Consider the following 55,450-nt stretch of genomic DNA (forward strand, 5'->3'; position numbering starts at 1 on the left):
CGTTGTTGGCAGGTTTGCCGATGCCACGGGGCCTGGACCAGATCGTGCTGAGCCATACCGCCGCCGAGAAGCTTGCGGCAAGGCCCGGTGACTGGCTGGAAACCCGCTTTGCACGGCAAGTGGCCGGGCAGGTCGAAGCCCAGCGCACGCGGTTGCAGGTGCTGGCGGTGTTGCCGTTGGCAGCCTTCGCCCGTGACGGCTTGTTTGCCGACCTTGGCCTGTTGGAAGCCGCGGAAGATTACCGCGATGGCCGCGCAGTACCGGTGTTGGGCTGGGCGGGGGGTGAGGTCGGTAGCAGCGAACAGCGGGTGTACCCGGCGTTTCGCTTGTATGCGCGCAACCTCACCGATGTAGAGCCGCTGCGGGTGTTTTTCGCCGGGCAGAATCTGCTGGTGTCGACCCAGGCGAACACCATCGCCCAGGTGCAGTCGTTGAGCCGCAACCTGTCGATTGTGTTCTGGATCATCGCCGGGTTGGCCCTGGCAGGGGCGTTTGCGGCGATCTTCGCCGCAACCCTGGCGGCGGTGGCGCGCAAGCGCCGGGAATTGTCGGTGTTGCGCCTGCTGGGGTTTTCCACCGGCGCGCTGTTGCTGTTTGTGCTGCTGCAGGCGCTGTACAGCGCGGGCTTTGCCGCCGTGCTCAGTGGTGGGCTGTATGGCCTGGCCGAGGCAGCTGTGAATAAGTTATTCATGCAGGTGCCGGGTGAATACGCCAGCCACCTGTTGGCGCGTCACTACGGCCTGGCCCTGGTGGCTGTGCTCGGCGTCAGCATTGTGGCGGCGGCCGGTGGCGGTTGGCGGGTGGCGCGAATCCAGGCTTCTGAAGGAATCAGAGATGTATAAGTTATTGGGCGCCTGTGTGGCGCTGAGCCTGGCCTCGCTGGCCTGGTCCGACGACGACTCTTTATTAGAGAGGCACGACAAACTCGACAACCCCAAGCCGTTGCCGGACGACGTCAGCCTGCCGCTGCCCTGCGACGGCAACATGGTGTTCCGCTACGCCTATGTGCTGGCCCAAGGCACGTTGGATGACCGCGAAATCAGCCTTGGCTACCCCTTTGCCGAAGGCGAAGCCGGTTACCAGCAATCGTTTATTTCCGGTTACCGTCGCGATTTCATCAACGGCCAGTTCACCCTCAAGGACTTGCCCAAAGACTGGAATAAAGTCATCGCGCCGCTGATGCCGAAGACCGACGCCAAGACTCCGCTCAAGCCCATGCTGTACTTCATCGGCAAGTACGAAGTGACTGCCCGCCAATACGCTCAGGTGATGGCCCAGGCGCAGTCCCTGGCCAGCGGTGAACCGGCACCGGCCTGCGACGCGCCTTCCGGCATGGCCGGGCGTTTGCCTAAAGTGAAACTGTCACGCTTTGAAGCCGAGCGTTTTTCGGCGGTGTACAGCGCCTGGCTGATGAAATACCACCGCGAGTTGCTGCCGGTGAGCGGGCGCGGCTCGTCGGCCGAAGACGGTGGCCTGGGCTTCGTGCGCCTACCCACCGAAGTGGAGTGGGAGTACGCCGCACGCGGTGGCCAGGCGGTGAGTCGCCAGGACCTGGAAGGCCGTCTGTACCCGCGCCGCACCGAGGGCAGTGAAAGCGATGGCCCGCTGGCCGATTACGCGGTGTTCAACCAGGTGGCCGGCGGCACCGGCCAGGCGGCGCGGCTGATGCCTATCGGCACCAAGTTGCCCAACCCCATCGGCCTGTTCGACGTGATCGGCAACGCGGCGGAAATGGTCCAGGAATCCTTCCAACTGGTCCACGCCGGCCGGCGCCAGGGCACCTACGGCGGCTTTGTGGTCAAGGGCGGCAACTACCTGGAAGGCGAGGGCACGCTGTTCACCGGCATGCGCCGCGAATACCCGCTGTTTGCCGCCGATGGCACCGAGCAAAGCAACGAAACCACTGGCTTTCGCGTGGCGATTGGCGCGTTGTCGGCGCCGCGCTCGCGCTACAAGGAGTTGTTCGCCCAGTGGCAGAAGGAAGGCCGCCTGGCCTCACTGACCGACGCCATCGACGACGCCCAGGACCCGACCAAGCGCCTGGACAGCATCATCGCCGCCAGCGTCGACCCCAAGCTGCAAGCCGAGCTGGGCCTGGTCAACGAAGAGCTCAAACGCAACGTTTCGCTGATCGCCCAGCAGCGCGAAGAAGCGGCGGGCAACCTGATCCAGTCGGCGGCGTTGGTGGCCGAGACCATCAGCAACTACAACATCCGCCTGGCCAACCTGCAGAAGAGTCGCCAGCAGGCCGTGGACAGCAAGGACGAAGCCAGCGCGCAGTTGTTCGCCACCGCCATTACCAATGGGCGCAGCGCCCTTGATGGCGCGGTGGCGATCTATATCGACAACCTGGCCACTGGCACGCGCTACACCGATGCGGTGATCCAGGCGCAGTTTCAACGGATCAAGGAAGAGTTGGATCGCAAGCCAGTGCTCGGCAAGAGCCTGGTGACGCGCGCGACACTGTTCGTTCGTCATGTCGGCAACTACCGCAAGCAACAGCGGGCCGACCCGGCAACGATCTTGAAGGAATTGCTCGCAGCGAGCGGTCAGCGGTCTTGATCGTTGGCTGTCTAGCGAGCTTGGAAGGGACTCAGGCGGCGGTGGGCCGTGCTGGGCAAGTCAAACTTAACAGAGATCACACCTATGCTTTTTTCCCGTAAGGCGGTTTCCAAGCGTCACCTGCTGCTGATCGCAGCCGGTTTCAGCACCGTGTTGACTGGCTGCGCCACGTCGCCTGCGTCCAAGGTCGCGTCGAGCACCAAGGTCGAGTACTACCCCAACTGCTACGAGCCGGTACAGCACCTGCGTGCCACCGATTCGAACATGACCAAGTCGGTGGTGACCGGTGCCGCTATCGGTGCGGCCGGCGGCGCGTTGCTGGGCGCCCTGACCGGCGACAAGGAAAACCGTGGCCGTAATGCCGCCATCGGTGCGGCGGGTGGCGCCCTGGCCGGCGGCGCGACGGGTTACTACACCGAGCGTCAGAAGCAGATCGCCGATGACAACCAGCGCATCGCCTCCTATGCCGCTGACGTGAACAAAAGCGCCTCCGACATCGACCGCAGCACTGCCTACGCCAAGGCGTCGCAACAGTGCTACCAGAGCGCGTTCACCAAGCTGGTGGCTGATCGCAAGGCCAAGACCGTCAACGACACCGAAGGCCGCAAGCGCCTGGCGGAAATCGTTTCGGGCCTGAAGGAGTCCAATGACTTGATCGTTGCGGTCAACGGTAAAGCCAGCGAAGACCTGAACAACTACACCCAGGCCTACGAAAAAGACCTGCAACAAGTCGGCGTGCAGCGTGCCGACGTGGTCACCGTGGCCCAGGCCGATGTGGCTCCTGTTGTGCCTGCGGCCAAGAAGAAAGGCGCGGGCACCAAGCCACCGAAAAAGCCGGTGCTGCCAACCGTGCCGAAAGAAGCGGTCACCACCGAGAAGACCTTCCAGACGGCCCAGGCCAAGCAGGCTGAAAGCAAGCAAGTGGCCAACGCTGGTGATTCGCAGCTCAAGCTCAATTGCACCAACCCCAACCTGGTCGACTGGGCGCCAGTGCCTTGCCCTAACGTCTAAGCACTTGTTGCTATAAGCGTTAAACGCCCGCCGATCTGCGTCTAAAGCGCGAGATCGGTGGCGTTCTGTTTGCAAATCGTTACACTGCTGCGGCCACTCCAATAAATACACCGAGGCCGTGTGCATGAAATTTCGTCTTCTCCTGTGGGTGCTTGGCCTGATGATGGGCAAAGCCAGCCGCACCAACCCCGCCTTCCAGCAGCAACTGGGTGACAAAGACCTGGCGTTCCAGCTGCAGACCCTCGACGGCAAAGTCGCCCGTCACTTCATTGTCAAAGACCAGCGCATTACCAGCCGTTCAGGTGTCCATCCTGAGCCTGCCTTTGCGATTGCCTTCAAGGATGCCGCCTACGGCTTCGCCACGATGCAGGCGAAGAACAAGCAACTGGCGTTCATGACGGGCATCCAGGACAAGTCGATCCAGATCAAGGGCAACCCGGCGCTGGTGATCTGGTTCCAGGGGTTGACCAAGTATTTGAAGCCGAAGAAAAAGAAGTAGGGTTTTTCAGGTAGACCGCGGTGAGTTCTTCGCGAGCAAGCCCGCTCCCACATTCGACCATATTCCAAAGTTGGAACTCGGACTAATGTGGGAGCGGGCTTGCTCGCGAATGCGGTGTGACAGGCGGCCGATTTACCCTTGGCTGAACTGGGACGCCAGCTCGCGCAACAAGACCTCGGCGTCCAGCACTTTGCCGACGACTTCCTCAGCCTTGTCACGGCTCAACCCCAGCCGCTCAAGGAGTACGTCGGGAATCGCCTCATCCGGTCCGGAACCGATCCCGCGGCTGCGCAGCAAGCGTACCGCCAGGCACACCAGGTTCGGGTACTCCGCATATTGCCCGTCATAGGTCGGGTCGTGCTGAAAACGCAGGGCAGTGGACAGTTCGTCCGGCATGTCCCAGTAGCGCATCAGCCAGGCACCGATCTGCTCGCGGCTGATACCCAGCAAGTGCTGTTCGACGTAGCTGTGGCACAGGTGTGGGTTGACCTCCAGGTGCCGGCAGATCAGCGAGAAGTGCGGCGGGAATACGTGGGCCAGCAGCAGGTAACCGAAGTTGTGCAGCAGGCCGGCCAAATAGGTCAGTCCGGCTTCCGGACGCTGGGCGCGGGGCATGGCGCGGGTCAGGCCTTCGATCACGGCAGCGGTGTAGATCGACTGGTGCCAGTACGGCGTGGACTGATGCGGGCGGTCCTTGGGCAGGCTCAGGGTTTTGCCCAATGCCAGGCCCAGCGCGAGATTGATCACTAGATCAAAGCCCAGTACACGCACGATTGCGTCTTCCACTGAGCGGATCTTGCCCGGCGAGGCGTAGTAGGGCGACGCGGCCCAGCTCACCACCTGAGCGGCGAGGGCGGGGTCGGTTTCCACCACGCCGGTGATGTCATCGATGGTGGCGTTGGGGTCGACGCGTAGCTTGATGATCTTCTGCGCCGTGTCGGCCAGCGGCGGAATCTCGATGGTCGCTTCCAGGCGTTGCTGGATACGGCGAGCGGTGAACGCCTGCATCGCCTGGGTGATTTCCTCGCGGTCATCATTGGGGCGGTCGAGGTTCGGGCGGATATTGCTCAGCGGTTCGCCGAACTGCGCGGCGCTGGCCTTGGTGAGCATGCTCTTGAAGGCGTCGCTGGACATTTCCAGCAACAGCCCGGCTTCGCCCGAATGCACCAGCAGGCTCGGCTCATTGAGCAGGCTGCCTTCATACAGGCACGGCGAACTGGTGAGTGGCGGCAGGCCCGGCAGCAGGCTCAGGTCATGCTTGCCGAGCATGCGTTCGATGCGCTCAGGGGCTACGGCCGTGAGGCGGCGACCCGTGAGTTCGGCGAGGCGGTTGAGGTCGAGCAACTGGCTTTGGGGGAACAGCACCATGAGTGCGCCAACCGCATCCTCAAGCAACACCGCCTGGACCTTTCGCGCAGGGTTCAGGCCAGGTTGTTCGGTGACTTCCGTGTAGGGGATGGCGAGCTTGGCGAGCAGCGCCCGAATGACCGGCGGGGCGGTCAGTGGGGCTGTGGCGAGGGCGACTTCTGACATGGCCTGATCCAATTTCTTACATTCATTGGAGTATAACCAGCTTGATACAGGTGTTGGTCGGATAAGTGCGTCAGGCGTCACACTTGGCCGTATTGCTGCCCGTGCCGCAGCCAGCGGTCGAGCAAGGGGCTGACGTGATCGGGCCAGCGTTCGAGCAGGGCCTGGGCTGCATCGCGTACCGCAGGCAACAGGTCGGCGTCACGCATCAAGTCGGCGACCTTGAATTGCAACAGCCCGGTCTGGCGCGTGCCGAGCATTTCGCCTGGGCCGCGCAGCTCAAGGTCTTTTTCGGCGATGACAAAACCGTCGTTGGTTTCGCGCATGATGCCCAGGCGCTGGCGACCGATCTGCGACAACGGCGGGTGATACAGCAGCACGCAGTGGCTGGCGGCACTGCCCCGGCCGACCCGGCCACGCAGTTGGTGCAGTTGCGCCAGGCCCAGGCGCTCGGGGTTTTCGATGATCATCAGGCTGGCGTTGGGCACGTCTACGCCGACTTCGATCACCGTGGTAGCCACCAGCAATTGCAGGTTGCCGGCCTTGAACTCGGCCATCACCGCGGCTTTCTCCACCGGTTTCATGCGGCCATGGATCAGCCCGACCTTGAGCTCGCCCAGAGCACTGGTGAGGTCTTCATACGTGGTTTCGGCCGCCTGGCAGGTCAGCTCTTCGGACTCTTCGATCAAGGTGCACACCCAGTACGCCTGACGGCCTTCGGCACAGGCGCCGCGCACGCGCTCGATCACTTCGACGCGCCGGGTGTCGGTGACCAGCACGGTGTTGACCGGCGTACGCCCGGGCGGCAGTTCGTCGAGGATCGAGGTGTCGAGGTCGGCGTAGGCGCTCATGGCCAGGGTGCGTGGGATGGGCGTGGCGGTCATGATCAGCTGGTGCGGATTCATGCGCCCGCCCACGCCTTTCTGGCGCAGGGCCAGGCGCTGTTGTACGCCGAAGCGGTGCTGTTCGTCGATGATCACCAGGGCGAGGTTCTTGAACTGCACTTCGTCCTGGAACAGCGCATGGGTGCCCACCACCATCGGTGCGCCTGCGGCGATCTGCTCCAGGGCGCTCGCACGGGTTTTGCCCTTGAGTTTGCCCGCCAGCCACGCCACTTCCAGGCCCAGCGGCTCGAGCCAGCGCTTGAAGGTGATGAAATGTTGTTCGGCGAGGATTTCCGTAGGGGCCATCAGCGCCACTTGGTAACCAGCCTCCAGTGCTTGCAAGGCGGCGAGGGCGGCGACCACGGTCTTGCCCGCACCCACGTCGCCCTGGATCAGCCGTAGCATCGGCTCTTGCTGGCTAAGGTCGTAGGCGATTTCATTGCCCACCCGTTGCTGGGCGCCCGTCGGCGCGAAGCCGAGGTTGGCCAGGTATTGCGCAGGCAGCCGCGTGGCCTTGGGCATGGCCGGGGCGCGCAGGGAGCGCATGCTTTCACGCAGGCGTTGCTGCGACAGTTGGTGAGTCAGCAGTTCTTCGAAGGCCAGGCGATGCTGGGCCCAGTGATGGCCGAGGGCGAGCTCGTCCACGTCGGCATCGGCGGGCGGGTGATGCAGGTAGCGAATCGCATCGGCCAGGGGCGCCAGTTGATAGTCGCGAGCCAGTTCCAGGGGCAGCCAATCGGGCAGGCTTTGCGGGCCGAGCATGGTCAGGGTCTGCATGCACAACTGGCGCAGGCGCTGCTGGGTCAGGCCCTCGGTCAGCGGGTAGATCGGTGTGAGGGTGGTGTCTACCGGTGGTGGTTCGTCGCCAGTAATGGCGCGGTATTCCGGGTGGTAGATTTCCAGGCCCGATGCGCCAGGGCGCGCCTCGCCGTAGCAGCGCACGCGGGTGCCACGCTTGAGGCCTTCTTTCTGCGCGTTGCTGAAATGGTAGAAGCGCAGGCTCAAGCCGCCGGTGCCATCCTGCAGGCGCACCACCAGGCTGCGGCGCTTGCCCATCACCACGTCAGCGCCGCTGACGGTGCCTTCGATCACGGCGTCCTGCCCAGGACGCAAGTGGCCGATGGGCACCACGCGGGTGCGGTCCTGATAGCGCAGGGGCAGGTGGAACAGCACGTCCTGGAGGTTTTCCAGGCCGACCTTGGCCAGCTTTTCGGCCATGGCTTCACCGACACCCTTGAGTGCCGTCACCGACACCTGCGACAGTTCAGTCATAGTAGCTCTGTCATACAGTTGCTTAGCTCGCAGCGGGCGGCTTGGCCACCGAACACAGGCGGATCGAGTCGGCAAGGATCTCAATCGCTTTGGGGCGTGGGAAGCTGGCGCGCCAGGCGATCGCCACGGTACGGAACGGCACCGGTGGTGTGAGTGGGCGCACTTCGATCACGCCTTGGGCGTAGTGATGACTGTCCACTGCCGACAGCGGCAGGATCGAAATACCCAGGCCGGAAGCGACCATATGGCGAATGGTTTCCAGGGAGCTGGATTCCACCGTGGTGTGCTTGGCACCGTCGTTGCCCTTGGTCAGGGTCGGGCAGGCTTCCAGTACCTGGTCGCGGAAGCAGTGGCCCTCGCCGAGCAGCAGCAGGCTCTTGTCATTGAGCAGGCCGGCGTCGATGGTGTCCTTCTTGGTCCACGGGTGGGAGGCCGGCATCAGCACGTAGAACGGCTCGTCGTAGAGCGGCAGGGTCAGCACGTCGGCTTCGTTGAAGGGCAGGGCGATGATGATCGCGTCCAGCTCGCCGTTGCGCAGTTTGTCGCGCAGCACGTGGGTGAAGTTTTCTTCGATATACAGCGGCATCTGCGGCGCGACGCGGTGCAGTTGCGGAATCAAGTGCGGGAACAGGTACGGGCCGACGGTGTAGATCGCGCCGACTTTGAGCGGTGCTGTCAGCTGGTTCTTGCCGGCCTGGGCCAGCTCGCGAATGCTTTGCGCTTGCTCCAGAACCTTCTGGGCCTGGGCAACGATGCCTTCGCCCACTGGGGTGAGGCGCACGGCGCTCTTGCTGCGCTCGAAAATCAGCACACCGAGTTCGTCTTCAAGCTTTTTCACACCCACCGACAGCGTCGGCTGGCTGACATGGCAACGCTCGGCCGCGTGGCCGAAGTGCTGTTCTTGGGCGAGGGTCACGATGTAGCGTAATTCTGTAAGAGTCATAGCGGGCGTCCATGAGGTTGCGGGCCAAGCATACCGGCTGCAATCGATAGACGCACGTTATCAGAACTTTGCAGGGGATTGAGCGGGGAATACCGGGAATTTTGCTGATGCGATGAAAGCGAATGTGGGAGGGAGCAAGTCCCTCCCACATTGATGGATCTAGCGGCGCCGCTTGTCGATGTTGTAGACGAATGGTGCGACGAGTTCGACGCTACCGTTTTTCAGCAGGTCGGCCGGAGGCTTGGGCAGTGGCTGAGCCTTGCGGATCATCTCCAGGGTCGCACGGTCCAGGTCGGCGTTGCCGGAGCGGCCCTCCAACTCGTAGGACAGCACATTACCTTCGGCATCGACCACAAAGCGCAAGCGGTTCATGCCTTCCTTGCCGCTGCGTTGGGCGCCAGGCGGGTACTTCTTGTACTTCTGCAGGTGCGCCAGCAGGGTGCTTTGCCAGGATGCCTGGGCCGCGACCTGTTGTGCCGATGGGCCGGGCGCAGGCTGGGCCGATTTTTCCGCCGGTGCGTTGGTCGGTGGGGTTTCGCTCGGTGGCTCCTCGGAAGGTTTCTCCTTGGGCGGTTCGGGCTTCTTCTCCACCGGCTTGGGCGGTTGCGGCTTAGGCTTGGGCTTGACCGGCTTGGGCACCTGGATCGTTGGCTTGGGCGCCTCGGCCAGTTTCGGCAGAGGCAGCTCTTCCACCGGTGCAGGCGGCTGCGGCGGCGTAATCACCTTGGGCGGTGCCGGAGGCGGCGGTGCTGGCATCGGCGCCAGGTCGATGACCATGGCGGCGGGTGGCAGCTGGATCACCTGCGGCGCGGACCACTGGAGCGCGATGATGATCGCGACGGCATGCACGCCCAGCACGACGGCGAGGCTGGTGCCATAACGCGTCAGTTTGTGGCGCGTCGTGATCATTTCTTGGCTGCCGTCTCAAGTCCGACCAGGCCCACCTTGAGGTAGCCGGCTGCCCGCAGGGCATCCATCACGCTCATCAGGTCGCCGTAGTCCACGCCTTTGTCGGCCTGGAAGAAGATCGTCGTGTCTTTCTTACCTTGGGTCTTGGCGTCGAGCACCGGGCCCAGGCTTTCAGTCTTGACTTCTTCTTCGCCCAGGAACAGGCGTTGGTCTGCCTTGACGCTGAGGAAGATCGGCTTCTCCGGCCGCGGCGCAGGCTTGGCGCTGGATGCCGGCAGGTCCACCTTGATGTCCACGGTGGCCAACGGTGCCGCCACCATGAAGATGATCAACAGCACCAGCATCACGTCGATAAACGGCGTGACGTTGATTTCGTGGTTCTCGACGAGTTCGTCGTCGCCTTGATTCAAATGCAGGCCCATGGCCGATTACCCCACTTTCACCATGTGCGGTTGCGAGCTGCGCTCGGTAGGCAGGTGATCGAGGTCACGGCTGACCAGCAACAGCACTTCTGCCGATGCATCCGAAACCTGGGCCTTGTAGCCGGCAATGGAGCGGGCGAAGACGTTGTAGATCACCACCGCAGGAATCGCGGCAACCAGGCCCAGGGCGGTAGCCAGCAGGGCTTCGGCGATGCCGGGGGCAACGACGGCGAGGTTGGTGGTCTGGGTTTTGGCGATGCCGATGAAGCTGTTCATGATGCCCCATACGGTGCCGAACAGGCCGACGAAGGGTGCGGTGGAGCCGATGGTGGCGAGCACGCCGGTGCCACTGCTCATGTTACGGCCGCAGGCAGCAACCAGGCGCTCGAGGCGGAAAGCCACGCGCTCCTTGATGCCTTCTTTTTCGCGGGTGTTGGCCGACAGGCGCATTTCTTCGAGCGCGTCGTGTACCAGGGTGTTGGCCAGGGTGCCCTTCTTGGTGGCGGTTTCGCTCGCTTCCTTGAGGGTGGTGGCTTTTTTCAGGTGGACGATTTCAGCCCGCAGGCGACGCTTGGCGCCCAACAGCTCGAAGCCTTTGGCGATCCAGATGGTCCAGGTGATGATCGAGGCGATGGCCAGGCCGATCATCACGGCTTTCACCACCACGTCGGCGTTCTGGTACATGCCCCATGGCGACAGGTCGTGGGCCATGCCCAGCGTGTTGTCTTCTTCCAGCACTACGCCGGTTTCGTCGGCAGGTGCGGCGTCGCCTGCGGCCTGGGCCGGGTCGGTGGCGACGGGTGCGACGGCAGGCGCAGCTGGGGTCGCAGCGTTCTGCTCGGCAGTCGCCGGAGTGGCGGGGGCGGTGGCATCAGCGAATGCGGCGGTCGGTGCCAGCAGTACGCTGAACAGCATCGCAGCAATCGCACGCCAGGCGCGGGATGGGCTGTGAGGCTTGGTTGGCGAAGCGGGGTTTGTATTACGTGTCATGCTGGCCGGACCTGAGAGAAAAAATGAGTGATCGTCCTTCGAGACCCGTGGGGTCGAGGACAAATGGGCGGTTATTATTGCAAGTAATTCTTGTTAACAGAAGTAATACAGTAACTTTATTTGTCCTTTTTCTGGCCGCTGGTCATCTCTGGCAGCTAATCTGCGCCTTTAAGAATGGAGTTTTGTGATGTCTGTGCCTTCTGTTGTGATTGCCGGTTGCGGCGATGTGGGTAGTCGGCTGGCTAGCCAATTGCTGGCCTCGGGATGGGAGGTTCACGGCCTGCGTCGCGATATTTCGCGCCTCCCCGACGGCGTGATTGGCATCGCCGGTGACCTGTTCAAAAAGGACTGCCCTGACACCTGGCCCATCGGCGGGGTGGATTACCTGGTGTATTGCGCCGCTGCCACTGACCACGACGAAGCCGGTTATCGCGCCGCTTACGTGCAAGGGCTGCAGCATGTGTTGGAGTGGCTGGAGGACTACGGCCAGGCGCCCAAGCATTTGCTGTTTGTATCCAGCAGCAGCGTGTATGGGCAGCAGAACGGCGAGTGGGTCGACGAAACGTCAGAGACGCAAGCGAAGGGTTATTCCGGGCAGGTGATGCTGGAAGCCGAGCAAGTGGCGCTCAATAGCGGTATCCCCGCCACTGTCGTGCGGCTGACCGGGATTTACGGGCCAGGGCGTGAATGGCTGCTGACCCAGGTGCGCCAAGGCTATCGCGTAGCGATTGACCCGCCTTTATATGGCAACCGGATTCACGCGGATGACGCGGCCGGACTGCTGGCCTTTTTACTGCGGCATGTAGAGCAGGGCGGTGCATTGGACAAGGTCTATATCGGTGTCGACGATGCGCCTGCGCCACTGGCCGAGGTGGTCGCCTGGTTGCGCGAGTACCTGGGTGTGACCGAATGGGCCGATGACGCCAGTGTGCGGCGTGCGGGCAGCAAGCAATGCAGTAATGCCAGGGCTAAGTCCCTTGGTTGGGCGCCGAAGTATCCGACTTACCGGGAAGGCTACGCCGCGATCCTGAAAGGCTGAAACGCGGTCAAAAATGTGGGAGGGGGCTTGCTCCCACATTTAGATTCAGGTGATGCTGTTATTACTTTTCAAGCAGCCAATGGCGCGGTCCCGGCGTGAACTGAGGCACTTCATCAGCCTGCGCGGTATTGATTGCCTGAAAGATCTCCAGTTGCCCGCCCTTACGCGCGAAGATCCAAGGGTTGCCCTGGCCGTTCAGTTGCAGCCAGATGCTGTCGTAGCCACCGCTCATGGAGGCGCAATCGCCTGCCAGGCACAGTGAGTAGCGGTCGGCGCCAGGCAGGCCCGCGACCTTGCCATCGGCCTGGAACTGCACGGTGGCGCCGTTGCCGGTGCCGTCGGTGATCTTCCAGTCGCCGCCCATGTAGGCCGCGTACAGCGCCCGTTCGAAATTGGCACCTATTGGCGCGCCTTCGGGTGCGGGTTCTTTGGCGCGGGCAAACAGTTGCTCCGGCTCATTGTCGTTGGCCACTTGCAGCAGTTGTTTGCCTTTGCGCTTGAGTTCGGTCGCGGCGCTGCCATAGAAGTCGACGCTCCAGGCGCCGGATTTTTCACCGGTCAGCTTGCCTTCGGCCACTTCAAAACCGTTGTAGTAGCGTGCCTGCGCAGCCTTGGTGTTGACCTCCCACTCAAGGTTGGGGCCATAGGATTGCAGGGCTTCACGCAAAGGGCCGCCCTTGGCTGCCGCGTCGATGGCGGCCTGGTTGATCCAGGTGCCGCTCACATCCAGGTCGGCGGGGTTGCTGGCACAGCCGCCCAGCAACAGGGCGAGCAACGAAGAGGCTACAAGCGCTTTGCGCATTACGAAATCCTTCTGAAACGAAGTCGGCGCAGCCTGTTGGAGCTGCGCCGGGTGTTTTACTCGATGACCAGAATGGCGTCCATCTCAACCTGTGCGCCCTTTGGCAGGGCGGCAACGCCGATGGCGGCGCGGGCTGGGTAGGGTTGTTCGAAGTACTTGCCCATGATCTCGTTGACCTTGGCGAAGTGGCTCAGGTCGGTGAGGAAGATGTTCAGCTTGACGATGTCCTTGAACGAACCACCAGCAGCTTCAGCCACGGACTTGAGGTTTTCGAAGACCTGTACGGTTTGCGCTTCGAAGCCTTCAACCAATTCCATGGTCTGTGGGTCCAGTGGGATCTGGCCGGACATGTAGACGGTGTTGCCCGCCTTGATCGCTTGGGAGTAAGTGCCGATAGCGGCTGGGGCTTTATCGCTGGTGATAACTGTCTTGGTCATGAGTGACTCCTTGTAATGGGTGATGAGTTATCTGAAGAGCTATGCACGCATACGGGTGATACGGATGACCCCAGTCAAGGCGCGCAGCTTCTTGATCACGCGAGCCAGGTGTACGCGGTCGTGCACGCTGACCACCAGTTGGACCACGCTGATACGACCATCGCGTTCGTCCATGCTGATTTTCTCGATATTGCCGTCGGCCGCGTTGACGCTGCTGGCCAGCAGGGCGATCAGGCCGCGCTGGTGTTCCAGCTCCACCCGCAGTTCGACGTTGAACTCGCCGGTGACATCCTTGGCCCACGAGAGCTGGATGCATTTTTCCGGGTTGTGGCGGATTTCGGTGATGTTGCGGCAGTTGTCCAGGTGCACCACCATGCCTTTGCCCGCAGACAAGTGGCCGACAATCGGGTCGCCCGGGATCGGCGTGCAGCATTTGGCGTAGCTGAGCACCAGGCCCTCGGTGCCGCGAATTGCCAGCGGGCCTTCCGGGCTTGGCAGTTGTTCGCCTTCGCCCAGTAGGCGGCGGGCGACCACGTAGGCCATGCGGTTGCCCAGGCCGATATCTTCCAGCAGGTCTTCGATGGTTTCCTGGCGGTACTCGTGGAGCATCGCTTGCACGCGCTCCTGCGCAATCTTGTCCAGGGCGCTGTCGAAGCCGTTGAGCACCTTGTTCAGCAGGCGTTCGCCCAAGCTGATCGACTCGGAGCGACGCTGCAGTTTCAGGGCGTGGCGAATATGCGTGCGTGCCTTGCCGGTGACCACGAAATTGAGCCATGCCGGGTTCGGACGCGCGCCTGGAGCACTGACGATCTCGACCGTGGAGCCGCTTTGCAGCGGTTCGGACAGCGGTGCGAGACGACGATTGATCCGACAGGCGATGCAGCTGTTGCCCACGTCGGTGTGCACCGCGTAGGCAAAATCGACCGCGGTGGAGCCTTTGGGTAGCTCCATGATGCGGCCTTTGGGCGTGAACACGTAGACCTCGTCCGGGAACAGATCGATCTTCACGCTTTCGATAAATTCCAGGGAGTTGCCGGCACGTTGCTGCATTTCCAGCACGCCCTTGACCCACTGGCGGGCGCGGGCATGGGTGCCTTTGGGCTGCTCGTCGCCGCTGGATTTGTACAGCCAATGGGCGGCGATGCCGTTGTTGGCCATTTCTTCCATTTCGCGGGTGCGGATCTGGATCTCGATCGGCACGCCATGCATACCGAACAGCGTGGTATGCAGCGACTGGTAGCCGTTGGCCTTGGGAATCGCGATGTAATCCTTGAAGCGGCCGGGCAGGGGTTTATACAAATTATGCACAGCGCCCAGCACGCGGTAGCAGGTGTCGACCTTGTCGACGATGATCCGGAACGCGTAAACGTCCATGATCTCGTTGAAGGCCCGGCGCTTGCCGCGCATCTTCTTGTAGATGCCGTAGATGTGTTTCTGCCGGCCGCTGACCTCACCCTCGATCTCATCGATCGCCAGGCAATGGCTCAGGGACTCTTCAATCTTGTTGACGATTTCCTTGCGGTTGCCCCGGGCGCGCTTGACCGCCTGGTAGATGCGCGCCGAACGCATCGGGTGCATGGCCTTGAAGCCGAGGTCTTCGAATTCGATACGAATGGCGTGCATGCCCAGCCGGTTGGCGATGGGCGCGTAGATTTCCAGGGTTTCCTTGGCGATGCGCCGGCGCTTTTCGCCGGAGAGCACTTCCAGCGTGCGCATGTTGTGCAGCCGGTCGGCCAGCTTGACCAGGATCACGCGGATGTCGCGGGCCATGGCCATGGCCATTTTCTGGAAGTTTTCCGCCTGGGCTTCGGCCTTGGTCTCGAAGTTCATCTGGGTCAGTTTGCTGACCCCGTCGACCAGTTCGGCCACGGTTTCGCCAAATTGCGCACTGAGCGCTTCCTTGGCAATGCCGGTGTCTTCGATCACGTCATGCAGCATCGCGGCCATCAGGCTCTGATGGTCCATGTGCATGTCGGCCAGGATATTGGCCACCGCAAGAGGATGGGTGACATACGCCTCGCCGCTACGGCGGCGTTGGCCGTCGTGGGCTTGTTCGGCGTAGAAATACGCTCGGCGGACCAGGTTGACCTGGTCTGGGCCGAGGTAGGTCGATAAGCGATCGGCGAGGGCGTCTATGCTCGGCAAAGTATGAACTCCTGCCGAAGATTGTGACCCCGCGCCGTGCTACGTCGACCAGGCATAGGCTTAGACGGCCTCGTTGGACTCGTCCTCGAACGCTGCAAACAGCGGTTCGTCTTCAACGATTTCGGCGTTGGCGATGAACTCGTAGCTCATCAGGCCTTCAGCGATTTCACGCAGGGCTACAACGGTAGGCTTGTCGTTTTCCCACTGGACCAGGGGCTCTTTGCCGCCAGTGGCCAGTTGACGGGCACGCTTGGTAGAGAGCATGACCAGCTCAAAGCGGTTATCCACGTGTTCTAGGCAGTCTTCAACGGTTACGCGGGCCATGGTATTCCTCGGAGCGAATGCAAGATGCGCGCTGCCCGGTTGGGCGAGCGGACTGAGCAGTTTAAAAAATCACCAGCGTTTAGGGAAGCGCTGATTTTTCGCAGGCTCTCGCAAAACCGCTACAAGTGCCAATGTAAGGCCCTTGCAGCCGTTTTGGAAAGAGCCAGTCAGCCGAGCAGTTCGGCCAGTAATTTGCCGAAACGCTGCTGTTGACGCTTTTGCTGGAGCTGGTTGCTGCGGAAAATCGCCTTCAAATCGTCCAGGGCTTGGGCAAAATCGTCATTGATGATCAGGTAGTCGTAGTCGACATAGTGGCTCATTTCGCTGACGGCTTCACGCATGCGACCTTCGATGATCTCGTCGCTGTCCTGGCCGCGGTTGGTCAGGCGCTGGTGCAACGCTTCCAGCGATGGCGGCAGAATGAAGATCGAGCGTGCCTTGGGCATCAGCTGGCGCACTTGTTCGGCGCCCTGCCAGTCGATTTCCAGAATCAGGTCGTGACCTTCGTCCAGGGTCTGTTGCAGGTGACTTTGGGAGGTGCCGTAGAGGTTGCCGAAGACTTCGGCGCGCTCGAGGAAGTCACCATGCTCGATCATCTTGACGAACTCGGTGCGCTCGACGAAGTGATAGTGCACGCCGTTCACTTCACCCGGGCGCATGGCGCGAGTGGTGTGGGACACCGAGATGCGGATCTGCTCGTCAGCGTCGGTCAAGGCCTTGACCAGGCTGCTCTTGCCCGCGCCCGAAGGGGCGGAAATGATGTAAAGGGTGCCGGTGCTGTGGGTCATGGAGGTTGCCTTACTCAATATTCTGTACTTGTTCGCGCATCTGCTCGATCAACACTTTGAGGTTGACCGCCGCCGTGGTGCTGCGCGGATCGAACGCCTTGGAGCCCAGTGTATTGGCTTCGCGGTTGAGTTCCTGCATCAGGAAGTCCAGGCGCCGACCGGCGGCACCGCCAGACTTGAGCACGCGACGTACTTCAAGGATGTGGGTGCTAAGGCGGTCGAGCTCTTCGGCCACGTCGCTCTTCTGTGCGAGCAAGACCATTTCCTGCTCCAGGCGCGTCGGGTCGAGGTCGGCCTTCATGTCGGCGAAGCGGTCGAGGACCTTCTGGCGTTGGGTGGCGAGCATCTGCGGCACCAGTTCGCGCAGGGTGACTACGTCTTCTTCGATCGAGGTCAAGCGCTCGTTGATCAGGCGCGCCAGTTCGGCGCCTTCGCGCTCGCGGCCGGCCTTGAGCTCCTTCAAACCCTGGTTGAACAGGGCGAGGGCTTCGGCGTTCAGAGCTTGCGGGTCGGTCGCATCGGCCACCAGCACGCCAGGCCAGGCCAGCACTTCCAGAGGGTTCAGTGCGGCCGGTTGCTGGATCAGGCCGGCGATGGTTTCTGCGGCGGCGACCAGTTGCGCGGCGCGGTCGCGGTCGACCTGCAGCGGCTTGCCGGTGGTTTCTTCGGTAAAGCGCAGGGTGCATTCCAGCTTGCCACGGGAAATGCCTTGGCGCAGCGCTTCACGCACGGCGCCTTCGAGATCGCGGAACGACTCCGGCAGGCGCAGATGCGGCTCCAGGTAACGGCTGTTGACCGAGCGCAATTCCCAGCTGAGGGTGCCTTGGGCCCCGGCTTTTTCGACACGGGCGAAGGCGGTCATGCTGTGCACCATGGAGGTACCTCGCGATGCAGTCCCGCAAATACGGGCTGATGAGTAAATTGAAGCCGACAGGCTGCGAAGGCGCAGGAGTGTAGCGCAGTGGGGCGCAAGGCCCCAAACCCTGGCGCTCACAAAGCGCGACGAGTCGCGCATTCGTAACCGAATTTTTAGAAGTGCCCCGAATCGGCTTGCGGCTCTATAATGCTCGGCAGTTTTTCGTCCTCAGTACAGGTATCCCCTATGAAACGTCCAAGTGGTCGCGCTGCCGATCAGCTCCGCTCGATCCGCATCACCCGCAACTACACCAAACACGCCGAGGGATCCGTACTGGTCGAGTTTGGCGATACCAAGGTGATCTGCACCGTCAGCGTCGAAAATGGCGTGCCGCGCTTCCTCAAGGGGCAGGGCCAGGGCTGGTTGACCGCTGAATACGGCATGCTGCCGCGCGCCACTGGCGAGCGTAACCAGCGTGAAGCCAGCCGTGGCAAGCAAGGCGGGCGTACCCTGGAAATCCAGCGCCTGATTGGCCGTTCCCTGCGTGCCGCCCTGGACATGTCCAAGCTGGGCGACGTGACCCTGTACGTCGACTGCGACGTGATCCAGGCCGACGGCGGTACGCGTACCGCGTCCATCACCGGTGCCATGGTGGCCCTGGTTGACGCGCTGAAAGTCATCAAGAAACGCGGCGGCCTCAAAGGCGGCGACCCGCTCAAGCAGATGATCGCCGCTGTATCGGTCGGCATGTACCAGGGCGAGCCTGTGCTGGACCTGGACTACCTGGAGGACTCGGCCGCAGAGACCGACCTGAACGTAGTCATGACCAGCACCGGTGGTTTCATCGAAGTACAGGGCACGGCTGAAGGCGCGCCATTCCAGCCCGCTGAGCTGAACGCGATGCTGGCCTTGGCCCAGAAAGGCATGAGAGAAATCTTCGAACTGCAGAACGCCGCACTGGCTGACTAAGCCGGTAACAAGGAGAAGCGCCATGAGTGACAGCCAGTTGCCGGTACCGGCACCGTCCAAGGAAGTACACCAGTTGGCAATGCTGTGTCACTTCGCGGCGTTTGCGGGGTTGGTATTTCCTTTCGGTAGTTTGTTGGGGCCGCTGATCCTGTGGCAGTTCAAGAAGGATGTAGACCCGCTCATTGATGATCAGGGCAAGGAAGCCCTGAATTTCCAGATCACCGTGGCAATCGCCTGGCTGGTGTGCCTGGTGCTGGGCTTCGTGGTGATCGGCTTTTTGCTGATGACCGTGCTGGTGATTGGGGCGCTGATACTGACGATTATCGCCGGGATCAAGGCCAACAAAGGCATTGCCTATCGTTATCCGTGGACTTGGCGCCTGGTCAAGTAACCGGGCGGCCACAAAAAAACCGACATCGCTGTCGGTTTTTTTGTATCTGGAGAAAGACCTCAGATGGTCAATGTCCAGTCGTAGTCCACGATCAGTGGCGCATGCTGCGAGAAACGCGGCTGGCGCGGCAGGCGTGCACTGCGCACGAACCGGCGCAGGCCCGGCGTCAGTAACTGGTAGTCGAAGCGCCAACCCAGGTTGAGCATCTCGGCCTGTTCGTTATCCGGCCACCAGCTGTACTGGTCGCCTTCACGGCTGACTTCGCGCAGGGCATCGACATAGCCCATGTTGCCGACAATCTCGTCCATCCAGGCCCGTTCCGGCGCCAGGAAGCCCGGGGATTGTTGGCTGTCGCGCCAGTTCTTGATATCCAGCTTCTGTTGCGCCACGTACAGCGAGCCACAGTAAATGTACTCGCGACGTTTGCGTCGCTGTTTATCCAGGTAACGGGCGAAATCGTCCATTAGCTTGAATTTCTGGTTCAAGTCTTCATCGCCGTTCTGCCCCGAAGGGAGCAGCAAGGTCGCGATGCTGACCTTGTCGAAATCGGCTTGCAGGTAGCGCCCGTAGCGGTCGGCTGTCTCGAAGCCGAGGCCGCTGATGACCGCCTTGGGTTGCAACCGCGAGTACAAAGCCACGCCACCTTGGGTGGGCACTTCGGCATCGCAGGCATAAAGGAAGTAGCCATCCAGTTGGAAGGCTGGGTCGTCCAGTTCAAAGGCGGAGGCGCGGGTGTCCTGCAGGCAGATGACGTCGGCATTCTGTGCTTGCAGCCAACTGAGCAAACCACGCTCGACTGCAGCCTGAATACCATTAACGTTCACACTGATGATCCGCATAAATGGCCCCAAAAATCGCGTGCGTGTATGATACACGCCGTCCACCTAATTAGCTAAATCCGTGGTATCTGAGGCTTTTTTCATGCAGGCGTATCAACGCGATTTCATTCGTTTTGCCATCGATCGCGGCGTTTTACGCTTCGGCGAGTTCACTCTCAAGTCCGGGCGCACCAGCCCGTACTTCTTCAATGCGGGCCTGTTCAACTCGGGTTCGGCCCTGGCTCAGCTGGGTCGTTTCTACGCGGCAGCCATCGTTGAAAGCGGTATTTCCTTCGACGTACTCTTTGGCCCAGCCTACAAGGGTATTCCCCTGGCTGCGGCTACAGCGGTCGCGTTGGCAGAGCATCACGGGCAGGATCTGCCGTGGTGCTTCAACCGCAAGGAAGCCAAGGCCCACGGTGAAGGCGGTAGCCTGGTCGGGGCTCCGTTGACTGGCGATGTGCTGATCATCGATGACGTGATCACCGCTGGCACCGCCATTCGTGAGGTGATGCAGATCATCGCTTCCCAGGAAGGCGCCAAGGCCGCTGGCGTGCTGATCGCCTTGAACCGCCAGGAGCGTGGCAACGGTGAGTTGTCGGCGATCCAGGAAGTGGAGCGTGATTTCGGTATTCCGGTGGTGAGCATCGTGTCGTTGAACCAGGTGTTGCAGTTCCTGGAAGATGATCCGCAGCTCAAGCAGCACTTGCCGGCAGTCAAGGCATATCGCGAGCAGTTCGGCGTTCAGTAATCGCCGAATCATAAAAAGCCCCGCTCAACCAGGTTGAGCGGGGCTTTTTGCTTCATCGTTTTAAGGACGCTTGCGGTTACTAATCAGCGTGCCCACACCCGTATCGGTGAAGATTTCCAGCAGGATTGCATTCGGAACCCGGCCATCGAGGATCAGCGAGCTGCCGACGCCGCCTTGCACGGCTTCCAGCGCGCAGCGGATCTTCGGCAGCATGCCGCCATAGATGGTGCCATCGGCGATCAGATCGTCCACTTGCTGGGTGGTCAGGCCGGTTAATACCTTGCCTTCCTTATCCATCAAGCCCGCGATGTTGGTCAGCAGCATCAGCTTCTCGGCCTTCAGCGCCTCGGCCACTTTGCCAGCCACCAGATCGGCGTTGATGTTATAGGACTCGCCATTGGCACCCACGCCGATCGGCGCGATCACCGGAATGAAATCGCCCTTGACCAGCAGGTTCAGCAGATCGGTGTTGATACCGATCACTTCGCCCACCTGCCCGATATCGATGATTTCCGGCTGGGTCATCTCGGGGGTCTTGCGGGTAACGGTAAGTTTCTTCGCGCGGATCAGTTCCGCATCCTTGCCGGTCAGGCCGATGGCGCTGCCGCCGTGGCGGTTGATCAGGTTGACGATGTCTTTGTTGACCTGGCCGCCGAGGACCATCTCCACCACGTCCATGGTCTGCGCGTCAGTGACACGCATGCCATCGATGAAGTGACTCTCGATCGACAAACGCTTGAGCAGATCGCCGATTTGCGGGCCGCCACCGTGTACCACCACCGGGTTGATCCCCACGGCTTTCATCAGCACGATGTCACGGGCAAAGCCGGTTTTCAGCTCGTCGCTTTCCATGGCATTGCCGCCGTACTTGATCACCAGCGTCTTGCCGACGTAGCGTCGAATATAAGGCAACGCTTCGGACAGGACCTTGGCGGTATTGGCAGCGGCTTCGCGTTCGAGGGTCATTCAGGGCTCCGGGCAAAAAATCAGAACGGTAATTGGAGATCAGGGGCAACACGTTTCAACTGGGCGTGGAACACGTCCTTGATGCGCTGCAGCTCAGCCTCGGTATCCGCCTCGAAACGCAGGACCAGCACCGGCGTGGTGTTGGACGCGCGTACCAGGCCCCAGCCTTTGGCGTAATCGACTCGCACACCATCAATGGTGGTCAGGTTGGCGCCTTCACCCCATTGCGCATCATGCAGTGCGTCAATGATGCTGAATTTGCTCTCCTCGGTCACATGGATATTGATCTCTGGCGTAGAAATATCATTGGGGAAGGTCTGAAACAGCTCTTCTGCCGTAGATTTTTCCTTGCTGAGGATCTCCAGCAGACGAGCGGCGCTGTAAATACCGTCGTCAAACCCGAACCAGCGCTCCTTGAAGAATACGTGGCCGCTCATTTCACCGGCCAACAGCGCGCCGGTTTCCTTCATTTTCTTTTTGATCAACGAGTGACCGGTCTTCCACATTAGCGGACGGCCGCCATATTCCTTGATCAGCGGCGTGAGGCGGCGGGTGCACTTCACATCGAAGATGATCTCGGCGTTGGCATTTCGCGCCACCACATCACGGGCAAACAGCATCAGCAGGCGGTCAGGGAATACGATCTCGCCGGTTTCGGTCACCACGCCCACGCGGTCGCCATCGCCATCGAAGGCCAGGCCCACGTCGGCGCCCACTTCCTTGACCTTGGCGATCAGGTCAACCAGGTTTTCTGGCTTGCCTGGATCCGGGTGATGGTTAGGGAAATTGCCGTCGACGTCGCAGAACAACGGGATCACTTCGCAATTCAGCGCTTCGAGCAACTGCGGGGCGATCACGCCGGCCGCACCGTTGCCGCAGTCCACCACGACTTTCATGCGGCGTGCGAGCTTGACGTCACGGGTGATTTCATCGGAGTAGCGCTGCAGGATGTCGACTTTGGTGATGCTGCCGGTGCCGCTGGTCAGGTCGTTGGTCTTCAGGCGGGTATGCAGGGCCTGGATCTGCTCATTGGCCAGGGTATCGCCGGCAATGACAATCTTGAAGCCGTTGTAGTCCGACGGGTTGTGGCTGCCGGTGAGCATCACCCCGGATTTGCCGGCCAGTACGTTGGCGGCGTAGTAAAGCGCGGGTGTCGGCACCAGGCCGACGTCGCTGACGTGGCAACCGCTGTCGGCCAGGCCCTGGATCAGTTGTTCGACCAGCTCGGGGCCGGACAAGCGGCCGTCACGGCCTACCGAGACGTTGGGCTCGCCCTGGGCCAGGCTCTGGGAGCCGATGGCGCGGCCGATCCAGTAGGCAGTTTCGGCGGTCAGGGTCTTGGGTACCACGCCACGAATGTCATAGGCGCGAAAGATGCTGTCGGGGAAGGTCGGGGCTACGCGGGCTGCGGTACTCATCGCGGGGGGAACTCCATCTGAAAGGGGCAGGGCTGGCCTGAATGTGGCTGGCCGGCAGGCTCAAACTGAAGGGTATGACGGCGTTTTCGGCAGAGAGTTCGTGGTGTAAAAGTGCCATCGGGGTCTGATATTCACCCGTATGCTCGCGTAATACATTGATTTAGCTTATAAAATTTCGCTTGTGAGATCCGCGCATTCTTCATCCTGAAACGCCAGGCGGTGGCATCGGGCCGGACGAGCGCGTCCGGCCTGATTCAGCTTAGTCAGTGGCTGCCGGAATGCCCGAAACCGCCTGCGCCGCGCTGGGTTTCGTCGAACTCTTCTACGAGTTCGAAGTGCGCCTGTACCACGGGCACCAGTACCAGTTGGGCGATGCGCTCGCCGACTGCGATGTTGAACGCGGTCTGGCCACGGTTCCAGCACGACACCATCAACTCGCCCTGGTAGTCGGAGTCGATCAGGCCCACCAGGTTGCCCAGCACGATGCCGTGTTTGTGGCCCAGGCCGGAGCGCGGCAGGATCAACGCCGCCAGGCCTGGGTCGCCGACATAGATCGACAGGCCGGTGGGGATCAGGATTGTCTGGCCCGGCTCAAGGACGGTGTCTTGCTTGAGCATGGCGCGCAGGTCCAGACCGGCGGAGCCTGGAGTGGCGTAGGCCGGCAGGGGGAATTCGTTGCCGATGCGGGGGTCGAGGATCTTGGCTTGCAAAGCGTGCATGGAAATTAAACCTGGTTCAGCCGTTGGGCGATAAAAGAGATCAGTTGGCGGGCAATCTTGCCCTTGCTGGTCTGGGCGAAAAGGGTGGCGTGCAGCTCGCGGTCGATCACGCTGCACGCATTTTCCTCACTGTTGAAGCCGATGCTTGGATTGGCGACATCATTGGCAACGATCAGGTCGAGATTTTTGTCTTTCAGTTTGCGTGCGGCGTAGTCCAGCAGGTGCTCGGTCTCGGCGGCGAAGCCGACACTGAACGGGCGATCCGGACGGGTGGCGATGGTGGCCAGGATGTCCGGGTTGCGCACCATTTGCAGGAGCAGGCCGTCACCGCTTGTAGGGTCTTTCTTGAGCTTCTGCGGGGCCACGACTTCCGGGCGGTAATCTGCAACCGCGGCGGAGGCGATGAACAGGTCGCAGGGAATGGCCGCTTCACAGGCTGCAAGCATGTCCCGGGCGCTGACTACGTCGATTCGCGTGACACGATCAGGGGTCGGTAAATGCACCGGGCCGGTGATCAGGGTGACCCGTGCGCCTGCCTCGACCGCAGCTTCTGCCAACGCAAAGCCCATTTTTCCTGAGCTATGGTTGGTGATGTAGCGCACCGGATCGATGTTTTCCTGGGTTGGGCCGGCGGTGATCAGCACGTGCTTGCCGGTCAGGGCCAGGTGCTGGAAGCACTCGGCGGCGCATTGCGCCAGGTCGGTGGCTTCGAGCATGCGGCCCATGCCGACGTCGCCGCAGGCCTGGCTGCCGGACGCCGGGCCGAACACCTTGAGGCCGCGGCTTTGCAGGAGTTGGGTATTGGCTTGGGTGGCGGGGTCGCGCCACATTGCCTGGTTCATGGCCGGGGCGATGGCGACGGTGGCGTCGGTGGCCAGTACGAGGGTGGTCAGCAGGTCATCGGCGATGCCTTGGGCCAGGCGGGCGATCAGGTCGGCAGTGGCCGGGGCGATCAGTACGAGGTCGGCCCACTTGGCCAGCTCGATATGGCCCATGGCGGCTTCCGCCGCCGGGTCCAGGAGGTCCAGGTGAACCGGGTGGCCGGACAGGGCCTGCATGGTCAGCGGAGTGATGAACTCGCTGCCGCCACGGGTCATGACCACGCGCACTTCGGCGCCCTGGTCCAGGAGCCTGCGAACCAACTCTGCGCTCTTGTAGGCGGCAATGCCGCCGCCGACGCCGAGAACGATGCGTTTCCGATACAGACGCTGCATTGGTTTGCCTTTCCAGTTCAGTGATGCCAGTTCAGTGACGCCTGCGATGACCCCTCCCCAGGTGAAATCGCACGCAAAAAAGAGGGCCTACGATAACACAGCGCCCGCCGGGCAACAGTGGAGCAGGTACATGCGGAGGTGGGATGAGTATTCGTGATTGGCCCGTGGCGGAGCGCCCACGGGAGAAACTGTTGGAAGGCGGCGCGGCGAGCCTGTCCGATGCCGAGTTGTTGGCGATCTTTCTGCGCACTGGAGTTGCTGGTCGAAGTGCGGTCGATCTGGCGCGCCATCTTTTGGCGCAATTTGGTGGCCTGCGCCCATTGTTGGAGGCCAGTCAGGCGCTGTTCAGCCAGCACCTGGGGTTGGGGCCGGCGAAGTTTGCCCAATTGCAGGCGGTGCTGGAAATGTCCCGGCGCCACATGGCCGAGCGCTTGCGCGATGATTCGGTGCTGGAGAGCCCGCTGGCCGTGCGCGAGTACCTCAAGGCGCTGCTGCGCCATGAACCCCATGAGATCTTTGGCTGCCTGTTCCTTGATTCAAAACATCGGGTGCTGGGGTTCGAGGCAATGTTCCAGGGCACCATCGACACTGCAATTGTCTATCCGCGACAAGTGGTGAAGCGTGCCTTGGCGTACAACGCGGCGGCGTTGATCCTGTGTCACAACCATCCGTCCGGGAGTGTGGAACCCAGTGCCGCTGATCGAAAATTGACCAAGTTGCTGCAAAAGGCGTTGGAGGTGGTGGACGTGCGGGTGCTGGATCACATTATCGTGGGGGATGGTGACCCGTTGTCGATGGCGGAATACGGGTGGATGTAGAAAAACGGCAGCCGCAAGTTTCAAACTGCAAGCCTCAAGCGGGCTTGCAGCTTGCAGCTTGCAGCTTGCAGCTTAGGGTTTGACGCTGACTTTCGAATAATCCTGGCGCCCAAACGGGCTCACTCGGTAGCCCTCGATATTCTTGCGGGTCAAGGCAAACGCCGTCGGATGCGCCAGTGGCAACCACAGCGCCTGCTGCTGGATCTGCGCCTGGGCCTGTTGGTACAGCTTGCTGCGCACCCCTTGCTCGCTGGTGGTCTTGCCGGCGCTGATCAGTCTGTCCAGCGTAGGGTCGCAATAGCGGGCGAAGTTGGTACCGGACTTCACCGCAGCACAAGAGAACTGCGGGGTCAGGAAGTTATCCGGGTCGCCGTTGTCGCCGGCCCAGCCCATGAACAGCAAGTCGTGCTCGCCGGCCTTGGCGCGGCGAATCAACTCGCCCCATTCGATCACGCGAATGTCGGCCTGGATGCCGACCTTGGCCAGGTCGGCCTGCAACAACTGGGCGCCGAGGTTCGGGTTGGGGTTCAGCAGGCTGCCGGTAGGGCGAGTCCATATCGTGGTCTTGAAGCCGTCCTTGAGCCCCGCACGGTCCAGCAGCGCCTTGGCTTTAGCGAGGTCCTGTGGATAACCTGGCAAATTATTGGCATAGCTCCAGGTGTTCGGTGGGTAAACACCATTGGCTGCGTCGGCGGTGCCTTCGAACACGGCCTTGAGGTAACTGCCCTTGTCGAAAGCCAGGTTGATCGCCTGGCGCACCTCGGGCTTGTCCAGCGGTGGGTGCTGGCTGTTGATAGCGACGAATGCGGTCATGAAGGCGGCAGTTTTTTCTACCTTCAATGCTGGGTCTTTTTCGGCCTCGCCTACATCCAGAGGCTTGGGTGACAGGGCGATCTGGCATTCATCGCGATGGAGTTTCTGCAGGCGTACGTTGGCGTCCGGGGTGATAGCGAAGATCAAGTTATCCACCGCCGGTTTGCCGGCGAAGTAATCCGGGTTGGCCTTGTAGCGCACCACGGCATCTTTCTGGAAACGCACGAAAACGAACGGGCCGGTGCCGATTGGCTGGCTGTTGAGCTTTTCGGGGGTGCCGGCCTTGAGCAGTTTGTCGGCATATTCAGCCGGGTAGATCGAGGCAAAGCCCATGCTCAGCGCCGGGAGGAAGGTGGAGTCGGCGTGGTCGAGGGTGAACCGCACCGTCAACGGGTCAAGGGCGTCGATCTTCTTGACCAGTGCTGGCAGTTGCAGGGATTGGGCGTGTGGGAAGCCGCTTTGGGCGATCTTGTGCCACGGATTGGCCGGGTCAAGCATGCGCTCGAAGCTGAATCGCACGTCTTCGGCGGTCAGCGTTCGGCTTGGGTTGAAATAGTCGGTACGGTGGAATTTCACGCCCGGGTGCAACTTGAAGGTGTAGGTCAGGCCATCGGGTGAAACTTCCCAGCTGTCTGCCAGGCTCGGTACCAACTTGCCGCTGGCCGCGTCAAAGTCCACCAGGCGGTTCATCAGCACGTCCGATGAGGCGTTGGTGGTGGTCAGCGAGTTGTACTGCACCACATCGAACCCTTCGGGGCTGGCCTCGGTGCAGACACTCAAGTTGGTGGCCGCAACGGCCATCGGTGCGATAAAGAGAGGGGCAAGCAATAGCGGTAGGGCAGCGAGGCGCATATTCGGTTTCCTGTGCAGATCGAAGGCCCATCTGCGAGTGCAGTCTGGAAAAAGCCTACCGTAGAGGTCTGGTTGATAAATGACTAGCCCATTTTTGCCTGTGCTTTTGGCGCAAATGCTGTTTTGATGGCGCCTCAGCGCGTTTCGCCGTGCACTTCCCCGTGCCTGCGGACGCTGTAAATCATTCTGTGCGACGAGCGGTCGGCTATTGCAGCGGCCCCTCCTGGCAACGGTTCGGGCGTCTGTCGCCAAGATTTACGGTGGTAAAAACACACGGGCTGTTGTTGCACTGGGGTCTTTCTGGTATAAAGCAGCGCTCTTTTCTAGGGGCCCGGTTCCTTCGCTTGTAGGTGTAGCCGGTAAGACCCTAAAGAAACGCGGCGCCTGGCGCCAAATGACTGAGAGATTAAGCGGCCAACCCATGCCGGGTTGGGCATGTGGTTTTAGAGGGCTGAGGCATGTCGAGAGTCTGTCAAGTTACCGGTAAGGGTCCGGTGACTGGGAATAACATTTCCCACGCAAATAACAAAACCCGTCGTCGTTTCCTGCCGAACCTGCAGCATCACCGCTTCTGGGTTGAAGAAGAGAAACGTTTTGTTCGCCTGCGTGTATCTGCCAAAGGCATGCGTATCATCGACAAGCGCGGCATCACTGTCGTGCTGGCCGAAATCCGCGCCGCTGGCAAGATCTAAGGAGCTCTATCATGCGTGAATTGATTCGAATGATCTCTAGCGCCGGTACTGGTCACTTCTACACTACCGACAAGAACAAGCGTACTACCCCGGACAAGCTCGAAAAGAAAATGTTCGACCCGCGCGTTCGCAAGCACGTGATCTACAAAGAAGGCAAAATCAAGTAATTGATTTTCTTCCTTGTGAAAAAAAGCCCGTATCTCACGATGCGGGCTTTTTTTTGCCTGGAGTTTGCTGATCAGGCTTTCTGTTCAAACACCACATAGATCTTGCGGCAGGGCTCCAGTACTTCCCAGGTACCGCTGAAGCCGGCCGGGATCACGAAGCGGTCGCCGGCACGCAAGGTCTTGGCGTTGCCCTCGACGTCACGCAGTACGGAAACGCCCTGCACAATCTCACAGTACTCATGCTCGGTGTAGTTGACCTTCCACTGCCCGACCTCGCCTTCCCACACCCCGGCACTCATCTGGCCACATGGGCTGTTGTAGTGGTTGTAGATCGTTTGTTCGGGATCGCCCTTGAGGACTTTTTCGGCGGCAGGGCGGTAGCGCTCGGGGGCCGTGTTGGCTTGGCTGAAATCGACGATATCCTGGATGCTCATGTGCGTGTCCCGTCTGGCCTGCGGTTGGAGAGGCCAAAGTCTATGTTTATTAAAATGAACATCGCAAGGGCGTTTACCGCCGTTATGTCAAATATATTGAAACACCCCCAGCCGCTGGTTTAGGGTGGCAGCTGCCTTGGGCCGAACAGCAGGCTGGCCGGGCAAGAATTCGTGAAGGCGCCGGGATACCCCCCCGGGCCCTTGTATTCAATAAGAGGAGGACACTCGCATGACCACCCTGACCCGTGCCGACTGGGAACAACGCGCCAAGGATCTGAAGATCGAAGGCCGTGCCTATATCAATGGCGAATACACCGCCGCCGTTTCCGGTGACACCTTCGAATGCATCAGCCCGGTGGATGGTCGCTTGCTGGCTACCGTCGCCAGCTGTGACGCCAGCGACGCCCAGCGCGCCGTGGAAAACGCCCGCGCCACCTTCAACTCTGGTGTCTGGTCGCGCCTGGCGCCGGCCAAGCGCAAATCCGTGATGATCCGTTTCGCCGCACTGCTCAAGGCCAATGCCGAAGAGCTGGCGCTGCTCGAAACCCTGGACATGGGCAAGCCCATCAGCGATTCCCTGAACATCGACGTTCCCGGCGCGGCGAATGCCCTGAGCTGGAGTGGCGAGGCCATCGACAAGATCTACGACGAAGTCGCTGCTACTCCGCACGATCAGTTGGGCCTGGTGACCCGCGAGCCGGTCGGCGTAGTCGGCGCCATCGTGCCGTGGAACTTCCCGTTGATGATGGCCTGCTGGAAGCTCGGCCCGGCGCTGTCCACCGGTAACTCGGTGATCCTCAAGCCGTCCGAAAAATCCCCGCTGACCGCCATCCGTATCGCCGCGCTGGCGGTTGAGGCCGGCATTCCAAAAGGCGTGTTCAACGTATTGCCTGGTTATGGCCACACCGTAGGCAACGCTCTGGCGGTGCATATGGACGTCGACACCCTGGTATTCACCGGTTCTACCAAGATCGCCAAGCAACTGTTGATCCGTTCCGGCGAATCGAACATGAAGCGCGTCTGGCTGGAGGCGGGCGGCAAGAGCCCGAACATCGTGTTTGCCGATGCGCCAGACCTGCAAGCGGCCGCCGAATCTGCCGCTGGCGCCATTGCCTTCAACCAGGGCGAAGTCTGCACCGCGGGTTCGCGCCTGCTGGTAGAGCGTTCGATCAAGGACACCTTCCTGCCGCTGGTAATCGAGGCCCTCAAGGGGTGGAAGCCGGGCAACCCGCTGGACCCTGCTACTACCGTAGGTGCACTGGTGGATACGCAGCAGATGAACACCGTGCTCTCGTACATCGAGGCCGGCCACGCCGACGGCGCCAAGCTGGTCGCAGGCGGCAAGCGCACCTTGGAAGAAACTGGCGGCACCTACGTCGAGCCGACGATTTTCGACGGTGTGACCAATGCCATGAAGATCGCCCAGGAAGAAATCTTTGGCCCGGTCCTGTCGGTGATTACTTTCGACAGCGCCGAAGAAGCCGTTGCCATCGCCAACGACACCCAATACGGCCTGGCCGCGGCGGTGTGGACGGCGGATATCTCCAAGGCGCACCTGACCGCCAAGGCCCTGCGTGCCGGCAGCGTGTGGGTTAACCAGTACGACGGCGGCGACATGACTGCGCCGTTTGGCGGTTTCAAGCAGTCGGGTAATGGCCGCGACAAGTCGCTGCATGCGTTCGACAAGTACACCGAGCTGAAGGCGACCTGGATCAAGCTCTAAGTATCACCGCAGGCCAAATGTGGGAGCGGGCTTGCTCCCGATAGCGGTAGACCAGTCACCACATGCGGTGGCTGATACCAAGCTATCGGGAGCAAGCCCCCTCCCACACTGTTTTGTGTGCACACTTAATTATCCACAGGAGCGTGGCAATGCGTTGGGCGACTTATTTCGCCGTCCTGGCCTCGGTACTCAGCGTTGGCCTGGCCTTGGGTGTCAGCATGCCGTTGGTATCCCTGCGTCTTGAGAGCTGGGGCTATGGCAGTTTCGCCATTGGCGTGATGGCGGCGATGCCAGCGTTCGGTGTGTTGCTGGGGGCCAAGGTCTCCAGCCGAATGGCGTCCTGGCTTGGCACCGCCAACCTGATGCGCCTGTGCCTGTGGGCCGGGGCGGTGTCCATCGGCTTGCTGGCGATCCTGCCCAGCTACCCGGTGTGGCTGGTGCTGCGGCTGATGATCGGGGTGATCCTGACCATCGTATTTATCCTCGGCGAAAGCTGGATCAACCAATTGGTGGTAGAGCAATGGCGTGGCCGCCTGGTGGCGTTGTATGGCTGCACCTATGCCTTGAGCCAGTTGTCGGGGCCATTGTTACTGGGCTTGATTGGCACAGACCATGATTACGGTATCTGGGTGGGCGTGGGCCTTTTGTTGGTGGCACCGCTGCTGTTGCTGGGGCGTTCCGGGGCCCCGACCGCTGATTCGTTCAGCGTCACCTTCAGCGAGCTGTGGCGGTTCTGCCTGAGCCTGCCTGCGATTGCCTGGGCGGTGGCTTTATTCGCTGCGTTCGAAGCGATGATTCTGACGCTGTTGCCGGTGTATTGCCTGCAACAGGGCTTCACTGCCGAGATCGCCTTGGCGATGGTCAGCACGGTGGTGGTGGGCGATGCATTGCTGCAATTGCCGATCGGCGCCTTGGCCGACTATCTGCCGCGACGCACGCTGTTCCTGGGCTGTGCGCTGCTGTTGCTGGCGTCCAGCCTGGCGGTTCCAGTGTTGATGCACACGCTGCTGATCTGGCCGGTGTGGGTGCTGTTCGGTGCCAGTGCCGGTGGGTTGTTCACCTTGTCGCTGATTTTGATCGGCGAGCGCTACCGCGACGATGCGTTGGTGCGTGCCAATGCTCATGTGGCGCAGTTGTGGGGCATTGGTTGTCTGATCGGGCCGTTGGTGGCCGGTGCGGGCAGCCAGTGGATCAGTGGGCATGCACTGCCATTGCTGATGGCCGCGGGTGCGTTGGGGTTGGTGGTGTTGTTGTTGCGCCAAGGTGCGTTTGGCGCAGCGCAGCCTGCCTGACCTGAAATGCTCCCACATCGGATCTACGCCGTTTTTAGAGCATGCGTTCCAAGCCAACTGAAGTGGCGAACCAGGCATTGAACCGTCGCCACCAACTGCCGGGCTCACGGGTCAGGGTGTGCAATTGCCCATTGTCTTCGGTCACCCACACCACCTGGCCATCCTGCAGCTTCGCCTCATAGCTCAATGCCGGCGACATGCCTTCCAGTGCCAGGTTACGTACGTGCTCTGCCAGTTCAGGGCTGTCCACCAGCACGCCGACTTCGGTGTTCCACAGCACTGAACGCGGGTCAAAATTGAACGAGCCGATAAACGACTTCTCGCGATCAAAGATCATCGCCTTGCTGTGCAGGCTGGAGTCCGAGCCGTGGAAGCCGCCTCGACGGAACAGGTGCTGCCCGCTGCCTGCGCTAGGGTCGCCCGGCTGTCGGCGCAGTTCGTAGAGTTTCACCCCATGCTCCAGCAACGCCTTGCGATATGGCGCGTAGCCGCCGTGTACGGCCGGCACATCGGTGGCCTCGAGGGAATTGGTCAACAGGCTCACCGATACGCCCGCATCGGCGCGCCCCGTGAGATAAACCAGCCCGGGCTGCCCCGGTACGAAGTACGCTGAAATCATGATCAGCTCATGGCTCACCGCTTTCAGCTCTGGCGCCAGTTGGGTGGTGAGCAACAATTGCGGGTCGGGGTCAGCCTTGGCCAGCACCTTGCTCGGTGCATCCCATAGCGCCTGGTTCCAGGCCCAGATCAACTCGCGGCGCCAGATGTCCATGCGGGGCCGGGTCTGGTAAGTGCGCAGGCGGTTATACAAGGCATGGTTCTGCTGGCGCGATTCGGCCAGCGAGGCTTCCAGGCGTGCGCGAGCGACGGCGAGGTCGATTCTAGAGGGCTTGTTCGAGACGAAGTCATCGATCGGTTTGCTCAGGGCGCTGTTCCAGTATTGGTCGAAGCTATGGCCCAATTGCTCGGCGACCGGCCCGACGCTGAGCATGTCGATATCGGTGAAGTTCAGGTTGGGTTCGGCGTCGAAGTACTCATCCCCGAGGTTGCGTCCTCCAACGATGGCTGCGCTGTTATCCGCCAGCCACAGTTTGTTATGCATACGCCGGTGTTGCAGCGACAGGTTGAACACCCGTCCCATGGCCCGCGTAACGCCCGTGCTGCGCCCCAGGTGCAGGGGGTTGAACAGGCGTATTTCGATCTTGGGGTGGGCGGCGAGGGTGGCGATGATCTGGTCGAGGCCATCGCTGGTGGTGTCGTCCAGCAGGATACGCACGCGCACGCCGCGGTCGGCGGCCTTGAGCAGTTCATCCACGAGCATGCGCGTGCTGATGCCGTCGTGCACGATGTAGTACTGCAGGTCGAGGCTGGTCTGGGCGTTGCGAATCAACTCGGCACGCGCCATGAAGGCTTCGCTGCTGTTAGGCAGCAGGCGGAAGCCCGAGCGCCCCTGGTACGGCGCCGCCTGGGCCTGGATCGAGCGGCCGAACGACGAGTCCTTCGCCGGCAGGGCATCGCTGGGGATGCGCGGCGTAACGACCGTAGCGCAGCCGCCCAGGGCCAAGGCGCCCAATAGGAGAAACGGTAAAAGCCGTCGAATCATCAAGGAAACTGCTTCCAGGTCAGGGCGGTTGTCGGCATATGACGGCAATTGAGCGGGAAAGGTCAGTCCGCCGTTTCGGCCAGCATTTTGCTCGCGGCGGCGCCGACCTTGCGCACGGCCTCTTCAATCTGTGGCGTTGGCTTGGCAGCGTAGTTCATGCGCAAGCAATTGCGGTACTTGCCAGAGGCAGAAAAGATACTTCCTACTGCTACCTGTACGCCTTGTTCCACCAGTACACGATTGAGCTTCAAGGTGTCGAAGCCCTCCGGCAGTTCTATCCACAGCATGAAGCTGCCCTGGGGTCGACTGGCGCGCGTGCCAGCCGGGAAGTAACGGCTGACCCAATCGAGCATCAAGTCGCGATTACGCTGGTATTGCGTACGCATCCTGCGCAAGTGCGGCTCGAAATGGCCGCCTTTGAGAAATTCGGCAATCGCGATCTGCGGCTGGGTGGCCGTAGAGCCGGTGCTGATGTATTTCATGTGCAGCACCCGGTCCAGGTATCGCCCCGGTGCGACCCAGCCAATGCGCAGGCCCGGTGCCAGGGTTTTCGAGAACGAGCTGCACAGCAGCACGCGGCCATCTTCGTCGAAGGATTTGATCGTACGCGGGCGGGGGTAGCTGTAGGCCAGTTCGCCATATACATCGTCTTCGATAATCGCCACGTCAAAGCGTTGGGCCAGGGTCAGCAGTGCGCGTTTACGCGCCTCCGGCATGATGTAGCCCAGCGGGTTGTTGCAGTTTGGAGTGAGCTGGATGATTTTGATCGGCCACTGTTCCAGCGCCAGTTCCAGTGCGTCGAGGCTGATACCGGTGAGCGGGTCGGTGGGGATTTCCAGGGCTTTCATGCCCAGGCCCTTGAGGGTCTGCATGGCGCCGTGGAAGCTGGGCGAATCCACCGCGACAATATCCCCGGGCTCGCAAATCGCGTGGATGCTGGCGGACAGCGCCTCGTGGCAACCGGTGGTGATCACGATGTCTTCGGCGCTCAGTTGGCAGCCGGAGTCCAATGACAGGCGCGCGATCTGCTCGCGCAGTTCCATACAGCCGAGGATATTGTCGTAATACAGCCCCGGTAGATCCTGGCGCCGGCTCACCCGCGCCAGGCTGCGTAACAGCGGCTTGAGGGTGGGCGACAATACATCTGGCATGCCACGGCCCATCTGTATGACGTCCTTGCGCGGCACCGCACGAATCAGCTCAAGCACCTGGTCCCACTGAGAGATTTCCACGGGGCGCTGCGCTGGGCGACCCACCTCGGGCAGCGCCGGCAGCTCGCGGCCGACTGGCACAAAGTAACCAGACTTGGGTTTGGGCGTCGCCAGGCCATTGTCTTCGAGCAACCGATAGGCTTGTTGCACGGTGCTCAGGCTGACCCCATGTTCAACACTCAAGGCCCGCACCGAGGGCAGTCGATCACCGGGGCGGTAGAAACCCTGTTCAATACGGGTGCCAAGCAATTCGGCGAGGTTGACGTAGAGGGTCATGACGGTCGCTCCTGGAGACCAGTACAGATAGGGGGAAAATACAGGATTCAGCCGTGCATAGGCAGTATCTGTATGGATTTAATAAAGGTAGGTTGAATCTGTAATGGTTTTGGCCGCAGGCGCATTCTGGTCACTCGAGGCAACACGCCAATGAGGGGCAGTAAAATGAACGGTATGAGCGATGTGCGGCTGGCGTTACACAGTCAGGAACTGGAAGCGGGGCAGGAGCGAGCAATGACTGCGCCGACCAATAGCCGCTGGGGGTTGTTCTGGCATCGTCGTCATACACGCAAGGCCCTGCTGGACCTGACCTGTGAACAATTGCGCGACGTAGGGCTTACAGCTGAACAGGCGCGTCATGAAGGGTTGAAACCCTTTTGGCGCGACTGATCAGACCAGTTCCTTGAGGCGGTGCCAGAGCATCCCGAGGGCCAGCAGCGGTGAGCGCAGGTGTTTGCCGCCGGGGAAGGTGATATGCGGCACTTGGGCGAACAGGTCGAAGCGCCCCTGCTGCTCGCCGCTGATGGCTTCGGCCAATAGCTTGCCCGCCAGGTGGGTGGCGTTGAGGCCGTGGCCGGCGTAGGCCTGGGCGTAATATACGTTGGGTTGATCCGCCAGGCGGCCAATCTGCGGCAACCGGTTGGCGCCGATGCCGATCATGCCGCCCCATTGGTAGTCGATCTTCACATCGGCCAATTGTGGGAACACCTGCAACATCTTCGGCCGCATGTAGGCGCCAATGTCCTTTGGGTCACGACCGGAATAGTGACAGGCGCCGCCGAACAACAGGCGGCGGTCAGCGGATAGGCGGAAGTAGTCCACCGTCACGCGCTGGTCACACACGGCCATGTTTTGCGGCAACAGGTTGGCGGCTTGCGCCTCGCTCAAGGGCTCGGTGGCGATGATGTAGCTGCCGGCGGGCAGCACCTTGCCGCTCAGTTGCGGGTTGAGCCCGTTCAGGTAGGCGTTGCAGGCCAGCACCAGGGTCTTGGCGCGCACGGTGCCTTGAGCGGTGTGCGCCTTGACCTCGGGGCCGTAGTCGATGCGGGTCACTTGCGATTGTTCGTACAGCTTCACGCCTAATTGCTGTGCGACGCCGGCCTCACCCAGCGCCAGGTTCAGCGGGTGCAGGTGGCCTGAACCCATGTCGATCATGCCGCCTACATAGCGGTCTGAACCGATCACGCTGCCCATCTCGCTGGCTTGCAGCAGGCGCACCTCATGGCGGTAGCCCAGGCCGTGCAGTTCTTCGGCGTCTTCCGCCAAGCCTTGCAGGTCGCGGGGTTTGTTGGCCAGGTCGCAGTAACCCCAGGTCAGGTCGCAGGGAATTTGAAAACGCTCCACGCGTTCCCGCACGATCTCCACGGCTTCCAGACCCATCAGCTTCATCTGGCGTACACCGTCGCTGCCGATCACATTGGCGAACTGATCCAGCCCGTGACCTACGCCGCGAATCAACTGGCCGCCATTACGCCCGCTGGCGCCCCAGCCGATCTTGTGCGCCTCCAGCAACACCACGCTGAAGCCGCGCTCGGCCAGTTCCAACGCGGTGTTGAGCCCGGAAAAACCGCCGCCAATCACGCACACATCGGCACTCACATCGCCGGTCAACGACGGGTAATCCGGTTGCGGCACGCTGCTGGCGGCGTAGTAGGAAGCGGTGTGCCGGGCGCTGGTGGTCATCGTGGGCATCCCTGTTTGGAAAATTTGACGCAGGATACAGCGGTCGGACGACGCTGTCTGCGCGGGGCGTTTTGCGTCAGAATCCACGCCTATTCACCGTTCGGTACGTGTTTCGATGAGTTGCAACAGTCAGAAAATCAGTGCGCTGCGTCGACAGATTCCTTCGTTCGAGTGCGTCCCCGGTTGCCACGACTGCTGTGGGCCGGTGACTACTTCGCCCGAGGAAATGTCGCGCCTGCCCCGCAAGACCGCCGCCGAGCAGGAGGCGGCGATGGATGAGCTGAACTGCGTACACCTGGGGCCCAATGGTTGCACGGTGTATGACGAGCGGCCGCTGATCTGTCGCCTGTTCGGCACCACCAAGACCTTGCCGTGCCCCAATGGCCGGCGACCGGTGGAGCTCATTCATCCTCGGGTGGAAAAGCAGATCCATGAGTACATGGCGAGCACCCGGCAGGTACTGGTCTGACCGTGTTTGTGCCAGTTAATCCGGGATCGGCAGATTCAGGCTCTCCTTCACCTCCTCCATCACGATGTAGCTCTTGGACTCGCGCACATGGGGCAGCTTGAGCAAAATATCGCCAAGCAATTTGCGGTACGAGGCCATTTCGGAAATCCGCGCCTTCACCAGGTAGTCGAAGTCCCCTGACACCAGGTGGCACTCCAGCACATGGGGCAGCTTGAGCACGGCGCGACGAAACTCTTCAAAGGTATCGCCAGACTTGTAATCGAGGCTGATCTCGACAAATACCAGCAAACTTCCCTTCAAATGCTGAGGGTTGAGCCGGGCGTTGTAGCCCATGATGATTCCCTCGCGCTCCAGGCGTCGCACGCGCTCGGTACAGGGTGTGGTGGACAGCCCGACCTTTTCCCCCAACTCCGTGAACGAAATACGCCCATCGGTTTGCAGGATGCGCAGGATATTGCGGTCGATCTTGTCCAGCTCCCGCTTGGTCTGGGTGTTGGTACGCATAGGGGATACGCCTCTGTGAAAAGGGTTTTTGCCGAGAATTGTCGCCAAATATAGGCATTTATATAGTGAAATGCACTGGTGATTGCTTTTTATACTGCGCCCATCATTGCTCGAATAACACACGTCAGCGGCGAAGCCCGTGATGAGGATATAAAAATGCGCGTTCTGGTCTTGGGTAGCGGCGTCATTGGGGTGACCAGTGCCTACTATTTGGCTCGGGCCGGCTTCGATGTCGTTGTGGTCGACCGTCAGCCCGCCGCTGCCATGGAAACCAGTTTCGCCAACGCCGGCCAGGTGTCCCCTGGCTACGCTTCGCCATGGGCCGCGCCGGGCGTGCCACTCAAAGCCATCAAGTGGCTGCTGCAACGCCACGCGCCGCTGGCGATCAAGGCCACTGCCGATATTGATCAATACCTGTGGATGGCCCAGATGCTGCGCAACTGCACGGCCAGCCGCTATGCGGTGAACAAGGAGCGCATGGTGCGCCTGTCCGAGTACAGCCGCGACTGCCTCGACGAGTTGCGCGCCGAGACCGGTATTGCCTACGAAGGCCGCAGCCTCGGTACGACCCAGCTGTTCCGCACCCAGGCTCAGCTCGACGGTGCCGCCAAGGACATCGCCGTGCTGAAGGAGTCCGGTGTGCCGTTCGAACTGCTCGACCGCGCCGGCATTGCCCGCGTTGAGCCGGCCCTGGCCAGCGTCACCGATATCCTCGCCGGTGCCCTGCGTCTGCCCAATGACCAGACTGGCGACTGCCAGATGTTCACCACGCGCCTGGCCGAGATGTGCACGCAGCTGGGTGTGGAATTCCGTTTTGAACAAGACATTCAGCGCCTCGATTACGCGGGCGATCGCATCAATGGTGTGTTGATCGACGGCAAGCTGGAAACCGCCGACCGCTACGTGCTGGCCCTCGGCAGCTACTCGCCGAAGTTGCTCAAGCCACTGGGGATCAAGGCACCGGTGTACCCGCTCAAGGGTTACTCGCTGACTGTGCCGATCACCAACCCGGCCATGGCGCCGACTTCGACCATTCTCGACGAGACCTACAAGGTCGCGATCACCCGTTTCGACAACCGCATTCGCGTGGGTGGCATGGCTGAAATAGCCGGTTTTGACCTGTCGCTGAACCCACGTCGACGCGAAACCCTGGAGATGATCGTCAACGACCTTTATCCTCAGGGCGGTGATTTGACCCAAGCCAGTTTCTGGACCGGCCTGCGTCCGACCACACCCGACGGCACGCCGATTGTCGGTGCCACGCCATTCAAGAACCTGTTCCTGAATACCGGCCACGGCACGCTCGGTTGGACCATGGCCTGTGGTTCCGGTCGCTTGCTGGCCGACCTGATGGCGAAGAAAACCCCGCAGATCAGCGCCGCAGGCCTCGATATTTCCCGTTATGGCAACCACCAGGAGTCCGCAAAACATGTCAATCCAGCGCCAGCTCACCAATGAGCGCATGAGCCAGATCGTTGTCCACAGCGGTACCGTGTATCTGGCAGGGCAAGTCGGCGACGACATGAGTGCCGGGATTGAACAGCAGACCCGTGAAACCCTGGCCAATATCGAGCGTTTGCTCGACCTGGCGGGTACCGACAAGACCAAGTTGCTGTCGGTGACCATCTACCTGAAGGACATCGACGCCGACTTTGCCGGCATGAACGCGGTATGGGACAAGTGGTTGCCCAAGGGCGTCGCCCCGGCCCGTGCTACGGTTGAAGCCAAACTGTGCGAACCAGAAATCCTGGTCGAGCTTTCAGTCGTGGCAGCACTGCCTTAATAACGATCCCTCTCCCGGCGCCGACGCTGTTGGTCGGCACCGGTTTTTTCTTTACCTTGCTGCCTAGAAGCCTGCCGCCATGCGTCCAGCCCGTGCCCTGATCGACCTCCAAGCCCTGCGTCATAACTACCAATTGGCCCGTGAAGTCACGGGGGCCAAGGCTCTCGCCGTGGTCAAGGCGGATGCCTACGGCCATGGTGCCGTGCGTGTGGCCCAGGCGCTGGAGGCCGAGGCCGACGGGTTTGCCGTAGCGTGCATCGAGGAAGCGCTGGAGCTGCGTGCTGCTGGCATTAGTGCGCCGGTGCTGCTGCTGGAAGGCTTTTTCGAAGCCGACGAGCTGCCGCTGATCATCGAGCATGATTTGTGGTGCGTGGTGCATTCGCTGTGGCAGTTGGACGCCATCGAACAGGCCCGCCTGAGCAAGCCTTTGACGGTATGGCTCAAGTTGGACTCGGGCATGCACCGCGTCGGCCTGCATCCCAAGGATTACCACGAGGCGTATCAGCGCCTGCTGGCCAGCGGCAAAGTGGCCAAGATCGTGTTGATGAGCCACTTCGCCCGCGCCGATGAACTCGATTGCGTGCGCAGTGATGAGCAAGTCGCGGTATTCGAGGCGGCGCGAAAGGGCCTGGCCGCCGAGGTCAGCCTGCGCAACTCGCCGTCAGTGCTGGGTTGGCCTGCGATGTCCAGCGACTGGGTGCGTCCGGGCATCATGCTGTACGGTGCCACGCCATTTGGTGAAGAACAGGCCTTGGCCGCACGTTTGCAGCCGGTGATGACCCTGGAATCGAAAGTCATCTGCGTGCGCGAACTGCCGGCCGGCGAACCCGTGGGCTATGGCGCCAAGTTCGTCACGTCCAAGCCGATGCGCATCGGCGTGGTTGCAATGGGCTATGCCGACGGCTACCCGCGCCACGCGCCCACCGGCACGCCGGTACTGGTGGCAGGCCAGCGCAGCCAGTTGCTGGGGCGTGTGTCGATGGACATGCTCTGTGTCGACCTCACCGACGTGCCTCAGGCGGGCCTCGGCTCCACGGTGGAGCTGTGGGGCAAGAATATCCTTGCCAGCGACGTTGCCGTGGCCGCTGAGACCATTCCCTACCAGATCTTCTGCAATCTGCGCAGAGTGCCGCGGCTCTATTGCGGCGCTTAGCCGTCGGCAACGAACCGAGCAGGCCGGGATTTAGGCCCAAGTGTTGTAAATACTGAACGCTGTCGCCATGATAACGCTCAATTACAACAAAGCCTGAATCCTAGGAGGCTCCTGCATTGGACGTCGGCGAACGACTGCAATCCATCCGTAAACTCAAAGGTCTTTCCCAGCGTGAGCTCGCCAAGCGTGCGGGCGTCACCAACAGCACCATTTCGATGATCGAGAAAAACAGCGTCAGCCCCTCGATCAGCTCCTTGCGCAAGGTGCTGGGCGGTATCCCCATGTCCATGGTCGAGTTCTTTTCCGAGGAGATCCTCCAGGAAATACCGACGCAGATCGTCTATAAAGCCAATGAGCTGATCGACATCTCTGACGGTGCCGTCACCATGAAACTGGTGGGTCGAGCGCACCCGAGCCGGGCCATCGCTTTTCTCAACGAAATCTACCCACCGGGTGCCGATACGGGCGAAGAGATGCTCACTCATGAAGGCGAAGAAACCGGGATCCTGGTGGAAGGTCGCCTGGAATTGGTGGTCGGTCTCGAAACTTTTGTGCTCGAAGCTGGCGATAGCTACTACTTTGAAAGCACCAAGCCTCATCGTTTTCGCAACCCGTTCGACGTGCCGGCGCGACTAATCAGCGCAGCCACACCTGCGAACTTTTAAGAACAGAGGCGCCCTGCCAGCGTTGCAGAGGCTCCCGTAGCTGTATCCGTGCAGCCGAATCTCCCTTTATTTAATAGGGTTGTTTCGGCCGGACGGGCTAACCGTTATACTTTCGCCGCCTGCGAAACCGTGGCCGCAGGCGTGAATAGCCACCATTGAGGGTGAACGCGTGAACCTAATTATGAAAATGCTGGCTGCACCAGCAACCGTACTGGCCCTATGGGCTGTCAGCGCTCAAGCTGCGACCAACGATGACATTGCCAAGCGCCTGGAGCCTGTGGGCCAGGTGTGCGTCCAGGGCCAGGAATGCAAGGGCATGGAAGTGGCTGTGGCTGCTGGTGGCGGAGGCGCGAAGACGCCAGACGAAGTCATTGCCAAGCATTGCAATGCTTGCCACGGCACTGGGTTGTTGGGTGCGCCTAAGATTGGCGACACCGCCGCGTGGAAAGAGCGCGCCGATCATCAAGGTGGCCTCGATGGCATCCTGGCGAAAGCGATCACGGGTATCAATGCCATGCCGCCGAAGGGCACCTGTGCCGATTGCTCGGATGACGACCTGAAGGCCGCTATCAAGAAGATGTCCGGCTTGTAATCAGCGAACTTCGTCAAAAATGCCGCTTACGAGCGGCTTTTTTGTGCCCACGATTTATGTTTCGAGGCTGGTCATTGCAGCAAAGACCCGGCAAGCTCGGTCCAACTCCAATTCATGGAATGTTCGGGAGCAGTCGGATGGTGCAGTTGTGTTCAATCGAGCAAGCAGTTGACGACGTACTGGCGCGGTTGCCGGCGCATATCCACATGGGTATGCCGCTTGGCCTGGGTAAGCCCAATCTGTTTGCCAATGCGCTATACCGGCGCATTGCCAAGTTGCCGGAGCGGGCGTTGACGATCTACACCGCGCTGGCCCTGGGCCGCCCAACCATGGGCGATGGCTTGCAGAAACGCTTCCTTGAACCCTTCATCGAGCGGGTGTTTGGCGACTACCCAGAGCTGGATTTCCTCGCCGACCTGCACAAGGACAGCCTGCCGAAGAATATCCAGGTGCAGCAGTTTTTCATGCAGCCCGGTAGCCTGCTCCACAGCGCTCAAGCGCAGCAGGATTACGTCAGCAGCAACTACAGCCATGCCGCCCGTGACATCAACGCCGCCGGGTTGAACCTGGTGGCGCAACTGGTTGCCAGCAGCGCCGAGCATCCCGACCGCCTGAGCCTGAGCTGCAACCCGGATATCACCCTCGACCTGCTACCGATGATCGCCAAGCGCCGCGAAGCCGGGGAAACCATCCTCATTGTCGGCCAGGTCCATAGCGATTTGCCCTACATGCCCGGCGACGCCGAATTGGGCATGGACGCATTCGATTACCTCATCGACGAAAAGGACAGCACCACGCTGTTCTCCACGCCGAACATGCCGGTGGGTTTCCAGGATCACTTTATCGGTTTGCACGCCAGCACCCTGGTGCGTGACGGCGGCACCTTGCAGATCGGCATCGGCTCCATGGGCGATGCGCTGACCGCGGCTTTGCTGGCGCGCCAGGCCGATAACGAAGCCTACCGGCTGTTGCTGACGGACTTGGATGTGTATCAGTGGGCGCCATTGATCAGCCGTGAGGGCGGTGTCGAACCTTTCGCCCGTGGTCTTTACGGTTGCAGCGAGATGTTCGTCAACGGCCTGTTGGTGCTGGCGGATGCCGGGATTGTGCGGCGCAAGGTCTACCCGGATGTGGCGACCCAGGCGCAGGCCAACGCAGGCACCCTGGACGATGCGGCGCAACCCGATGGCGTGTCGATCCATGGCGGCTTCTTTCTAGGGCCGCGAAGTTTTTACCAGCGCTTACAGGAAATGACCCACGCCAAGCGCCTCGAATTCAACATGACCGGCATCAGCTATATCAACGAGCTGTTCGGCCAGGAAGAGCTCAAGCGTTTACAGCGCCTGGATGCGCGGTTTATCAACAGCGCGATCATGGTGACGTTGCTCGGCGCTGGCGTGGCCGACCAGTTGGAAGATGGCCGTGTGCTCAGCGGTGTGGGCGGGCAATACAATTTTGTGGCCCAGGGGCATGCGCTGGAAGGTGCGCGCTCAGTCCTGATCCTGCGCAGCTGGCGCGAGGCAGGGGGGGAGGTCAGCTCCAATATCGTCTGGGAGTACGGCCACTGCACCATTCCCCGGCATCTGCGGGACATTGTCATTACCGAATACGGCATTGCCGATTTGCGTGGTCAGACGGATGCCAAGGTGATCGAAGCGTTGCTGAATATCACCGACTCACGGTTCCAGGAGGAATTGATCGAGCAGGCGCAAAAGGCTGGCAAGCTGCCCAAGGATTTCCAGCTGGCCCCACGCTTTGCCGACAATACGCCGGAGCGTCTCAAGGGGATTCAGGCGCGTCATCGCCAGTTGTTTCCGGAATACCCGCTGGGCAGTGATTTCACGGATGAGGAGCGGGATTTGTTGCGGGCGCTGAACTGGCTCAAGAGCAAATTCAAGCTGACGGAGATTCTGGAGCTGGGCAAGGCGGCGCTGGATGCACCGGAGCCGGAGGCGTTTCCCGAGCACCTTAAGCGGATGCAGCTGGATCGCCCGGAGGGGGTCAAGGAAGACTTGTACCAGCGCCTGCTACTTGCGGGCCTACAGGCCACCGCGCACTAATAAACACCATAAGGCAAATGTGGGAGGGGGCTTGCCCCCGATAGCAGTGGGTCAGTCAATATATTTTGTGACTGATACACCGCAATCGGGGGCAAGCCCCCTCCCACATTTTGAATTGTGTTTACTCGATGAAGGTCACGACACCACCCGCCAACGACTTCACCCGCGCCAGCGACTCAACCCGATAACCCTGCGCATCCAGCTCCGCACGCCCACCCTGGAACGACTTCTCGATCACAATGCCCAAGCCGGCCACGGTTGCGCCGGCCTGCTTGATGATCGAGATCAGCGCCTGGGACGCCTTGCCGTTGGCCAAAAAGTCATCGATAACCAGCACGCGGTCGCTGCTGGTCAGGTGGCGCGGGGAGATGGCCACGGTGCTTTCGGTTTTCTTTGTGAAGGAGTACACGGTTGCCGACAGCAGGTTTTCTGTCAGGGTCAACGACTGCTGCTTGCGAGCAAAGATCACCGGCACGCCCAGGTTCAGCCCGGTCATGATCGCCGGGGCGATGCCCGAGGCTTCGATGGTGACGATCTTGGTGATCCCCGAGTCCTTGAACAGCGCAGCGAATTCGTCGCCGATCAGTTTCATCAGCGCCGGGTCGATCTGGTGGTTCAGAAAGGCATCGACCTTGAGAACCTGATCGGAAAGCACGATGCCTTCTTCGCGAATTTTCTTGTGCAGTGCTTCCACGGAAAGCTTCCTCTGATGGCGCAACAGGCGCCGAAAGTAGATTAAAAAGTAGTCGATTCTAGCGCTTTAGCATCGCGCGTATATCCGCCAAGGCGGTGTTGCCGCGAACGGCCTTCACCTCGGTGGGGGTGTCGTCATTGCCTTCCCAGGCCAGGTCGTCCGGTGGCAGCTCGTCAAGGAACCGGCTGGGGGCACAATCGATGATTTCGCCGTATTGCTTGCGCTTGGCGGCGAAGGTGAAGGCCAGTGTCTGACGCGCACGGGTAATGCCCACGTAGGCCAGGCGCCGTTCTTCCTCGATGGTGTCGGCTTCGATGCTGGAGCGGTGCGGGAGGATTTCTTCTTCCATGCCCATGATGAACACGTAAGGGAATTCCAGGCCCTTGGAGGCATGCAAGGTCATCATCTGCACACCCTCGGCACCGTCTTCCTCTTCCTGCTGGCGCTCGAGCATGTCGCGCAGCACCAGCTTGCCGATGGCGTCCTCGACGGTCATTTCGCCGTCTTCGTCTTTTTCCAGGGTGTTCTTCAGCGCTTCGATCAGGAACCAGACGTTGCCCATGCGGTAGTCCGCGGCTTTGTCGCTGGAGCTGTTGGTGCGCAGCCAGTTCTCATAGTCGATGTCCATGACCATGCTGCGCAGGGCGCTGATCGGGTCTTCACCGGCGCACTGCTCGCGCACTTTGTCCATGAAGCGCTTGAAGCGCGACAGGCGATCGGTGAAGCGCGTATCCAGATGCTCGCTCAGGCCGATTTCGTCGGTGGCGGCATACATGGAAATCTTGCGTTCGGTGGCATAGTTGCCGAGTTTTTCCAGGGTCGTGGAGCCGATCTCGCGGCGCGGCACGTTGATCACGCGCAGGAAGGCGTTGTCGTCGTCCGGGTTTACGATCAACCGGAAGTAGGCCATCAGGTCTTTCACTTCCTGGCGTCCGAAAAAGCTGTTGCCGCCCGACAGGCGATACGGCACCTGGTGGTGCTGCAATTTCAGCTCGATCAACTTGGCCTGGTAGTTGCCGCGATAGAGGATCGCGAAGTCGCTGTAGGGCCGGTCGGTGCGCAGGTGCAGGCTGAGGATTTCCACAGCCACGCGCTCAGCTTCGGCGTCTTCGTTGCGGCAGCGGATCACGCGGATCTCATCGCCGTGGCCCATCTCACTCCACAGTTGTTTCTCGAACTCGTGGGGGTTGTTGGAGATCAGCACGTTGGCGCAACGCAGGATGCGGCTGGTGGAGCGGTAGTTCTGCTCCAGCATCACCACCTTCAGGGACGGGTAGTCGTCCTTGAGCAGCATCAGGTTTTCCGGGCGGGCGCCGCGCCAGGCGTAGATCGACTGGTCGTCGTCGCCTACCACGGTGAACTGGTTGCGCGTGCCGATCAGCAACTTCACCAACAGGTATTGGCTGGCATTGGTGTCCTGGTACTCGTCCACCAGCAGGTAGCGCACCTTGTTCTGCCACTTCTCCAGGATGTCCTTGTGTTCCTGGAACAGCTTGACCGGCAGCAGGATCAGGTCGTCGAAGTCCACCGCGTTGAACGCCTTGAGCGTGCGCTGGTAGTGGGTATAGACGATGGCAGCGGTCTGTTCCTTGGGGTTGCGGGCGGCTTCCAGGGCCTCGGCGGGCAGGACCAGGTCGTTTTTCCAGGCGCCGATCATGTTCTTGATCTCGTCGACGCCGTCGTCGCCCGCGTATTCCTTCTGCATGATGTCGGTCATCAGGGCTTTCACGTCGGTCTCGTCGAAGATCGAGAAGCCCGGCTTGTAGCCCAGCCGCACATGCTCCTTGCGGATGATGTTCAGCCCCAGGTTGTGGAAGGTACACACGGTGAGGCCGCGGCCTTCGCCACCCTTGAGCAGGGTGCCGACCCGCTCTTTCATTTCCCGCGCCGCCTTGTTGGTAAAGGTCATGGCGACGATGTACTGGGCGCGGATGCCGCAGTTCTGGATCAGGTGCGCGATCTTGCGGGTGATCACGCTGGTCTTGCCGGAGCCAGCGCCGGCGAGCACCAATAGAGGGCCGCCGACGTAGTTCACGGCTTCTTGCTGCCGGGGATTGAGTCGGGACATACGGAATGTGAGGAGTCGTTGTTCAAAAGGGCGGGCATTTTAACAGGCTGGAAAGATTCTGCTTCCATAGAACGACGGTGTGACGTACCACTCGATCTAAATTTGCCGGTTTTGCTACTTTGCCGCAGGATGTGGGGGAATAATCGAGACTATTATTCACAGTCTGCGTATTTGATAATACCTATCATTTGTCATGCCTTTGTCATGCCTTTGTCATTGTCAGGCCGCACGTCATAATGCCACCGCCAACGAAATTTTGCAGAGTCTAGGGAGTTAGCTTGTCTACGCCTGTCGAACCCTTGCGTTTGCTGCTGCTGGCCGATACGCCGGCGTGGGCAGCGTTGTTGCGCGAGTGCCTGGCGCCGATGGGCGAAGGGGCTGTGCTGATCAGTGCGCCCAACTGGGACTCGGTGAGTCGTCTGTTCGATGACGACCAAGGTGCCGTGCTATTGACCACGCCCAGCCTGCAACCCGGCCCCGGCCGTTGCAGCTTGCCGTGTGTATTGCTGCTGGAGCAGGAGCCGCTGGTTTCGCCGCTGGGTGTCAGCGACTGGTTGATCCTGGATGTATTGGACGCCGACACACTGCGCCGCTGCCTGCGTCACGTGCGCGAGCGCGGCGTGCTGGAGAGCACCTTGCAGCGCCTGGCCGAGCAGGACCCGCTCACCGGTATTGCCAACCGCCAGGGTTTCCAGACCTTGCTGGCGGCGCGGCTGGCAGAAAACGAAGGCCGCGGCCTGGCCCTCGGCCATTTGGACCTGGACAATTTTCGTCACGCCAACGATGCCCTTGGCCATCAGGCCGGAGACCGCTTGATCCTGCAAGTAGTGTCGCGGCTCAAGAGCCAGCTCGAAGCCGGGGACCAACTGGCGCGCCTGGGTAGCGATGAATTCGCCCTGCTGATCGATACCCGCCGGGCGCCGCAGCGCGCCGAGTGGATGGCTGAGCGCATCACCGAAGTGATGGCCGAGCCCTACTGGGTGGATGGCGAAAGCCTGTTGATCGGCTGCAGCCTGGGCGTGGCGCATGCTCGCGCCCGAGCCGGCGCCGACCCGTTGATGTGGCACGCCCATATCGCCATGCAGCAGGCCAAAAGCACCCAGGGCTGCACCTTTCACATCTTCAACGAGCGCATCAACCGCAACGCCCGCAGCCTGGCCGACTTGGAAAGTGAACTGCGCCGGGCCTTGCGCCGTGATGAATTGGAACTGCATTACCAGCCGCGCCTGGACCTGGACGACGGGCATATTGTCGGCCTCGAAGCCCTGGTGCGCTGGCGCCACGGCGAGCGCGGTTTGTTGCCGCCCAGCGAATTCGTGCCCCTGGCCGAACAGAGCGGCTTGATCGTGCCATTGGGTTACTGGGTGATTTCCCGGGCCCTGCGCGACATGCAAGACCTGCGCGAGCGCGGCCTGCCGCCGCTGCACATGGCGGTCAACCTGTCGTTTCGCCAATTCCAGGACAGCCAATTGCTTTCCACACTCAGCCGCCTGATTGCCGAGCGCGGTGTGGAAGCGCAATGGCTGGAGTTCGAGCTGACCGAAACCGCCGTGATGCGCCGCAGCGACCTGGTCAAGCAGACCATGGACGCCCTTGGCCGACTTGGCGTGCGGTTCTCCCTGGATGATTTCGGCACCGGCTTTTCTTCGTTCGTGCACCTCAACAGCCTTCCGATTGCCTTGTTGAAGATCGACAAGAGCTTTGTCGGCGGCATGGAAGAGCGCGAAGAAAACCGCAAGTTGGTGCATGCGATGATCAACCTGGCCCACAATCTCAACCTGGAAGTGGTGGCCGAAGGCGTGGAAACACCCGAGCAGCTTGCGCTGTTGCGCTTGTTTGGTTGCGACCAGGCCCAGGGTTACTTGATCAGCAAGCCGTTGCCGTTGCCGGAGTTGGTGGAATACCTGATGTTTGGCAAGAGCCAACAGGCACTGCTGGGTTGAGCCTTGTAAACCCGATTAAATGCGGGAGCTGGCTTCCACATTGACTGTGCGCATTCGCTAGTCAGGCAGTGCAGCCTGGAATCCTGGGCGAACATCCGGCTCCTGCCGAATCATCCGCTTCATCTTGGCCTCAAACGCCCACGTCAGGCTCACCGCCGCACACGCCAGGCCCAACGCCAGGCCCCACCACACACCGGTTGGCCCCCAGCCTAAAGTGAACGCCATCAGCCAGGCCGAAGGTGCGCCAATCAGCCAGTAACAGCCCAACCCCACCAGGAAGGTGGTCTTGGCGTCCTTCAAACCACGGATGCAGCCCATGGCGATGGTCTGCACGCCGTCGAACAGTTCAAACCAGGCAGCGACGGCCAGCAGGCTGACGGCCAGGACGATGACGTCGTGGAACGCCGGGTCATCATGATCAAGGAACAACCCGATCAATGGGTCGGAAAACAGCCACAGCACCACGGCAAATCCCAACATCACCATGGCGCCAAAGCCTATGCCGACCCGCCCGGCCACGCGCGCCTGCAGCAACTGCCCGGCGCCGTAATGCTGGCCGATGCGCATGGTCACTGCGTAGGACATCCCCGCCGGCACCATGAACGCCACCGAGACGATTTGCAGGGCGATCTGATGCGCCGCCAACTGCGTACTGCCCATGGTGCCCATGCACAGCGCGGCAAAGGCAAACAACCCGACCTCCACCGCATAGGTGCCGCCAATCGGCAGGCCCAGGCGCCACAGCTCGCGCAGATATTGAGTATTGAGGCGCAGCAGGCCGGTACTCAGTGGGTAGGCGGCGTAGGCGCGGTTGCTGCGGATGTACCACATCAGTGCCAGCGCCATGCCATTGGCAACGATGGCGGTCACCAGGCCAATGCCCATCAGGCCCAGTTTCGGCAGGCCGAACATGCCTTCGATCAGCGCGTGGTTGAGCAGGTAGTTGACCACCGTACCGCACAGGCTGATGACCATCACCGGGGTGGCCTTGCCGATGGCGCTGGTGAACCCGCGCAGTGCCATGAAACTCAGGTAGCCGGGCAGGGCGAACGGCAGCATCGTCAGGAATTGCCCTGCTGCGGTTACGTTGGTTTCGGTCTGGCCGAACATCAGCAGCACCGGCTTCAGGTTCCATAGCAGCAACGCCGCCGCCAGGGCCATCAACCACGCCAGCCAGAGCCCGGCCTGGGTCAGGCGGGTGGCGCCGCCGATATCCCCCGCGCCATGGCGAATGGCGACCAGGGTGCCCACGGCGGCAATCACGCCGATGCAGAAAATCGCCACGAACGAATAGCTCGCTGCGCCCAGACCACCACCGGCGAGGGCTTCGGGGCTCAGGCGCGCCATCATCAGGGTGTCGGTCAGCACCATCAGCATGTGCGCCAACTGTGAGGCAATCAACGGCCCCGACAGCCGCAGAATGGCCCAGAGTTCGATACGCGCCGGATGTTGCATGATCATCACACTCGAAAATTCAGGGGGTTGGGGGAGGGTTGATTCTCGACGCTTTAAGCCCATTGCACAAAAGGATAAAAGCGATCGTTCGCATGATTAAAACTCATGCCTGAGTGATTCTGGTAGGGTGCCGATATCGCGCCGTCGGAGCTTTTCAATGTCTCGCCGTCTTCCTCCGTTGTATGCCCTGCGTGCATTTGAAGCCGCGTCCCGGCATAACTCCTTCACCCGCGCGGCGGAGGAACTGTCCATTACTCAGAGTGCGGTGAGCCGACATATCCGTACCCTTGAAGAGCATTTCGCCTGCCGACTGTTCCAGCGCAGCGGCCGCAATCTGCAACTCACAGAAGCCGCACGCCTATTGTTGCCCGGGGTGCGCGAGGGGTTTGCGGCGCTGGAGCGCGCCTGTCATACCCTGAACGCTGAAGATGACATCTTGCGCATGAAAGCGCCGTCGACACTGACCATGCGCTGGCTGTTGGCGCGGCTGAGTCGCTTCCGCGCGTTGCAGCCAGGCAATGAGGTGCAGTTGACCAGTGCGTGGATGAGTGTGGACGAGGTGGACTTCAACCAGGAGCCCTTCGACTGTGCGGTGTTGTTGAGCTATGGGCATTTTCCGGCGGACTGGGAGGCCAGCTACCTGTTCCCCGAATTGCTGATTCCCGTGGGCGCGCCGAACCTGCTGGACGATGGCCCCTGGGATGCCGCACGCCTGGCGAGCGCCGAGTTGCTGCACCCCACGCCAGACCGCCGCGACTGGCGCAACTGGCTGGAGCGCATGGGGCTCTCGTCCCAGGTGTCCCTCAAGGGCGGGCAGGTGTTCGACACCCTGGAGCTGGGCATGATCGCGGCGGCGCGAGGCTATGGCGTCTCAATGGGTGATTTGCTGATGGTGGCTGAAGATGTGGCGCAAGGACGACTGAGCCTGCCGTGGCCAACGGCAGTGGCCAGTGGGGAGAGCTACTACCTGGTGTGGCCGAAAACCCGCCCAGGCGGCGAGCGTTTGCGGCGGTTGGCGGAGTTTCTTCAAGGTGAAGTCAAAGCGATGGATTTGCCCCGGGTCGAACGCCTCGATTGAGTGGGGCCAGGCCGCTGGTGCAATCGTTTGCGGGATACCCCTGTGATTCGCTCAAGTATTGCCAAGCGCCGCCGAAGAAGGTGTGTTGGAACCATCGTGCACCAACGCTTCCCACTCGATAATTTGCCGAGCAGCGCTAAGAGATCAGGATGATCCTGGCCTCGGCCAGGAGCTGTCATGCCTCAACCTCGTGCCCGGATTGCCTCCCAGTTAGGTCTCGCACTCGCCGTGATTCTGGCTGTCGTTATCAGCGGCAGTACCGTCTTCGCCCTGCGTTCCCTCGACTCCGCCAACCTCGACACCCGCGAGGAGCACCTGGCCAGCGAGGCGCGTTTGCTCGCCGATCAACTCAATACCTTCCACAGCACCTTGCGCGAAAGTACCCAGCGTTTGAGCGGGCTGTTTGAAAAGCGCTTCGGTGCTGGCTTGAGTGTGCGTGCGGACCAGCCGGTGGCCGTGGCCGGCGTGCAGACCCCGAGCCTTTACCTGGGCAACGAGGTACTGAACAACAACTTCGAAGAGGTGGATGAGTTCAAGCAGATGTCCGGTGGCGTGGCCACGGTGTTCGTGCGCAGCGGCGACGACTTTATCCGCGTCAGCACTTCACTGACCAAGCAGGACGGTAACCGCGCCATTGGCACCGTGCTTGACCGTCAGGGCGCGGCCTACCAGCGTGTTGCCAGTGGCCAGACCTACATTGGCCGTGCGGTGTTGTTCGACCGTTCCTACATGACCCAATACAGCCCGGTGCGTGACAGCAGTGGCAAGGTTATCGCCGTGCTGTTCATCGGTTTCGATTACACCGACGCCCAGAACGCCCAGTTTGAAAACCTCAAGCGCTTCCGCATCGGCCAGACTGGCTCCCTCGCGCTGCTGGATGAACAGAAGCACTGGCTGGTGGCGCCGGCTGGGGTGCAGGCGCCGGATGAGGCCATTGCGGTGATGCTCGACCTGGCGAAGAAACCGGGAGCAGGCCGTTTCTGGAGCGACAAGCACGAAGATTTCTACAGCGTCTCGGTGCCGTTCGAAGGCGGCCCCTGGGCGGTTGTGGCGAGCATGCCCAAGGCTGAAATTCGCGCAGTGACGTGGGAAGTCGGCATCCGCCTGGTGATCGGCAGTGTGCTGGCGATGTTGCTGGCAGTGGGTGCCACGGTGTGGCTGTTGCGCAGCAAGCTGGCGCCCTTGAGCGACCTGGTACGCCAGGCCCAAGCCCTGGGCGCGGGCGACTTGAGTGCGCGCCTTAATGTGTCCAGCCATGACGAGATCGGCCAACTGGCGCGCAGCTTCAACCAGATGGGTGAAGCGTTGTCGACCATGGTTTCGCATATCCGCAGTGCTGCCGAACAGGTCAACAGCCGCGCCCAGGCGTTGTCGGGTTTGTCCGGAGGTGCGTATGAAGGCATGGAGCAGCAGTCCGGCGAGATCACCAGCATGGCCGGCGCGGTGGAAGAGTTCAGCGCCACCTCGTTGAACATCGCCGACAACATGGGCAATACCGAGCGCCTGGCGCAAGAGAATGCCCAGCAGACCCGTATCGGCCGTACCTCGATGCAAGAGGCGTCAGCGTCCCTGGAACATATCGCTACCGCCCTGAACAGTACCGCTGCGGTGATCAACACCCTGGGCCAGCGATCCCAGGAAATCGGCGGGATCGTCGGTGTGATTACTTCCATCGCCGAACAGACCAACCTGCTGGCGCTCAACGCTGCCATCGAAGCCGCCCGTGCTGGTGAGCAAGGCCGTGGCTTCGCCGTGGTCGCCGACGAAGTGCGCAACCTGGCCTCGCGCACCCGCCAGGCCACCGATGAAATTTCCGCGATGATCCAGAGCATCCAGCAAGAAACCGGCAACGCCATCAGCACTATGGAACACGGCAACGTACTGATGCAGGAAGGCCTGTCGCGCAACGCCGACGTGGCCTCGGCCCTTGCGCGTATCGACGAGCAAAGCCGCTCGGCCGGCCAGCAGTTTGCTGCGATCACCACCGCCACCCAAGAGCAGAGCAGCACCGCGACCTTGCTCAGCAGCAACTTGCAGAGCATTGCGCTGGCCAACAGTGAGCAGCGCGAAGTGGTGTCGAACCTGGCGGTTACCGCCAAGGAACTGGAGACCTTGGCGGCTGGCTTGCGCCATGAGGTGGACCGCTTTCGTTGAGGCTTAGTGGTCGCCGAGCCCCGGGTCTACGCGCTTGCCAATGTCCTTGAGCCGCGCCAGTTGGTCGACCATCCCTGGCGCTTCGTCCATGCTGGTGACGAAGGTCCACAGGTAGGTCATGACCGCGTAGATGTGGCCGGCCTTGACCGCTGGGGACAAGGCCAACTGGCTGATCGCGACCACGAACAGCAAAGCTGCCAGCGTGCCGAGAAACAGGTACGCCGCGGCCTCGCGGTCTGAAAGCCAGATGCGTAGGCGAGACAGTACCTGGTAGTGGCGTCGCAGGGTCGGCGCGCCGACCTTTTCGACCAGGCCGATTTCTTTCTCCAGGCGGTTATTCAGGCGCTCGTGCAGTTCCTGATTGCGCTGGGCAAAGCGTGGCAACAAGGTGATGCACAGCAGCAGCGCGGCCAGGCATGCCATGCCCACCCACGGTTCAATCACGATCAACATCACTGCCGCGCCCACGATCGACACCAACGCTGTGGCGATAATCGGCACGTGCTTTTCAAAGAAGTCGACGAACTCCCGTGCAAGCACCACCCGTGCCGCCGATTTCGAGGTGCTGTGGTTCTGTTGGCGCTGGTTGAGAATGACCGGTACCGCGAGGTCAGCGTAGATGCGCGTGAACGTGCGCGTGTCCAGCGCCCGCCGCGCAGCCCCGACCACCCAGAACGCCATGACCACGGCGGCGTAGAACAACGCGCTAGTGGCATCGCCGCGGATAATCGAATCCACCGCGAACCCGGCAAACAGCGGGTAAGCCAGCAACAATGCATTTTCCAGCGCCACCAGCGACAGCGTGCAGAACAGCTTGCCGGGATAGGCTTTGGCGATGGCCTTGAGCGTCTGGCTGGCGGACTGTTGGCCGATTTTCTTGCTTTCTTCGATCAGAATTTGTGGGGTGACGGATGTCATGGGTGCACCAAGGGAGTGATAGACGCTATTATTGAGCGACTGCTCAAGTATCCTTGAGCGATCGCTCAAAAAGCAAGCGCCGCTTATCTACCCGCGCTCGAAGGAATTGCCCATGTCGCGTATCGACCGTAAAGACCAGATCATCGCAGCCGCCCTGGAGCTGTTTCGCAGCAAGGGGTTTGCCGATGTTTCCACCCGTGACTTGGCCGAACATGCAGGGCTGTCGCGCAGCCATGTCTATCACTACTTCAGCGACTGGAATGAACTGCGCCGCGAAGCCTTTGTGCGCTTTGCCAATGAGCAATTGGATGAAGTGCGCGAGCCCTTGGCCGATGCGCCACCGCAGGAGGCTCTCGTGGGGTTCTTGAGCGACTGCCTGCCGAGCACCGCCGATGCAGGCTGGGCTCTCTGGCTGGACGCCTGGGACGAGGCTATGCACGACGCGCAAATGGCCCAGGCTTACCTGGTGATCAACGCCCAATGGCAAGGCATGCTTGCCGAGGTGATCGAACGGGGCGTTGCTGCCGGTGTGTTTCGCTGCGAGTCGCCCCAGCGCGCTGCACGGCAGATCTTCGCCCTGGCGATGGGCTACGCCGATGACCTGATGCTCAATCCTTCCGCCGAGTCGGCCAAAGCAGTGTTGGATGAGGTGATGGAAGTGGCGAGGCTGCTGTTGGATTTCTCCTGAGCGCTGCTAGCCAACTGCTGCCGGTCGGTACTGCAGGGCCTCCGCCAAATGATGGCGAGCGATGTCTTCCACTTGCTCAAGGTCCGCCAGGGTACGCGCGACCTTGAGCAACCGATGGGCTGCGCGCAGGGATAGCGTCAGCCGTTCACACGCGCCTTCCAGCCAGCTTTCATCGGCTTTCGCCAAATGGCAGTGTTCACGCAGCCGCGGCAGATCGAGAAACGCATTGGCACACCCTTGGCGCTGTTGCTGGCGCTCACGGGCTTGCGCGACCTGGGCGGACGCTTGCGCGGTGGTTTCGCCGGCCTGTTGGGAGGGGTTCAGTGCAGTGGTCTCCCGCGCCACCGTCAGGTGCAGGTCGATCCGGTCCAGCAACGGCCCGGACAGCTTGTTGCGATAGCGCTGGATCTGCTCCGGCGTGCACCGGCAACGCCCACTGGGTTCACCCATATAGCCACAAGGGCAGGGGTTCATCGCCGCGACCAGTTGAAAGCGCGCCGGGAAACTCACCCGGTCGCGGGCGCGGGAGATCACGATATGCCCCGACTCCAATGGTTCGCGCAGCACTTCCAGTACCTTGCGATCAAACTCCGGCAGTTCATCCAGGAACAGCACTCCGTGGTGGGCCAGGGTGATTTCACCCGGTTGCGGTTTTGAGCCGCCGCCCACCAGCGCCGGCCCGGATGCCGAATGGTGTGGCTGACGAAACGGGCGATTAGGCCAATGGCTCAGCGGAGCCAGGCTGACCACCGATTGGATCGCGGCGACTTCCAGTGCTTCCTGCTCGCTCAGCGGTGGCAGCAAGCCCGGTAGCCGACTGGCAAGCAAGGTCTTGCCGGTGCCCGGTGGCCCGCTGAACAACAGGTTATGTGCGCCTGCCGCCGCGATCAGTAGAGCGCGCTTGGCTGCCAATTGGCCCTGCACTTCACTCAGGTCCGGGTAAGGTTTGTTTAAATACAGCAAGCCATCGGACTTGTACGGTTCAATCGGCACATGCCCGTTC

Annotated in this window: 52 protein-coding genes and 2 pseudogenes (2 of these 54 running past the window's edge); 26 read left to right on the forward strand and 28 right to left on the reverse strand. The window is 61.2% G+C overall.

Going from position 1 to position 55,450, the window contains the following annotated elements; translation table 11 throughout:
- From FRT59_RS11680 to FRT59_RS11695, 4 genes are all read left to right on the forward strand, one after another.
- Positions 1-842, forward strand: partial view of an FtsX-like permease family protein gene (locus FRT59_RS11680; protein WP_153871282.1) — the 3' portion only. The gene continues 343 nt to the left of window position 1, outside the view; the window shows 842 of its 1,185 coding nt (coding positions 344-1,185); its start codon lies beyond the left edge, outside the window; the stop codon is at positions 840-842.
- Positions 835-2,562, forward strand: a complete 1,728-nt coding sequence (locus FRT59_RS11685; RefSeq protein ID WP_153871283.1) for a formylglycine-generating enzyme family protein — start codon at positions 835-837, stop codon at positions 2,560-2,562. The genes FRT59_RS11680 and FRT59_RS11685 overlap by 8 nt, the downstream gene beginning before the upstream one ends.
- A gap of 84 nt (positions 2,563-2,646) precedes the next feature.
- The gene (gene tagQ, locus FRT59_RS11690; protein WP_034116429.1) at positions 2,647-3,573 is read left to right on the forward strand and encodes a type VI secretion system-associated lipoprotein TagQ; all 927 of its coding nucleotides are present in this window, start codon (positions 2,647-2,649) and stop codon (positions 3,571-3,573) included.
- Positions 3,574-3,697: 124 nt separating this feature from the next.
- Positions 3,698-4,072 (forward strand): hypothetical protein, encoded by a 375-nt coding sequence (locus FRT59_RS11695; RefSeq protein WP_032803751.1) that lies wholly within the window; start codon positions 3,698-3,700, stop codon positions 4,070-4,072.
- Between the two features lie 132 nt (positions 4,073-4,204).
- Here the strand turns inward: FRT59_RS11695 and FRT59_RS11700 are convergent, their stop codons facing one another.
- From FRT59_RS11700 to exbB, 6 genes are all read right to left on the reverse strand, one after another.
- Positions 4,205-5,605, reverse strand: coding sequence for an aminoacyl-tRNA deacylase and HDOD domain-containing protein (locus FRT59_RS11700; protein ID WP_034116428.1), 1,401 nt, complete (start codon positions 5,603-5,605; stop codon positions 4,205-4,207).
- 77 nt (positions 5,606-5,682) lie between these two features.
- Entirely contained in the window at positions 5,683-7,758 is a 2,076-nt protein-coding gene (gene recG / locus FRT59_RS11705) for an ATP-dependent DNA helicase RecG (protein WP_153871284.1), read from the reverse strand.
- A 22-nt stretch (positions 7,759-7,780) separates the two neighbouring features.
- A complete protein-coding gene (locus FRT59_RS11710; RefSeq protein ID WP_032878710.1) occupies positions 7,781-8,701 on the reverse strand; it encodes a hydrogen peroxide-inducible genes activator in 921 nt (306 codons plus the stop codon).
- A gap of 159 nt (positions 8,702-8,860) precedes the next feature.
- Positions 8,861-9,610, reverse strand: coding sequence for an energy transducer TonB family protein (locus FRT59_RS11715; RefSeq protein WP_034116426.1), 750 nt, complete (start codon positions 9,608-9,610; stop codon positions 8,861-8,863).
- On the reverse strand, positions 9,607-10,032 hold the full coding sequence (gene exbD, locus FRT59_RS11720) for a TonB system transport protein ExbD (RefSeq protein WP_003176926.1): 426 nt from the start codon (positions 10,030-10,032) through the stop codon (positions 9,607-9,609). Before exbD ends, FRT59_RS11715 begins: the two co-directional genes overlap by 4 nt.
- Positions 10,033-10,038: 6 nt before the next feature.
- Positions 10,039-11,022 carry a tonB-system energizer ExbB gene (exbB, locus tag FRT59_RS11725; RefSeq protein ID WP_153871285.1) on the reverse strand — a complete coding sequence of 328 codons (984 nt, stop codon included), beginning with the start codon at positions 11,020-11,022 and terminating at the stop codon, positions 10,039-10,041.
- A gap of 187 nt (positions 11,023-11,209) precedes the next feature.
- On the opposite strand from exbB, the gene FRT59_RS11730 reads away from it, so the two are divergent.
- The gene (locus tag FRT59_RS11730) at positions 11,210-12,061 is read left to right on the forward strand and encodes an SDR family oxidoreductase (protein WP_153871286.1); all 852 of its coding nucleotides are present in this window, start codon (positions 11,210-11,212) and stop codon (positions 12,059-12,061) included.
- A gap of 61 nt (positions 12,062-12,122) precedes the next feature.
- Here FRT59_RS11730 and FRT59_RS11735 read toward each other — a convergent pair whose 3' ends face one another.
- From FRT59_RS11735 to FRT59_RS11760, 6 genes are all read right to left on the reverse strand, one after another.
- Complete coding sequence (locus tag FRT59_RS11735) at positions 12,123-12,863, reverse strand: hypothetical protein (protein ID WP_153871287.1); 741 nt, start codon at positions 12,861-12,863, stop codon at positions 12,123-12,125.
- Between the two features lie 56 nt (positions 12,864-12,919).
- The gene (locus tag FRT59_RS11740) at positions 12,920-13,300 is read right to left on the reverse strand and encodes a RidA family protein (protein ID WP_034116422.1); all 381 of its coding nucleotides are present in this window, start codon (positions 13,298-13,300) and stop codon (positions 12,920-12,922) included.
- A gap of 39 nt (positions 13,301-13,339) precedes the next feature.
- Positions 13,340-15,445 carry a bifunctional GTP diphosphokinase/guanosine-3',5'-bis pyrophosphate 3'-pyrophosphohydrolase gene (gene spoT, locus FRT59_RS11745; RefSeq protein ID WP_034116421.1) on the reverse strand — a complete coding sequence of 702 codons (2,106 nt, stop codon included), beginning with the start codon at positions 15,443-15,445 and terminating at the stop codon, positions 13,340-13,342.
- A gap of 60 nt (positions 15,446-15,505) precedes the next feature.
- Positions 15,506-15,769: a DNA-directed RNA polymerase subunit omega gene (gene rpoZ, locus FRT59_RS11750; protein ID WP_003176920.1), complete on the reverse strand. Its 264-nt coding sequence runs from the start codon at positions 15,767-15,769 to the stop codon at positions 15,506-15,508.
- 167 nt (positions 15,770-15,936) lie between these two features.
- Positions 15,937-16,557, reverse strand: a complete 621-nt coding sequence (gene gmk, locus FRT59_RS11755) for a guanylate kinase (protein WP_034116420.1) — start codon at positions 16,555-16,557, stop codon at positions 15,937-15,939.
- A 10-nt stretch (positions 16,558-16,567) separates the two neighbouring features.
- On the reverse strand, positions 16,568-17,431 hold the full coding sequence (locus FRT59_RS11760; RefSeq protein ID WP_034116419.1) for a YicC/YloC family endoribonuclease: 864 nt from the start codon (positions 17,429-17,431) through the stop codon (positions 16,568-16,570).
- Between the two features lie 228 nt (positions 17,432-17,659).
- On the opposite strand from FRT59_RS11760, the gene rph reads away from it, so the two are divergent.
- Complete coding sequence (gene rph / locus FRT59_RS11765) at positions 17,660-18,382, forward strand: ribonuclease PH (RefSeq protein WP_153871288.1); 723 nt, start codon at positions 17,660-17,662, stop codon at positions 18,380-18,382.
- Positions 18,383-18,404: 22 nt separating this feature from the next.
- Positions 18,405-18,773, forward strand: a complete 369-nt coding sequence (locus FRT59_RS11770; RefSeq protein WP_153871289.1) for a DUF4870 domain-containing protein — start codon at positions 18,405-18,407, stop codon at positions 18,771-18,773.
- 59 nt (positions 18,774-18,832) lie between these two features.
- On the opposite strand, the gene FRT59_RS11775 is transcribed toward FRT59_RS11770, so the two are convergent.
- Positions 18,833-19,612, reverse strand: coding sequence for an exodeoxyribonuclease III (locus tag FRT59_RS11775; RefSeq protein WP_003195493.1), 780 nt, complete (start codon positions 19,610-19,612; stop codon positions 18,833-18,835).
- An 82-nt stretch (positions 19,613-19,694) separates the two neighbouring features.
- Here FRT59_RS11775 and pyrE point away from each other — a divergent pair, with 82 nt between their 5' ends.
- Positions 19,695-20,342, forward strand: coding sequence for an orotate phosphoribosyltransferase (gene pyrE / locus FRT59_RS11780; RefSeq protein WP_122539170.1), 648 nt, complete (start codon positions 19,695-19,697; stop codon positions 20,340-20,342).
- A 60-nt stretch (positions 20,343-20,402) separates the two neighbouring features.
- On the opposite strand, the gene argB is transcribed toward pyrE, so the two are convergent.
- The 4 genes and pseudogenes from argB to coaBC form a co-directional block, all read right to left on the reverse strand.
- A complete protein-coding gene (argB, locus tag FRT59_RS11785; RefSeq protein WP_003213275.1) occupies positions 20,403-21,308 on the reverse strand; it encodes an acetylglutamate kinase in 906 nt (301 codons plus the stop codon).
- 20 nt (positions 21,309-21,328) lie between these two features.
- Positions 21,329-22,732 (reverse strand): annotated as a pseudogene (locus FRT59_RS11790) (phosphomannomutase/phosphoglucomutase); the annotation flags it as partial.
- 257 nt (positions 22,733-22,989) lie between these two features.
- Positions 22,990-23,445 (reverse strand): dUTP diphosphatase, encoded by a 456-nt coding sequence (dut, locus tag FRT59_RS11795; protein ID WP_003213270.1) that lies wholly within the window; start codon positions 23,443-23,445, stop codon positions 22,990-22,992.
- 5 nt (positions 23,446-23,450) lie between these two features.
- Complete coding sequence (gene coaBC / locus FRT59_RS11800) at positions 23,451-24,659, reverse strand: bifunctional phosphopantothenoylcysteine decarboxylase/phosphopantothenate--cysteine ligase CoaBC (RefSeq protein WP_043048060.1); 1,209 nt, start codon at positions 24,657-24,659, stop codon at positions 23,451-23,453.
- Positions 24,660-24,802: 143 nt separating this feature from the next.
- Here coaBC and radC point away from each other — a divergent pair, with 143 nt between their 5' ends.
- Positions 24,803-25,477 (forward strand): RadC family protein, encoded by a 675-nt coding sequence (gene radC / locus FRT59_RS11805; protein WP_153871290.1) that lies wholly within the window; start codon positions 24,803-24,805, stop codon positions 25,475-25,477.
- Positions 25,478-25,549: 72 nt separating this feature from the next.
- On the opposite strand, the gene FRT59_RS11810 is transcribed toward radC, so the two are convergent.
- Positions 25,550-27,142, reverse strand: a complete 1,593-nt coding sequence (locus FRT59_RS11810) for an ABC transporter substrate-binding protein (RefSeq protein WP_153837355.1) — start codon at positions 27,140-27,142, stop codon at positions 25,550-25,552.
- A gap of 458 nt (positions 27,143-27,600) precedes the next feature.
- Here FRT59_RS11810 and rpmB point away from each other — a divergent pair, with 458 nt between their 5' ends.
- A complete protein-coding gene (gene rpmB / locus FRT59_RS11815) occupies positions 27,601-27,834 on the forward strand; it encodes a 50S ribosomal protein L28 (RefSeq protein WP_003176907.1) in 234 nt (77 codons plus the stop codon).
- Positions 27,835-27,845: 11 nt separating this feature from the next.
- Complete coding sequence (gene rpmG / locus FRT59_RS11820) at positions 27,846-28,001, forward strand: 50S ribosomal protein L33 (protein ID WP_003176906.1); 156 nt, start codon at positions 27,846-27,848, stop codon at positions 27,999-28,001.
- Positions 28,002-28,072: 71 nt separating this feature from the next.
- Here rpmG and FRT59_RS11825 read toward each other — a convergent pair whose 3' ends face one another.
- The gene (locus FRT59_RS11825) at positions 28,073-28,435 is read right to left on the reverse strand and encodes a cupin domain-containing protein (protein WP_153871291.1); all 363 of its coding nucleotides are present in this window, start codon (positions 28,433-28,435) and stop codon (positions 28,073-28,075) included.
- A 229-nt stretch (positions 28,436-28,664) separates the two neighbouring features.
- Between FRT59_RS11825 and FRT59_RS11830 the strand changes: the two genes are divergently transcribed.
- Both FRT59_RS11830 and FRT59_RS11835 read left to right on the forward strand, forming a co-directional pair.
- Positions 28,665-30,158 (forward strand): aldehyde dehydrogenase, encoded by a 1,494-nt coding sequence (locus FRT59_RS11830; protein ID WP_034116412.1) that lies wholly within the window; start codon positions 28,665-28,667, stop codon positions 30,156-30,158.
- Positions 30,159-30,307: 149 nt separating this feature from the next.
- A complete protein-coding gene (locus tag FRT59_RS11835; protein WP_034116411.1) occupies positions 30,308-31,450 on the forward strand; it encodes an MFS transporter in 1,143 nt (380 codons plus the stop codon).
- Positions 31,451-31,484: 34 nt separating this feature from the next.
- Here the strand turns inward: FRT59_RS11835 and FRT59_RS11840 are convergent, their stop codons facing one another.
- Both FRT59_RS11840 and FRT59_RS11845 read right to left on the reverse strand, forming a co-directional pair.
- On the reverse strand, positions 31,485-33,053 hold the full coding sequence (locus FRT59_RS11840) for a phospholipase D family protein (protein ID WP_153871292.1): 1,569 nt from the start codon (positions 33,051-33,053) through the stop codon (positions 31,485-31,487).
- 62 nt (positions 33,054-33,115) lie between these two features.
- Positions 33,116-34,540 (reverse strand): aminotransferase-like domain-containing protein, encoded by a 1,425-nt coding sequence (locus FRT59_RS11845; RefSeq protein ID WP_034116409.1) that lies wholly within the window; start codon positions 34,538-34,540, stop codon positions 33,116-33,118.
- A 165-nt stretch (positions 34,541-34,705) separates the two neighbouring features.
- Between FRT59_RS11845 and FRT59_RS11850 the strand changes: the two genes are divergently transcribed.
- A complete protein-coding gene (locus tag FRT59_RS11850; protein ID WP_034116408.1) occupies positions 34,706-34,930 on the forward strand; it encodes a DUF1127 domain-containing protein in 225 nt (74 codons plus the stop codon).
- Here FRT59_RS11850 and FRT59_RS11855 read toward each other — a convergent pair whose 3' ends face one another.
- Entirely contained in the window at positions 34,931-36,223 is a 1,293-nt protein-coding gene (locus FRT59_RS11855; RefSeq protein ID WP_034116407.1) for an NAD(P)/FAD-dependent oxidoreductase, read from the reverse strand.
- Positions 36,224-36,338: 115 nt separating this feature from the next.
- On the opposite strand from FRT59_RS11855, the gene FRT59_RS11860 reads away from it, so the two are divergent.
- On the forward strand, positions 36,339-36,692 hold the full coding sequence (locus FRT59_RS11860) for a YkgJ family cysteine cluster protein (RefSeq protein WP_017135860.1): 354 nt from the start codon (positions 36,339-36,341) through the stop codon (positions 36,690-36,692).
- A gap of 15 nt (positions 36,693-36,707) precedes the next feature.
- Here the strand turns inward: FRT59_RS11860 and FRT59_RS11865 are convergent, their stop codons facing one another.
- Positions 36,708-37,196 (reverse strand): Lrp/AsnC ligand binding domain-containing protein, encoded by a 489-nt coding sequence (locus tag FRT59_RS11865; protein ID WP_003176896.1) that lies wholly within the window; start codon positions 37,194-37,196, stop codon positions 36,708-36,710.
- Between the two features lie 156 nt (positions 37,197-37,352).
- Between FRT59_RS11865 and dadA the strand changes: the two genes are divergently transcribed.
- The 6 genes from dadA to FRT59_RS11895 all read left to right on the forward strand — a co-directional run bounded on the left by dadA (position 37,353) and on the right by FRT59_RS11895 (position 43,449).
- A complete protein-coding gene (gene dadA / locus FRT59_RS11870; protein WP_034116405.1) occupies positions 37,353-38,654 on the forward strand; it encodes a D-amino acid dehydrogenase in 1,302 nt (433 codons plus the stop codon).
- Positions 38,626-38,979: a RidA family protein gene (locus tag FRT59_RS11875; RefSeq protein ID WP_034116404.1), complete on the forward strand. Its 354-nt coding sequence runs from the start codon at positions 38,626-38,628 to the stop codon at positions 38,977-38,979. Before dadA ends, FRT59_RS11875 begins: the two co-directional genes overlap by 29 nt.
- Positions 38,980-39,058: 79 nt before the next feature.
- On the forward strand, positions 39,059-40,132 hold the full coding sequence (gene alr / locus FRT59_RS11880) for an alanine racemase (protein ID WP_153871293.1): 1,074 nt from the start codon (positions 39,059-39,061) through the stop codon (positions 40,130-40,132).
- 116 nt (positions 40,133-40,248) lie between these two features.
- Positions 40,249-40,797, forward strand: a complete 549-nt coding sequence (locus FRT59_RS11885; protein WP_003176893.1) for a cupin domain-containing protein — start codon at positions 40,249-40,251, stop codon at positions 40,795-40,797.
- A 181-nt stretch (positions 40,798-40,978) separates the two neighbouring features.
- Positions 40,979-41,389, forward strand: coding sequence for a c-type cytochrome (locus FRT59_RS11890; RefSeq protein ID WP_153871459.1), 411 nt, complete (start codon positions 40,979-40,981; stop codon positions 41,387-41,389).
- 137 nt (positions 41,390-41,526) lie between these two features.
- Positions 41,527-43,449, forward strand: a complete 1,923-nt coding sequence (locus tag FRT59_RS11895; protein WP_153871294.1) for an acetyl-CoA hydrolase/transferase C-terminal domain-containing protein — start codon at positions 41,527-41,529, stop codon at positions 43,447-43,449.
- Between the two features lie 121 nt (positions 43,450-43,570).
- Here the strand turns inward: FRT59_RS11895 and FRT59_RS11900 are convergent, their stop codons facing one another.
- Both FRT59_RS11900 and rep read right to left on the reverse strand, forming a co-directional pair.
- On the reverse strand, positions 43,571-44,143 hold the full coding sequence (locus FRT59_RS11900; RefSeq protein WP_003195447.1) for a xanthine phosphoribosyltransferase: 573 nt from the start codon (positions 44,141-44,143) through the stop codon (positions 43,571-43,573).
- Between the two features lie 58 nt (positions 44,144-44,201).
- Complete coding sequence (gene rep, locus FRT59_RS11905; RefSeq protein WP_153837361.1) at positions 44,202-46,211, reverse strand: DNA helicase Rep; 2,010 nt, start codon at positions 46,209-46,211, stop codon at positions 44,202-44,204.
- A 278-nt stretch (positions 46,212-46,489) separates the two neighbouring features.
- Between rep and FRT59_RS11910 the strand changes: the two genes are divergently transcribed.
- Positions 46,490-48,154 (forward strand): putative bifunctional diguanylate cyclase/phosphodiesterase, encoded by a 1,665-nt coding sequence (locus FRT59_RS11910; protein ID WP_153837362.1) that lies wholly within the window; start codon positions 46,490-46,492, stop codon positions 48,152-48,154.
- A gap of 57 nt (positions 48,155-48,211) precedes the next feature.
- Here the strand turns inward: FRT59_RS11910 and FRT59_RS11915 are convergent, their stop codons facing one another.
- Positions 48,212-49,615 carry a NorM family multidrug efflux MATE transporter gene (locus FRT59_RS11915; protein ID WP_034116396.1) on the reverse strand — a complete coding sequence of 468 codons (1,404 nt, stop codon included), beginning with the start codon at positions 49,613-49,615 and terminating at the stop codon, positions 48,212-48,214.
- A 151-nt stretch (positions 49,616-49,766) separates the two neighbouring features.
- Here FRT59_RS11915 and FRT59_RS11920 point away from each other — a divergent pair, with 151 nt between their 5' ends.
- The 3 genes and pseudogenes from FRT59_RS11920 (at position 49,767) to FRT59_RS27530 (ending at position 52,841) form a co-directional block, all read left to right on the forward strand.
- Positions 49,767-50,687: a LysR substrate-binding domain-containing protein gene (locus tag FRT59_RS11920; RefSeq protein ID WP_153871295.1), complete on the forward strand. Its 921-nt coding sequence runs from the start codon at positions 49,767-49,769 to the stop codon at positions 50,685-50,687.
- 177 nt (positions 50,688-50,864) lie between these two features.
- Positions 50,865-51,938, forward strand: a pseudogene (locus tag FRT59_RS27525) (Cache 3/Cache 2 fusion domain-containing protein); the annotation flags it as partial.
- Between the two features lie 180 nt (positions 51,939-52,118).
- A complete protein-coding gene (locus tag FRT59_RS27530; protein WP_425338804.1) occupies positions 52,119-52,841 on the forward strand; it encodes a methyl-accepting chemotaxis protein in 723 nt (240 codons plus the stop codon).
- 3 nt (positions 52,842-52,844) lie between these two features.
- Here the strand turns inward: FRT59_RS27530 and FRT59_RS11930 are convergent, their stop codons facing one another.
- Complete coding sequence (locus FRT59_RS11930) at positions 52,845-53,759, reverse strand: ABC transporter six-transmembrane domain-containing protein (protein ID WP_198809674.1); 915 nt, start codon at positions 53,757-53,759, stop codon at positions 52,845-52,847.
- Positions 53,760-53,871: 112 nt separating this feature from the next.
- Between FRT59_RS11930 and FRT59_RS11935 the strand changes: the two genes are divergently transcribed.
- On the forward strand, positions 53,872-54,447 hold the full coding sequence (locus FRT59_RS11935) for a TetR/AcrR family transcriptional regulator (protein ID WP_153871298.1): 576 nt from the start codon (positions 53,872-53,874) through the stop codon (positions 54,445-54,447).
- Between the two features lie 6 nt (positions 54,448-54,453).
- On the opposite strand, the gene FRT59_RS11940 is transcribed toward FRT59_RS11935, so the two are convergent.
- Positions 54,454-55,450, reverse strand: partial view of a YifB family Mg chelatase-like AAA ATPase gene (locus tag FRT59_RS11940; RefSeq protein ID WP_153871299.1) — the 3' portion only. The gene runs 500 nt beyond the window's last position; 997 of the gene's 1,497 nt are visible here — the last part of the coding sequence; the start codon falls outside the window, past its right edge — the gene reads right to left on this strand; its stop codon occupies positions 54,454-54,456.

It is taken from the genome of Pseudomonas haemolytica, from assembly GCF_009659625.1.
Taxonomy (GTDB): Bacteria; Pseudomonadota; Gammaproteobacteria; order Pseudomonadales; family Pseudomonadaceae; genus Aquipseudomonas; species Aquipseudomonas haemolytica.

Excerpts from the sequence above, each read along its gene's own strand:
- argB (WP_003213275.1), bottom strand. The coding sequence starts at position 21,308 with ATGACCCTCGAACGCGAAGCCGCTGCCAATACCGCCAAGGTCCTGTCC.
- FRT59_RS11860 (WP_017135860.1), top strand. The coding sequence starts at position 36,339 with ATGAGTTGCAACAGTCAGAAAATCAGTGCGCTGCGTCGACAGATTCCT.
- recG (WP_153871284.1), bottom strand. The coding sequence starts at position 7,758 with ATGACTGAACTGTCGCAGGTGTCGGTGACGGCACTCAAGGGTGTCGGT.
- FRT59_RS11895 (WP_153871294.1), top strand. The coding sequence starts at position 41,527 with ATGGTGCAGTTGTGTTCAATCGAGCAAGCAGTTGACGACGTACTGGCG.
- FRT59_RS11695 (WP_032803751.1), top strand. The coding sequence starts at position 3,698 with ATGAAATTTCGTCTTCTCCTGTGGGTGCTTGGCCTGATGATGGGCAAA.
- coaBC (WP_043048060.1), bottom strand. The coding sequence starts at position 24,659 with ATGCAGCGTCTGTATCGGAAACGCATCGTTCTCGGCGTCGGCGGCGGC.
- exbB (WP_153871285.1), bottom strand. The coding sequence starts at position 11,022 with ATGACACGTAATACAAACCCCGCTTCGCCAACCAAGCCTCACAGCCCA.
- rpmG (WP_003176906.1), top strand. The coding sequence starts at position 27,846 with ATGCGTGAATTGATTCGAATGATCTCTAGCGCCGGTACTGGTCACTTC.
- FRT59_RS11865 (WP_003176896.1), bottom strand. The coding sequence starts at position 37,196 with ATGCGTACCAACACCCAGACCAAGCGGGAGCTGGACAAGATCGACCGC.
- FRT59_RS11830 (WP_034116412.1), top strand. The coding sequence starts at position 28,665 with ATGACCACCCTGACCCGTGCCGACTGGGAACAACGCGCCAAGGATCTG.
- FRT59_RS11685 (WP_153871283.1), top strand. The coding sequence starts at position 835 with ATGTATAAGTTATTGGGCGCCTGTGTGGCGCTGAGCCTGGCCTCGCTG.
- FRT59_RS11715 (WP_034116426.1), bottom strand. The coding sequence starts at position 9,610 with ATGATCACGACGCGCCACAAACTGACGCGTTATGGCACCAGCCTCGCC.
- FRT59_RS11935 (WP_153871298.1), top strand. The coding sequence starts at position 53,872 with ATGTCGCGTATCGACCGTAAAGACCAGATCATCGCAGCCGCCCTGGAG.
- FRT59_RS11890 (WP_153871459.1), top strand. The coding sequence starts at position 40,979 with ATGAAAATGCTGGCTGCACCAGCAACCGTACTGGCCCTATGGGCTGTC.
- dut (WP_003213270.1), bottom strand. The coding sequence starts at position 23,445 with ATGCACGCTTTGCAAGCCAAGATCCTCGACCCCCGCATCGGCAACGAA.
- tagQ (WP_034116429.1), top strand. The coding sequence starts at position 2,647 with ATGCTTTTTTCCCGTAAGGCGGTTTCCAAGCGTCACCTGCTGCTGATC.
- rph (WP_153871288.1), top strand. The coding sequence starts at position 17,660 with ATGAAACGTCCAAGTGGTCGCGCTGCCGATCAGCTCCGCTCGATCCGC.
- FRT59_RS11740 (WP_034116422.1), bottom strand. The coding sequence starts at position 13,300 with ATGACCAAGACAGTTATCACCAGCGATAAAGCCCCAGCCGCTATCGGC.
- FRT59_RS11850 (WP_034116408.1), top strand. The coding sequence starts at position 34,706 with ATGAACGGTATGAGCGATGTGCGGCTGGCGTTACACAGTCAGGAACTG.
- FRT59_RS11775 (WP_003195493.1), bottom strand. The coding sequence starts at position 19,612 with ATGCGGATCATCAGTGTGAACGTTAATGGTATTCAGGCTGCAGTCGAG.
- rpoZ (WP_003176920.1), bottom strand. The coding sequence starts at position 15,769 with ATGGCCCGCGTAACCGTTGAAGACTGCCTAGAACACGTGGATAACCGC.
- rep (WP_153837361.1), bottom strand. The coding sequence starts at position 46,211 with ATGTCCCGACTCAATCCCCGGCAGCAAGAAGCCGTGAACTACGTCGGC.
- FRT59_RS11735 (WP_153871287.1), bottom strand. The coding sequence starts at position 12,863 with ATGCGCAAAGCGCTTGTAGCCTCTTCGTTGCTCGCCCTGTTGCTGGGC.
- FRT59_RS11920 (WP_153871295.1), top strand. The coding sequence starts at position 49,767 with ATGTCTCGCCGTCTTCCTCCGTTGTATGCCCTGCGTGCATTTGAAGCC.
- FRT59_RS11835 (WP_034116411.1), top strand. The coding sequence starts at position 30,308 with ATGCGTTGGGCGACTTATTTCGCCGTCCTGGCCTCGGTACTCAGCGTT.
- radC (WP_153871290.1), top strand. The coding sequence starts at position 24,803 with ATGAGTATTCGTGATTGGCCCGTGGCGGAGCGCCCACGGGAGAAACTG.
- gmk (WP_034116420.1), bottom strand. The coding sequence starts at position 16,557 with ATGACCCACAGCACCGGCACCCTTTACATCATTTCCGCCCCTTCGGGC.
- FRT59_RS11810 (WP_153837355.1), bottom strand. The coding sequence starts at position 27,142 with ATGCGCCTCGCTGCCCTACCGCTATTGCTTGCCCCTCTCTTTATCGCA.
- pyrE (WP_122539170.1), top strand. The coding sequence starts at position 19,695 with ATGCAGGCGTATCAACGCGATTTCATTCGTTTTGCCATCGATCGCGGC.
- FRT59_RS11915 (WP_034116396.1), bottom strand. The coding sequence starts at position 49,615 with ATGATCATGCAACATCCGGCGCGTATCGAACTCTGGGCCATTCTGCGG.
- FRT59_RS11730 (WP_153871286.1), top strand. The coding sequence starts at position 11,210 with ATGTCTGTGCCTTCTGTTGTGATTGCCGGTTGCGGCGATGTGGGTAGT.
- dadA (WP_034116405.1), top strand. The coding sequence starts at position 37,353 with ATGCGCGTTCTGGTCTTGGGTAGCGGCGTCATTGGGGTGACCAGTGCC.
- FRT59_RS11875 (WP_034116404.1), top strand. The coding sequence starts at position 38,626 with ATGTCAATCCAGCGCCAGCTCACCAATGAGCGCATGAGCCAGATCGTT.
- FRT59_RS11930 (WP_198809674.1), bottom strand. The coding sequence starts at position 53,759 with ATGACATCCGTCACCCCACAAATTCTGATCGAAGAAAGCAAGAAAATC.
- FRT59_RS11840 (WP_153871292.1), bottom strand. The coding sequence starts at position 33,053 with ATGATTCGACGGCTTTTACCGTTTCTCCTATTGGGCGCCTTGGCCCTG.
- FRT59_RS11710 (WP_032878710.1), bottom strand. The coding sequence starts at position 8,701 with ATGACTCTTACAGAATTACGCTACATCGTGACCCTCGCCCAAGAACAG.
- FRT59_RS11760 (WP_034116419.1), bottom strand. The coding sequence starts at position 17,431 with ATGGTGCACAGCATGACCGCCTTCGCCCGTGTCGAAAAAGCCGGGGCC.
- FRT59_RS11700 (WP_034116428.1), bottom strand. The coding sequence starts at position 5,605 with ATGTCAGAAGTCGCCCTCGCCACAGCCCCACTGACCGCCCCGCCGGTC.
- FRT59_RS11770 (WP_153871289.1), top strand. The coding sequence starts at position 18,405 with ATGAGTGACAGCCAGTTGCCGGTACCGGCACCGTCCAAGGAAGTACAC.
- exbD (WP_003176926.1), bottom strand. The coding sequence starts at position 10,032 with ATGGGCCTGCATTTGAATCAAGGCGACGACGAACTCGTCGAGAACCAC.
- alr (WP_153871293.1), top strand. The coding sequence starts at position 39,059 with ATGCGTCCAGCCCGTGCCCTGATCGACCTCCAAGCCCTGCGTCATAAC.
- rpmB (WP_003176907.1), top strand. The coding sequence starts at position 27,601 with ATGTCGAGAGTCTGTCAAGTTACCGGTAAGGGTCCGGTGACTGGGAAT.
- FRT59_RS11845 (WP_034116409.1), bottom strand. The coding sequence starts at position 34,540 with ATGACCCTCTACGTCAACCTCGCCGAATTGCTTGGCACCCGTATTGAA.
- FRT59_RS11855 (WP_034116407.1), bottom strand. The coding sequence starts at position 36,223 with ATGACCACCAGCGCCCGGCACACCGCTTCCTACTACGCCGCCAGCAGC.
- FRT59_RS27530 (WP_425338804.1), top strand. The coding sequence starts at position 52,119 with ATGGCCGGCGCGGTGGAAGAGTTCAGCGCCACCTCGTTGAACATCGCC.
- FRT59_RS11825 (WP_153871291.1), bottom strand. The coding sequence starts at position 28,435 with ATGAGCATCCAGGATATCGTCGATTTCAGCCAAGCCAACACGGCCCCC.